The organism is Streptomyces sp. NPDC058308, from assembly GCF_042880275.1.
Lineage (GTDB): Bacteria > Actinomycetota > Actinomycetes > Streptomycetales > Streptomycetaceae > Streptomyces.
On the sequence record NZ_JBHVZA010000039.1, the window covers coordinates 1 to 56840 of the forward strand.

General features: G+C 69.7%; 46 protein-coding genes and 2 pseudogenes (1 of these 48 running past the window's edge). 26 read left to right on the forward strand and 22 right to left on the reverse strand.

The features are described from left to right. The 4 genes and pseudogenes from ACFVYL_RS34145 to ACFVYL_RS34160 form a co-directional block, all read right to left on the reverse strand. Positions 1-139 (reverse strand): annotated as a pseudogene (locus tag ACFVYL_RS34145) (methionine ABC transporter ATP-binding protein); the annotation flags it as partial. Positions 140-150: 11 nt separating this feature from the next. Then, complete coding sequence (locus ACFVYL_RS34150) at positions 151-1134, reverse strand: ABC transporter permease (protein WP_389722920.1); 984 nt, start codon at positions 1132-1134, stop codon at positions 151-153. Between the two features lie 55 nt (positions 1135-1189). Beyond that, a complete protein-coding gene (locus ACFVYL_RS34155) occupies positions 1190-2119 on the reverse strand; it encodes an ABC transporter permease (RefSeq protein WP_389722922.1) in 930 nt (309 codons plus the stop codon). 57 nt (positions 2120-2176) lie between these two features. Beyond that, positions 2177-3814: an ABC transporter substrate-binding protein gene (locus ACFVYL_RS34160; RefSeq protein WP_389722924.1), complete on the reverse strand. Its 1638-nt coding sequence runs from the start codon at positions 3812-3814 to the stop codon at positions 2177-2179. A 356-nt stretch (positions 3815-4170) separates the two neighbouring features. Here ACFVYL_RS34160 and rsgA point away from each other — a divergent pair, with 356 nt between their 5' ends. Then, positions 4171-5274 (forward strand): ribosome small subunit-dependent GTPase A, encoded by a 1104-nt coding sequence (gene rsgA / locus ACFVYL_RS34165; protein WP_389722926.1) that lies wholly within the window; start codon positions 4171-4173, stop codon positions 5272-5274. Positions 5275-5395: 121 nt separating this feature from the next. Here rsgA and ACFVYL_RS34170 read toward each other — a convergent pair whose 3' ends face one another. Continuing rightward, complete coding sequence (locus ACFVYL_RS34170) at positions 5396-5818, reverse strand: secondary thiamine-phosphate synthase enzyme YjbQ (RefSeq protein ID WP_389722928.1); 423 nt, start codon at positions 5816-5818, stop codon at positions 5396-5398. Between the two features lie 114 nt (positions 5819-5932). Here ACFVYL_RS34170 and ACFVYL_RS34175 point away from each other — a divergent pair, with 114 nt between their 5' ends. From ACFVYL_RS34175 to ACFVYL_RS34200, 6 genes are all read left to right on the forward strand, one after another. Next, positions 5933-6016: a putative leader peptide gene (locus ACFVYL_RS34175; protein ID WP_355809829.1), complete on the forward strand. Its 84-nt coding sequence runs from the start codon at positions 5933-5935 to the stop codon at positions 6014-6016. 282 nt (positions 6017-6298) lie between these two features. Next, a complete protein-coding gene (locus tag ACFVYL_RS34180; RefSeq protein WP_389722930.1) occupies positions 6299-7228 on the forward strand; it encodes an ABC transporter permease subunit in 930 nt (309 codons plus the stop codon). Then, positions 7201-7944, forward strand: a complete 744-nt coding sequence (locus tag ACFVYL_RS34185) for an ABC transporter ATP-binding protein (RefSeq protein ID WP_389722932.1) — start codon at positions 7201-7203, stop codon at positions 7942-7944. The genes ACFVYL_RS34180 and ACFVYL_RS34185 overlap by 28 nt, the downstream gene beginning before the upstream one ends. Before the next feature lie 65 nt (positions 7945-8009). Beyond that, positions 8010-9056 carry an ABC transporter substrate-binding protein gene (locus tag ACFVYL_RS34190; protein WP_389722934.1) on the forward strand — a complete coding sequence of 349 codons (1047 nt, stop codon included), beginning with the start codon at positions 8010-8012 and terminating at the stop codon, positions 9054-9056. A 2-nt stretch (positions 9057-9058) separates the two neighbouring features. Then, positions 9059-10267 carry an LLM class flavin-dependent oxidoreductase gene (locus tag ACFVYL_RS34195; RefSeq protein ID WP_389722936.1) on the forward strand — a complete coding sequence of 403 codons (1209 nt, stop codon included), beginning with the start codon at positions 9059-9061 and terminating at the stop codon, positions 10265-10267. A 52-nt stretch (positions 10268-10319) separates the two neighbouring features. Beyond that, a complete protein-coding gene (locus ACFVYL_RS34200; protein WP_389722938.1) occupies positions 10320-11429 on the forward strand; it encodes an NAD(P)-binding domain-containing protein in 1110 nt (369 codons plus the stop codon). Between the two features lie 157 nt (positions 11430-11586). Here the strand turns inward: ACFVYL_RS34200 and ACFVYL_RS34205 are convergent, their stop codons facing one another. The 3 genes from ACFVYL_RS34205 to ACFVYL_RS34215 form a co-directional block, all read right to left on the reverse strand. Continuing rightward, positions 11587-12288, reverse strand: a complete 702-nt coding sequence (locus ACFVYL_RS34205; RefSeq protein WP_389722941.1) for an antibiotic biosynthesis monooxygenase — start codon at positions 12286-12288, stop codon at positions 11587-11589. Between the two features lie 143 nt (positions 12289-12431). Beyond that, positions 12432-13244 carry an endolytic transglycosylase MltG gene (gene mltG / locus ACFVYL_RS34210; RefSeq protein ID WP_389722943.1) on the reverse strand — a complete coding sequence of 271 codons (813 nt, stop codon included), beginning with the start codon at positions 13242-13244 and terminating at the stop codon, positions 12432-12434. 43 nt (positions 13245-13287) lie between these two features. Next, the gene (locus ACFVYL_RS34215; RefSeq protein ID WP_389722946.1) at positions 13288-15096 is read right to left on the reverse strand and encodes an ABC transporter ATP-binding protein; all 1809 of its coding nucleotides are present in this window, start codon (positions 15094-15096) and stop codon (positions 13288-13290) included. A 94-nt stretch (positions 15097-15190) separates the two neighbouring features. Between ACFVYL_RS34215 and ACFVYL_RS34220 the strand changes: the two genes are divergently transcribed. The 3 genes from ACFVYL_RS34220 (at position 15191) to ACFVYL_RS34230 (ending at position 20350) form a co-directional block, all read left to right on the forward strand. Beyond that, positions 15191-15634, forward strand: a complete 444-nt coding sequence (locus ACFVYL_RS34220) for a MarR family winged helix-turn-helix transcriptional regulator (protein ID WP_389722949.1) — start codon at positions 15191-15193, stop codon at positions 15632-15634. A gap of 69 nt (positions 15635-15703) precedes the next feature. Next, complete coding sequence (locus ACFVYL_RS34225; protein WP_389722952.1) at positions 15704-18760, forward strand: FAD-binding and (Fe-S)-binding domain-containing protein; 3057 nt, start codon at positions 15704-15706, stop codon at positions 18758-18760. Between the two features lie 93 nt (positions 18761-18853). Beyond that, on the forward strand, positions 18854-20350 hold the full coding sequence (locus tag ACFVYL_RS34230) for a Gfo/Idh/MocA family protein (RefSeq protein ID WP_389722955.1): 1497 nt from the start codon (positions 18854-18856) through the stop codon (positions 20348-20350). Positions 20351-20471: 121 nt separating this feature from the next. Here the strand turns inward: ACFVYL_RS34230 and ACFVYL_RS34235 are convergent, their stop codons facing one another. Together ACFVYL_RS34235 and ACFVYL_RS34240 are read right to left on the reverse strand one after the other, a co-directional pair. After that, entirely contained in the window at positions 20472-22082 is a 1611-nt protein-coding gene (locus ACFVYL_RS34235) for a peptide-N4-asparagine amidase (protein ID WP_389722958.1), read from the reverse strand. Positions 22083-22133: 51 nt separating this feature from the next. Continuing rightward, positions 22134-22883 (reverse strand): L,D-transpeptidase family protein, encoded by a 750-nt coding sequence (locus ACFVYL_RS34240; RefSeq protein WP_389722961.1) that lies wholly within the window; start codon positions 22881-22883, stop codon positions 22134-22136. A 215-nt stretch (positions 22884-23098) separates the two neighbouring features. Here ACFVYL_RS34240 and ACFVYL_RS34245 point away from each other — a divergent pair, with 215 nt between their 5' ends. The 4 genes from ACFVYL_RS34245 (at position 23099) to ACFVYL_RS34260 (ending at position 30878) form a co-directional block, all read left to right on the forward strand. After that, complete coding sequence (locus tag ACFVYL_RS34245; RefSeq protein WP_389722964.1) at positions 23099-25024, forward strand: ABC transporter transmembrane domain-containing protein; 1926 nt, start codon at positions 23099-23101, stop codon at positions 25022-25024. Further along, positions 25021-26802 carry an ABC transporter ATP-binding protein gene (locus ACFVYL_RS34250; RefSeq protein ID WP_389722967.1) on the forward strand — a complete coding sequence of 594 codons (1782 nt, stop codon included), beginning with the start codon at positions 25021-25023 and terminating at the stop codon, positions 26800-26802. The genes ACFVYL_RS34245 and ACFVYL_RS34250 overlap by 4 nt, the downstream gene beginning before the upstream one ends. A gap of 252 nt (positions 26803-27054) precedes the next feature. Next, positions 27055-29049 carry an ABC transporter transmembrane domain-containing protein gene (locus ACFVYL_RS34255; RefSeq protein WP_389722970.1) on the forward strand — a complete coding sequence of 665 codons (1995 nt, stop codon included), beginning with the start codon at positions 27055-27057 and terminating at the stop codon, positions 29047-29049. Next, a complete protein-coding gene (locus tag ACFVYL_RS34260; RefSeq protein ID WP_389722973.1) occupies positions 29046-30878 on the forward strand; it encodes an ABC transporter ATP-binding protein in 1833 nt (610 codons plus the stop codon). The genes ACFVYL_RS34255 and ACFVYL_RS34260 overlap by 4 nt, the downstream gene beginning before the upstream one ends. Before the next feature lie 113 nt (positions 30879-30991). Here the strand turns inward: ACFVYL_RS34260 and ACFVYL_RS34265 are convergent, their stop codons facing one another. Continuing rightward, the gene (locus ACFVYL_RS34265) at positions 30992-31786 is read right to left on the reverse strand and encodes a metal-dependent hydrolase (protein ID WP_389722976.1); all 795 of its coding nucleotides are present in this window, start codon (positions 31784-31786) and stop codon (positions 30992-30994) included. Positions 31787-31814: 28 nt separating this feature from the next. Here ACFVYL_RS34265 and ACFVYL_RS34270 point away from each other — a divergent pair, with 28 nt between their 5' ends. The 4 genes and pseudogenes from ACFVYL_RS34270 to ACFVYL_RS34285 all read left to right on the forward strand — a co-directional run. Next, entirely contained in the window at positions 31815-34421 is a 2607-nt protein-coding gene (locus tag ACFVYL_RS34270; RefSeq protein WP_389723046.1) for a DEAD/DEAH box helicase, read from the forward strand. Positions 34422-34467: 46 nt separating this feature from the next. Beyond that, positions 34468-35370 (forward strand): acyl-CoA thioesterase, encoded by a 903-nt coding sequence (locus ACFVYL_RS34275; protein ID WP_389722979.1) that lies wholly within the window; start codon positions 34468-34470, stop codon positions 35368-35370. A 43-nt stretch (positions 35371-35413) separates the two neighbouring features. Continuing rightward, complete coding sequence (locus ACFVYL_RS34280) at positions 35414-36589, forward strand: winged helix DNA-binding domain-containing protein (protein WP_389722982.1); 1176 nt, start codon at positions 35414-35416, stop codon at positions 36587-36589. 212 nt (positions 36590-36801) lie between these two features. Next, positions 36802-37083: pseudogene (locus ACFVYL_RS34285) on the forward strand (tetratricopeptide repeat protein); the annotation flags it as partial. A gap of 34 nt (positions 37084-37117) precedes the next feature. Here the strand turns inward: ACFVYL_RS34285 and ACFVYL_RS34290 are convergent. Together ACFVYL_RS34290 and ACFVYL_RS34295 are read right to left on the reverse strand one after the other, a co-directional pair. Next, positions 37118-38041 carry a DUF6397 family protein gene (locus tag ACFVYL_RS34290; protein ID WP_389722985.1) on the reverse strand — a complete coding sequence of 308 codons (924 nt, stop codon included), beginning with the start codon at positions 38039-38041 and terminating at the stop codon, positions 37118-37120. Positions 38042-38151: 110 nt separating this feature from the next. Next, the gene (locus ACFVYL_RS34295) at positions 38152-38565 is read right to left on the reverse strand and encodes a roadblock/LC7 domain-containing protein (RefSeq protein WP_389722988.1); all 414 of its coding nucleotides are present in this window, start codon (positions 38563-38565) and stop codon (positions 38152-38154) included. Positions 38566-38657: 92 nt separating this feature from the next. Here ACFVYL_RS34295 and ACFVYL_RS34300 point away from each other — a divergent pair, with 92 nt between their 5' ends. Next, positions 38658-39086: a PPOX class F420-dependent oxidoreductase gene (locus ACFVYL_RS34300; protein WP_389722991.1), complete on the forward strand. Its 429-nt coding sequence runs from the start codon at positions 38658-38660 to the stop codon at positions 39084-39086. A gap of 114 nt (positions 39087-39200) precedes the next feature. On the opposite strand, the gene ACFVYL_RS34305 is transcribed toward ACFVYL_RS34300, so the two are convergent. From ACFVYL_RS34305 to ACFVYL_RS34325, 5 genes are read right to left on the reverse strand one after another with little or no spacing between them, the layout of a single operon-like run. Next, positions 39201-39806 carry an ATP/GTP-binding protein gene (locus ACFVYL_RS34305; protein WP_389722994.1) on the reverse strand — a complete coding sequence of 202 codons (606 nt, stop codon included), beginning with the start codon at positions 39804-39806 and terminating at the stop codon, positions 39201-39203. Next, positions 39787-40200 carry a DUF742 domain-containing protein gene (locus tag ACFVYL_RS34310; protein ID WP_389722997.1) on the reverse strand — a complete coding sequence of 138 codons (414 nt, stop codon included), beginning with the start codon at positions 40198-40200 and terminating at the stop codon, positions 39787-39789. The genes ACFVYL_RS34305 and ACFVYL_RS34310 overlap by 20 nt, the downstream gene beginning before the upstream one ends. 44 nt (positions 40201-40244) lie before the next feature. Beyond that, complete coding sequence (locus ACFVYL_RS34315) at positions 40245-40679, reverse strand: roadblock/LC7 domain-containing protein (RefSeq protein ID WP_389723000.1); 435 nt, start codon at positions 40677-40679, stop codon at positions 40245-40247. Next, a complete protein-coding gene (locus tag ACFVYL_RS34320; protein ID WP_389723003.1) occupies positions 40676-43288 on the reverse strand; it encodes a nitrate- and nitrite sensing domain-containing protein in 2613 nt (870 codons plus the stop codon). The genes ACFVYL_RS34315 and ACFVYL_RS34320 overlap by 4 nt, the downstream gene beginning before the upstream one ends. A 56-nt stretch (positions 43289-43344) precedes the next feature. After that, on the reverse strand, positions 43345-44121 hold the full coding sequence (locus ACFVYL_RS34325) for an MHYT domain-containing protein (RefSeq protein WP_389723006.1): 777 nt from the start codon (positions 44119-44121) through the stop codon (positions 43345-43347). A 152-nt stretch (positions 44122-44273) separates the two neighbouring features. Between ACFVYL_RS34325 and ACFVYL_RS34330 the strand changes: the two genes are divergently transcribed. After that, positions 44274-44873 carry a class I SAM-dependent methyltransferase gene (locus tag ACFVYL_RS34330; RefSeq protein ID WP_389723009.1) on the forward strand — a complete coding sequence of 200 codons (600 nt, stop codon included), beginning with the start codon at positions 44274-44276 and terminating at the stop codon, positions 44871-44873. On the opposite strand, the gene ACFVYL_RS34335 is transcribed toward ACFVYL_RS34330, so the two are convergent. After that, on the reverse strand, positions 44864-45754 hold the full coding sequence (locus ACFVYL_RS34335) for an oxygenase MpaB family protein (RefSeq protein ID WP_389723012.1): 891 nt from the start codon (positions 45752-45754) through the stop codon (positions 44864-44866). The two genes, ACFVYL_RS34330 and ACFVYL_RS34335, sit on opposite strands and share 10 nt — an antisense overlap. 99 nt (positions 45755-45853) lie before the next feature. Here ACFVYL_RS34335 and ACFVYL_RS34340 point away from each other — a divergent pair, with 99 nt between their 5' ends. After that, entirely contained in the window at positions 45854-46159 is a 306-nt protein-coding gene (locus ACFVYL_RS34340) for a hypothetical protein (RefSeq protein WP_389723015.1), read from the forward strand. A gap of 127 nt (positions 46160-46286) precedes the next feature. After that, the gene (locus ACFVYL_RS34345) at positions 46287-47111 is read left to right on the forward strand and encodes a hypothetical protein (protein WP_389723017.1); all 825 of its coding nucleotides are present in this window, start codon (positions 46287-46289) and stop codon (positions 47109-47111) included. 99 nt (positions 47112-47210) lie between these two features. Here the strand turns inward: ACFVYL_RS34345 and ACFVYL_RS34350 are convergent, their stop codons facing one another. Then, on the reverse strand, positions 47211-47393 hold the full coding sequence (locus ACFVYL_RS34350; protein WP_363276950.1) for a hypothetical protein: 183 nt from the start codon (positions 47391-47393) through the stop codon (positions 47211-47213). 165 nt (positions 47394-47558) lie between these two features. Further along, positions 47559-48611 (reverse strand): fatty acid desaturase family protein, encoded by a 1053-nt coding sequence (locus ACFVYL_RS34355; protein WP_389723020.1) that lies wholly within the window; start codon positions 48609-48611, stop codon positions 47559-47561. 232 nt (positions 48612-48843) lie between these two features. Here ACFVYL_RS34355 and ACFVYL_RS34360 point away from each other — a divergent pair, with 232 nt between their 5' ends. Both ACFVYL_RS34360 and ACFVYL_RS34365 read left to right on the forward strand, forming a co-directional pair. Next, positions 48844-51735: a DEAD/DEAH box helicase gene (locus tag ACFVYL_RS34360; protein ID WP_389723023.1), complete on the forward strand. Its 2892-nt coding sequence runs from the start codon at positions 48844-48846 to the stop codon at positions 51733-51735. Further along, complete coding sequence (locus tag ACFVYL_RS34365; protein WP_389723026.1) at positions 51732-53054, forward strand: SWF or SNF family helicase; 1323 nt, start codon at positions 51732-51734, stop codon at positions 53052-53054. The genes ACFVYL_RS34360 and ACFVYL_RS34365 overlap by 4 nt, the downstream gene beginning before the upstream one ends. A 432-nt stretch (positions 53055-53486) precedes the next feature. Here the strand turns inward: ACFVYL_RS34365 and xylA are convergent, their stop codons facing one another. After that, the gene (xylA, locus tag ACFVYL_RS34370; protein ID WP_389723028.1) at positions 53487-54653 is read right to left on the reverse strand and encodes a xylose isomerase; all 1167 of its coding nucleotides are present in this window, start codon (positions 54651-54653) and stop codon (positions 53487-53489) included. A 118-nt stretch (positions 54654-54771) separates the two neighbouring features. Here xylA and xylB point away from each other — a divergent pair, with 118 nt between their 5' ends. Further along, entirely contained in the window at positions 54772-56229 is a 1458-nt protein-coding gene (gene xylB / locus ACFVYL_RS34375) for a xylulokinase (RefSeq protein WP_389723031.1), read from the forward strand. A 14-nt stretch (positions 56230-56243) separates the two neighbouring features. Beyond that, positions 56244-56840, forward strand: partial view of an ROK family protein gene (locus ACFVYL_RS34380; RefSeq protein WP_389723034.1) — the start only. Its footprint extends 702 nt past the window's final position; 597 of the gene's 1299 nt are visible here — the first part of the coding sequence; it begins with the start codon at positions 56244-56246; its stop codon lies beyond the right edge, outside the window.

Consider the following 56840-nt stretch of genomic DNA (forward strand, 5'->3'; position numbering starts at 1 on the left):
AGCTGACCCCGTTCACCGCCTTGACCTCACCATCACGGGTGTGGAACTCGACGTGCAGGTCCTTCACGTCCAGGAGCCTGCCACTCTTCTCCTCGGCACGCGGTTCCGGAATGCTCATGGTCTTGCCGATGGTCGTCACGTACGCCTTCCTCAGTGCAGCTTCGGGTCGAGGGCGTCGCGCAATCCGTCACCGACGAAGACGAAGGCGAGCACGGTCAGGACGATCGCGAGGCTGGGGAAGGCCCAGAGGTGATCGCTGACGCCGATGAACTGCCGGCCCTCGGCGAGGATGTTCCCCCACTCCGGGACGCCCGGGGCGACGCCGATCCCCAGGAAGGAGAGCGAGGCGACGCTGACGATCGCCGTGCCGGTGTTGAAAGCGGCGTAGACGAGGACCGGTGTCATCGAGTTGGGGAGGATGTGCCGCAGTACGATCCGGGCGTGCCCGGCGCCGAGGGCCCGGGCCGCGGCGACGTAGTCCGCTTCTCGTACGGAGAGCATCGAACTGCGCAGCAGGCGGGCCACCGTCGCCCACGAGAACAGGGCCAGCGCGGCGATGACCGGCCAGACGCCCTGCCCCGTCACCAGGATGATCGCGATGGCGCCGACGAGCAGCGGGAACGCCAGGAACACATCCGCGGTCCGCATGATCACCGCGTCGACCCATTTGCCCGCATAGCCCGCGAGCGCCCCGAGCGTGACGCCGATTGCGCAGGTCAGCACGATGGAGGCCAGCCCGATCAGAAGGGCGAGGCGAGTGCCCGCGATCAGCCGGGAGAGCAGGTCACGGCCCAGGCCGTCCGTGCCGAACCAGTGCTCGCCGGACGGTCCCTCCATGGTGTGGTCGAGGTCCTGCGTGGACGGGTCATGGGGTGCGAGCAGAGGGCCCACGGCGGCGGTCAGCACCAGGACCACCACGATGACGAGGCCGACCACGGCGAGCCTGTTCTGCAGGAACCGGGCGCGCACGACCCGCCAGTAGGTGGTCTGCGGGAGCCCCGCGGCCCCGGCTTCGTTCCTCTCCCCTGCTCCGGTGCCCGCCCGCGGCGAGGTCTCCTCGGTTGCCGGGACCGCTGCTGACGGTGCTGACGGTTCGTCGGGCAGGACCGCCGGGCCCTTGGTCAGTTCACTCATGGAGGTTCCTTCGTCGGGGCCGGAGTCACGGTCGGGCCGGCGGAAGTTCAGGCGGTCAGCTTTCCCGGATGCGTGGGTCCAGGGCCGCGCACAACAGGTCCACCAGCAGACTCAGGAAGACGAAGACAGCGACCCCGTACGTCACCACGCCAAGGACGATGGGGTTGTTCTGCTGACGGACCGCGTTGACCAGGGCGAGTCCGACCCCGTCCCAGTTGAAGATCGCCTCGGCGATCAGGGCGCCGCCCATCAGCAGACCGAGGGAGATGCCGAGATAGGTGACGACGGGGATGATGCTGTTCCGCAGTACGTGCTTGAACAGCACCGTTCTGCGCGGCAGCCCCTTGGCGACAGCCGTCTTGATGTAGTCCGCCTGCAGCACTTCCAGCATCGTCCCGCGCATCAGCCGGGCCACGAGCGCCGCGTCGACGATGGCCAGCGTCACCGCGGGCAGCACCAGGGACTTGATGGTGCCGTCGCTCAGGAGCGGGAACCAGCCCAGTTCGACGACGAAGAACTTCTGCAGCAGGAACCCGACCACGAAGGTGGGGAAGCCGATGGTCAGCGTGGAGACGAAGGTCGCCGAGACGTCCCAGATGCTGTATTTGCGCAGCGCCGCCAGCACGCCGACGGGGACTCCGACGGCGATGTTGATGACGATGGCGGCCAGCGCGAGCTGTGCGGTGTTCAGCAGCTTGGGGGCGAGGATCTCGCTGACTTCGCGTCGCTGCACATAGTCCTCGCCGAGGTCACCGGTGAGCAGCCTGCCGACGTAGTTGAAGTACTGCTCGTAGTACGGCTTGCCGAGGCCGTAGCGCTCCTGCAACTGGGCCACGACCACCGGATCATGGGCATTCTCGCCACCACCGGCCAGCGAGCCGACCGGATCGCCCGGGAGCACGAAGAGACAAATGAAGAGAACGACGGTCGCTCCTATGAGGACGATCAGCATCTGCCCGAAACGACGGGCAACAAAGCGCCCCATAAAGTGTCCTCTCCCCTGTGCCGCTTCTTCACTTCGTCTCTCGTGCTCCCCCGTGTGCTACTTCAGCGAAAGCTCCTCAAGGACCGGCGACTCTCCGAAGGAAAGGACATCGAGCCCGTTGAACTTGTCCTTCGCCGCCAACCGGTACTCGGTCCTGTGGAAGGTGGGAATGAGAGCCATGTCGTCCATGGCCACCTTCTCGGCCTGCTTGTAGAGGCCTATCCGCTGCTTCTCGTCCTTCGTGGCGCGCGCCTTGTCGACGAGCTTGTCGAATTTCGGGTTGCTGTAGCGGCTGCGGTTGTCACCCATGACCTCGCCGCTCTTGTCCTTGGCGATCGAACCGGAGTGCAGGAGCGGGTACAGGTAGTTGTCGGGCGTGGGGTAGTCGGCGCCCCACGAGTACCGGAACAGCCCCGTGGCGTCCGCGCTCTGTTCGGCCTCCAGCCCTTCCCTGAAGGATTTGCCCCGGAGCTTCACCTTGAGTCCGAGCGTGTCCTCGAGCTGCTTGCCCACGGCCTGGATCCACTGGTCGTGCCCGACACCGGTGTTGAACACGATGGACAGCTCGGTGCCCGGCTTGAGGCCCGCCGCCTTCGCGTGCTCCTTGGCCTTCTTGGCGTCGGGCTTCAGGCAGGAGGCGCACAGCCCGTCCTGGTACGACTTGGGCAGCGCGGGCGGAATGATCGAGGACGCCGGCCGCTGGTAGCCCTTGTAGAGCCCCTTGGTGATGGCCTTGCGGTCGATGGCGTACGAGATCGCGAGGCGGGCGTCACGGCTCTTGAGCGGCCCCTGATCGGTGATCGGCAACAGGTAGTTCATGCCGTTGACGTCCTGCGTCAGCCACTTGCCGGCGGGCTTGAACTTGGCCTCGGCGGCTCTCAGTTGGCCCGGCGGGACGTGCGCGTAGTCGAAGAGACCGGTCTGGAATCCCTGGTACTCGAGATCGAACATGCTCTGATCGTTGAGCAGGGTGATGTCCACCCCGCCGATCTTGGCCTTCTTGAGGCCGTAGCCATCGTTCCGCACCATCGAGATCTTCTTGTTGTGGTCCCACTTGCCCGCCATCTTGAACGGGCCGTTCCCGATCGGCAGGTCCGCGAACTTCTTGTTCCCGCCGGTTCCGGCCGCCTTGGGAATCGGGCTGAACACCGTGTGCGCGGTCTTCTTGTCGAACTCGCAGTCACTTGCGGAGAGTTTGACCTGGAGCGACGTGGCATCGGGCGCGGACAGCCCGCTGAGCTGTTTCGCCTTTCCGCTGCGTACCTTCTCGTACCCGACGATCCCGTCGAGGTGGTAGGACACGTCGGAGGCCAGCTCCGGGCTCACCGACCGGTTCCAGCCGCGCACGAAGGCCGCGGCGTCCACGGGCTCGCCATTGGTGAACTTCGTGCCGCTCTTGACCGAGAACTTCCACTGCGTGCAGTCGTCGTTGGTCGTGGCCTCCGTGGCGAGCCGAGGCTCCATCTCGCCCTTGTGATTCACGCGGTACAGGCCGGTGAACAGCACCTCGGAGACAATCAGCCCCGTGGTCTCCGACGCGAGCCCCGGGTCGATCGAGACCGGTTCGGTCAGACCGAATCGGAAGGTTCCGCCATCGGCAGATCCCTGGCTCTGGCTTTCTCCACCACAAGCCGTCGCCGCCATGGCGAGGGCCGCGACCCCCGCGGCCCATCTGATTCTTCCGACACCACGCATGCAGTTGCCTGCCTCCCTCGATTTCCCACCCTGGCGCCCAACTATTGGAGGGAGCAGGGCTTCTGGACCACCCGGAACCACGTCACGTTTGCATTACGCAGCGCCGCGGCATGTTCCGTATCGGGAGCAATCGGAAGGGATGTCCCTGCCACGGAAACGTGCGGGTAATTGGCGGCGGCCCCTCGCGGACGATGTGTTGCTGCCGGTTTCGGCGCGGTGTTTAACTCCCGTTCAGCACACGGACTTAGCCCCGCATAAGCAGAGTGATTACGGGTGTGGCGCGGCAGTTGTTCTGTTGGCAGCGACCGGCCCCGTCGGTAGGCTCGAACGACGCGGCTTCTCGAAGGGCTAAACCGTTGACAGAACTTGCTGCTTCTCATCCACTCGCCGACTCTCATCCACTCGCGGAGTACGGCTGGAACGACAGGGTCAAAGCGGATTTCGCCCCCTACGCGCCCAAGGGGCTGCTGCCCGGGCGCGTCGTCCGGGTAGACCGCGGCCGCTGTGAGGTGGTGACGCCGGCCGCGGACGGTTCCTCGGTACTGACCCTGGAGGCCGATCCGGGCCCCGTCGCCTCACGCGACCCCATGTGGGCCGTCTGCGCCGGTGACTGGGTGGCCCTGGACCCCGAGGCCGACCCGGCCGCGGTGCGGGTCCTGCTGCCCCGCCGTACCGCGTTCGTACGGTCCACCTCGTCCAAGCGCTCCGAAGGCCAGGTCCTCGCGACCAACATCGACTACGCGGTCATCGCCATCTCGCTCGCCGTGGAACTGGAGTTGGAGAGGGTCGAACGCTTCCTCGCGCTCGCGTGGGAGTGCGGAGCGCAGCCCATGGTCGTGATGACCAAGTCCGATCTGATCCACGAACCGGAGACCCTGCGCTTCCTGTCACAGGACATCCGCGACGCCGCTCCCGACGTGCCGGTCCTCGCCGTCAGCGCACGGACCGGCGCGGGCCTCGACGAGCTGGCGGCCCGGCTGTCCGACGGCACGTCGGTGCTCCTCGGCCAGTCCGGCGCCGGCAAGTCCACCCTCGCCAACGTGCTCGTCGGCCAGGATCTCCAGGAGGTCAAGGCCGCGCGGGACAGCGACGGAAAGGGCAGGCACACCACGACCCGTCGCGACCTGCTCGTACTCCCCGGGGGCGGCACCTTGATCGACACCCCCGGCCTGCGCGGCGTCGGCCTGTGGGACGCCGCGCACGGCCTCTCCCTGCTCTTCTCCGACGTCGAGGACCTGGCGGAGTCCTGCCGCTTCCACGACTGTTCACACACCGCGGAACCGCGCTGCGCGGTCCTGGCGGCGGTGGCGGACGGCGAGCTCTCCCAGCGCCGCCTGGAGAGCTACCGCAAGCTCACGAAGGAGAACGAGTGGATCGCGGAGCGCATCGACGTGCGCCAGCGTGAGGAGGTGCGCCGGAACTGGAAACGGGGCGCGAAGCGCGGCGCGGCCCGCGACTGAACCGGCGTTCCGCTGGAATGCCCTGGCGGGGCGGTGGGTCGGCGGGGCAGGCTAGGTGAGCCCGAGGATTGGGCCCGCCCCCCCGTCAGTCCCGTCCGTCCCCTCAGCCCCGGCAGCTCCGTCAGCCCAGGAAGGACAACCGGACCTGCCGCTGAGGGTTGTCCCGGTTCGTGTCGACCAGGCACACCGACTGCCACGTCCCCAGCTCCAGGCTCCCCGCGACGACCGGCAGGGTCGCGTGCGGCGCGACCAGCGCGGGCAGGACGTGGTCGCGGCCATGGCCCGGACTGCCGTGGCGGTGCTGCCAGCGGTCGTCGGCGGGGAGCAGGGTGTGCAGCGCGGCGAGCAGGTCGTCGTCGCTGCCCGCCCCCGTCTCCAGGACGGCGATGCCCGCCGTGGCGTGCGGGACGAAGACGTTGAGGAGGCCGTCACGGCCGGCTGCCGCTTCGCGCAGGAAGGCCTCACAGTCGGCGGTGAGATCGACGACCGTCTCGGCCGATCCGGTGGTGATCTGCAGGACTCGGGTGGTGAATGCGTCGGACATACCACCATTCTCTCCCACTCGGTCTCCAGACCGGCCTTCCATTGGCTGATACCGGGAGTCCGCTCTTCGAGACGCCATTGACCGTGCGTGCACGATCTGGCTACGTTCTGCGGCATGTTGCGTTCAGCCCTGCTCACCACGCGCGGTCACATCGACCTGCTGCGGGTGGCCTCTTCCGCGTGTCGCCGCGGCTGCTGACGCCCTTTCACCTGCTCTCGCTCGCTCCGCGCCTGCCCGGTTCGACCGGCGGTCCGTTCGGCCTCCATATCCGTTCGGCCGGTAGGCACCTTGCCGCTGCTCCCGCGCACCCGTACGGGTACCGACGCCTGACCGGCGGCACCGACTCCCGAGCCTGACCGCAAGCCAATCCCGCATTCGCGCCTGCCGTCAGCCACGAGCACCCCACGCGTCACACCCCTCCCACCGGTCCGAGCTCCCCTCTCCGACCCCTCCCACATCTCCTCCCGCCCTGGAGCCCCCATGCGCACCAGCCATGCCCCGCCACACACACCGGCGCCCGATATGCCCGGTATCAGCAAGAGCGACACCAGCGAACTGGGCCCCCGCACCGCAGCGGCCGAGCCGAAGCCCGAGCCGGCACCGGGCCCCGGCCTCGTCGCCCTCATCCCCTCCTCCCGCCGCCGCGCACGCGTCCCCCGCTGGCTGCGCCGCACCTCGGGACCGCTCACCCTGCTCGCGCTCTGGCAAATTCTTAGCGCCACCGGCGTCCTGACCAGCGACGTGCTCGCCTCGCCCGGGACCATCGCCCAGGTCGCAGGCGATCTCATCGGGGACGGTTCGCTGCAGAACGCCATGGGCGTCTCGCTGCAACGCGTCGCGCTCGGCCTGCTGTTCGGCACCGTCGTCGGCACGGCGCTCGCCCTGGTCTCCGGTCTCTTCCGCATCGGTGAGGACCTCGTGGACGCCAGCGTGCAGATGCTGCGCACCGTGCCGTTCGTCGGGCTGATCCCGCTGTTCATCATCTGGTTCGGCATCGGCGAGGCCCCCAAGATCGCCATCATCACGTTGGGCGTCTCCTTCCCCCTCTATCTGAACGTGTACGCCGGAATCCGCGGTGTCGACGCCCAGTTGATCGAGGCCGGGGAGTCCCTCGGGCTGTCGCGATGGGGGCTGGTACGGCATGTCATCCTGCCCGGCGCGCTGCCCGGGGCCATGACAGGACTGCGCTACTCCCTGGGCGTCTCCTGGCTCGCCCTCGTCTTCGCCGAGCAGGTCAACGCCGATTCCGGCATCGGCTTCCTCATGGTCCAGGCCCGCGACTTCCTGCGTACCGACGTGATCGTCGTCTGCCTGGTCGTCTACGCCTTCCTCGGCCTGACGGCCGACTTCGTCGTCCGTACTCTCGAAAGGCTGTTGCTGCAATGGCGACCGACATTCACCGGCCGGTGACGACCACGCCGTCCGCCGTCCGCGTCGACGGGCTGACCCGCACCTTCGACGGGCGCGCGGTCATCGACGACCTGCGCCTCGACGTCCGGCCCGGCGAGTTCGTGGCGCTGCTGGGACGCAGCGGCTGCGGCAAGTCCACGCTGCTGCGCATCCTGGCCGGCCTCGACCGCGACATCGAGGGCACCGTGCTCGTGCCCCGCCGCAAGGCCGTCGCGTTCCAGGCTCCCCGGCTCATGCCCTGGAAGCGGGTGTGGCGCAACGTGCTGCTCGGGTTGCCGGGCAGGCCCGACCGGGCCGTCGCCGAGCAGGCGCTCGCCGAGGTGGGCCTGAAGCACCGCGTCGACGCCTGGCCCAAGACGCTCTCCGGCGGCGAAGCCCAACGCGCCTCACTGGCCCGCGCCCTGGTGCGCGAGCCCGACCTGCTGCTGCTCGACGAACCGTTCGGCGCGCTCGACGCCCTCACCCGCATCAAGGCGCAGCGGCTCGTCGACGAGCTGTGGCAGCGCCGCGGCTGCGCGGTGCTCCTCGTCACGCACGACGTCGAGGAGGCGGTGCTCCTGGCCGACCGGGTGCTCGTCATGGACGACGGCGTCATCGCGTACGAGAAAGAGATCGATCTGGCGCGGCCACGCGGCATCTCCGACCCCCGCTTCGGTGAGCTCCGCGCGGAGCTGCTGCGGCGGCTCGGCGTCGAGTCGCCCGCCGAAGTCTCCTGAGTACGTCCCGTCCGGCCGGGCGCCCCACCCCGTCCCACCCACCGATCGAACCGAACGGAACCGCCATGCCACGACCACGCCCCACCACCGCGCTCCTTCTGCTCCCGTCGGCCCTGCTGCTCACCGCATGCGCCGGTACGTCGTCCGCCGGCACCTCGGTCGGCGGTGCGGGCGGCGGCACCGACGGCAAGGGGTCGCTCACGCTCAACGTCGGTGACCAGAGGGGCGGTTCGGAAGCCGTGCTGCGCGCGGCGGGGGAGCTCGACGACCTCCACTACAAGATCCGCTGGTCGACCTTCACGTCCGGACCGCCCCTCCTGGAGGCGATCAACGCCAAGGCCGTCGACCTCGGCGCGGTCGGCAACACTCCCCCGGTCTTCGCGGCGGGCGCGGGCTCGAAGATCTCCGTGGTGGCCGCGAGTCACGGCGGCGCGGCCGGGGACACGATCCTCGTGCCGGACGACTCTCCGCTGAAGAAGCCACAGGATCTGAAGGGCAAGTCCGTGGCGGTGGCGCAGGGTTCGTCGGCGCACTTCCAGCTGATCGCGTCCTTGCGGAAGGCCGGGCTCGACTTCAGGGACGTCAAGGTCAAGTACCTGCAGCCCGCCGACGCGCTGGCCGCGTTCACCAGCGGGAAGGTGGACGCCTGGGCCGTCTGGGACCCGTACACCTCGCAGGTCCTGCGGAGCGACAAGGGCCGCGTCCTGACCGACGGCGACGGCGTGGTGAACGGGCTCGCCTTCCAGGCGGCGGCGCCCGGCGCCCTCGCGGACAAGAAGAAGGCCGCGGCGATCTCCGACTACCTGAAGCGGCTCAGGCGAGCACAGGACTGGGTCTACAAGCACCCGCAGGCGTGGGCGAAGGTCTGGGCGAAGGACACCGGCCTGCCCTACGACGTCGCGCTCGACGCGGTCAAGCGCACCAACGGCACCCGGGTACCGGTGGCCGTGGACAAGAACGTCGTCAGGTCCGAGCAGGAGATCGCGGACACCTTCACCGAGCTGAAGCTGATTCCGCGCCGCATCGACTTCGGCGACTACGTCGACACCCGCTTCAACGGCGGCCTGCCGCCCTCGACCACCGAGCCCCGCACGTACCGCAAGGAGTCCTGACCATGAACGTCCACCTGCACTGGTTCCTGCCCACCGGCGGCGACGGCCGCACCCTCGTCGACCGGCACGCCTATACGGACGGCGGCATCACGCGCTCCCGGGTCACCCCCGTGAGCGGCGTGCGCGCGCCCGACATCGAGTATCTGGCCCAGATCGCCAAGGCCGCCGAGCAGCTGGGCTTCGAGGCGGTGCTCACGCCGACCGGCACGTGGTGCGAGGATGCCTGGCTGACGACGGTCGCGCTCGCCCAGCACACCGAGCGGCTGAAGTTCCTCGTCGCCTTCCGCCCCGGCGTGCTCTCCCCGGTGCTCGCCGCGCAGATGGCGGCGACGTATCAGCGCATCACCCGCGGCCGGCTGCTGTTGAACGTGGTGACGGGCGGCGACTCCACCGAACAGCGGCGGTTCGGCGACCACCTGGACCACGACCGCCGCTATGCCCGCACGGACGAGTTCCTCTCGGTCGTACGGGGAGTGTGGAGCGGCAGGCCCTACGACTTCGACGGCGAACACTTCCAGATCGCGGGCGGGCTGACCGCGCTGCCGCCCGACCCGGTGCCGGAGATCTTTTTCGGTGGCTCGTCGGCGGCCGCGGGCCCCGTCGCGGCGCGGCACTCGGACGTGTATCTGACGTGGGGGGAGCCGCCGGAGCAGGTCAAGCAGAAGATCGACTGGATTCGCGGTCTAGCCGAGCAGGAAGGGCGTACGGTCCGTTTCGGCATCCGGCTGCACACCATCTCCCGCGACTCGGCCGCCGACGCGTGGGCGACCGCGAACCGGCTCCTCGACGATCTCGATCCGGACACCGTCGCCGCCGCCCAGGAGGCGCTCGGGCGCAGCGAGTCGGTGGGACAGCAGCGGATGCTCGCGCTGCACGGCGGCTCCCGCGACAAGCTGGAGATCTCGCCGAACCTGTGGGCCGGTGTCGGTCTGGTGCGCGGTGGCGCGGGTACGGCCCTGGTCGGCGCCCACGCCGATGTCGCCGACCGGATCGAGGAGTACCACGCGCTCGGCGTCGAACACTTCGTGCTCTCGGGCTATCCGCACCTGGAGGAGGCGTACTGGTTCGGTGAGGGCGTCATCCCCGAGCTGGCCGCTCGCGGCCTGCTGCCGCGGATCCCGGCGTCGCAGCTTTCGGGCGTCCCCGCCTCGAACGGCCGGCCGGCCTCCGCTCCGGGTGGCGCGCCGCTCCTTGTGGCGGGCGGGCGCTGAGAAGTCCGCTCCCGGCGGGAAGATCCTGGACCCCGAGGAAGTTAGTAGAAACGTGAACGACATCGGGGTACGAGACGCGCCCGCCTCGGCGGCTGCACAGGACGTGGACGTGGTCGTCATCGGCGCCGGGCAGGCGGGCCTGTCCAGCGCCCACCACCTGCGGCGGGTCGGTTTCGAGCCGGGCCGGGACTTCGTGGTCCTCGACCACGCGCCCCGGCCCGGCGGCGCCTGGCAGTTCCGGTGGCCTTCCCTGACGTACGCGAAGGTGCACGGCATGCACGCGCTCCCCGGCATGGAACTGACGGGCGCCGACCCCGCGCGCCCGTCGTCGGAGGTCGTCGGGGAGTACTTCGAGGAGTACGAGCGCCGCTTCGACCTGCGCGTACGGCGCCCCGTCGACGTGCACAAAGTCCGCGAGGGCGACAGCGCAAGGCTCCTCGTCGAGACCTCGGCGGGCACGTGGTCGACGCGCGCGCTGATCAACGCGACGGGCACCTGGGACCGGCCGTTCTGGCCGCGCTACCCGGGCCAGGAGACTTTCCTGGGGCGGCAGTTGCACACGGCGATCTACCCGGGGCCCGAGGCGTTCAACGGTCAGCGGGTCGTGGTCGTGGGCGGCGGCGCATCCGGAACGCAGCACCTCATGGAGATCGCCCCGTACGCGGCCTCGACCACCTGGGTCACCCGGCGGCCCCCGGTCTTCCGCGAGGGCCCGTTCGACGAGAACTGGGGGCGTGCGGCCGTGGCCATGGTCGAGGTGCGCGTGCGTCAGGGGTTGCCGCCGCAGAGCGTGGTCTCCGTGACGGGACTGCCCGTGAACGACGCGATCCGGCAGGCGCGGGCGGACGGCGTCCTCGACCGGCTGCCGATGTTCAACCGGATCACCCCGACCGGCGTCGAGTGGGACGACGGACGCCGCGTCGACGCGGACATCATCCTCTGGGCGACGGGCTTCCGTCCTGCGGTCGAACACCTCGCGCTCCTGCGGCTGCGCGAGACGGGCGGCGGCATCCGCCTGGAGGGTACCCGGGCAGCCGCGGACCCCCGCGTCCATCTGGTCGGGTACGGGCCTTCGGCCAGCACGATCGGGGCCAATCGCGCGGGGCGTGCGGCGGTCCGCGACATCCAGCGGCTGCTCGCGGGAGCGCCGCTCACGGTGTGACGCGGCTGCCCGGTCGGCTGGCTGGCCAGGGGCGGGGGCGGGTCATGTGCGCTGCGGGGCACGGTCGTTGCCCGTGGTGCGGCGCGGAGCGCATGCCGGCCTCTCGCGCCGCCCGGCGCGGCACAAAAGGCCGGACCGTGGAACATGAGCGCGCGACTCAGGGCGCGGCGACGTTCACCAGGCTCTTGTACGGGAGGTAGCGCGGCACGCTGGGACGGGTGGGAGCCGGAGTGACGCCCTCCAGTGCCTCGATCATCATGCCCAGTTCCACGGTGCCGCCGCCCCCGGTGAAGCGTCGCCAGGCCGACATGTCCCGCCACTCCGCGTGGTTGAGGACCCGGCGGCCGTCCTTGCTCGTGTGGAAGTGGACGGCGAGCAGCCCCGGCGGGCGGGTCCGCTCCAGGATGTCGATGACGCCATCGACGAAGGCCCGCTGGTTGTCCGGCCCCTCGGTCTCGAATATGGGGGTCACCAGCGCGCCGGGGGTCCGGTCCGGGCTGTCCTCGGATGTGTAACTGCGGTAGAGCGAGTACCGCACCTCGCCGGGGCGCTCGATGCCCAGGAGCATGCGGTCGACCTTGCTGATGTCCTCGGAGCGCCGGGCCGCGCGTGCCCACTCACGGTAGGAGTCGTCGTCCGTCCATTGCGTGTAGTTCAGGACCTCGCGGCCGTTCTCGCTGAGGAACGTCGTGAACGAGAGCATGCCCGCCGGGCATTCCCGGTGTTCCCACTCCTCGAGCACGAGGTCCGCGGCCTGCTTCTGGACCCCGGCCGCCGGCAGTGGCCAGGAACTGACGAGGATCGTCCCGGCGTCCGCGCGCCGGACGTCGGGAAAGGCGCTTGATATCGGTGCGGGCATGGTCGGCTCCTTCTGGCTACTGAGCGGTACGAACAGTGCAGAGCGTTCTACCTGAACCACGGTTGAGGTCAAGGCGAAGCCGACCGGTGAGCGCGCGAACTTCCCCCCTGGCCTCCGGCCACTCCCCATGCCCTGACCTCCTGCTACTTGGCCTTGTTGAACTCCCCCACGTTTTTCTGGTGTTCCTCGAAGCTGGCTGTGAAACGTGTGTCGCCCGGCTTGACCGTCACGAAGTACAGCCAGTTCCCCGGCGTCGGGTTGACCGCCGCCCGCATCGCCTCCTCGCCGGGGTTGCTGATCGGCGTGGGTGGCAGGCCCATGCGTGCGTAGGTGTTGTACGGGCTGCTGATCTTCGTGTCGCGTTCGCTGGTGGCCAGGGTGGAGCGGTTGAGCGCGTAGTTGATGGTGGAGTCCATCTGCAGCGGCATGCCCTGGTCGAGGCGGTTGTAGATGACCCGGGCGACCTTGCCCATCTCCCCCTTGGAGCCCGCCTCGGCCTCGATCATGCTCGCGATGGTGACCGTCTGGTAGAGGTTCACCGCATTGTGGCCGGCTCCCGCCGTGACCTGACCGCCGCCGAACTTCTTGTTCGCCGTGTTCACCATGTACGACAGGACGGACGCCGGGGTCGACCCGGAGCCGATCGGGTACGTGGCCGGGAAGAGATAGCCCTCGGGGTTACCGTGCGCGTCGTCGGGAAGTTTGAGGCCGGCCTTCGGGATGGCCTTCTTCGTGGTGCCGGCGGGCACCCCGAGGGCCTTGTCCACGGCCGCGTACACCTGGCCCGAACGCCACCCCTCGGGGATGGTCAGGGATTCGGGCTGTGCGTCGTCGTCGGGAAGCAGCAGCGGCACCGCCACGGCGGCGGCCGCAGCGGCGGCTCCGGTCGCGATCAGGGCGATCCGGCCCCGCCGCGTCAGTCGAATCGTGCCCCGTCGCGGAGTCTTGGTCTGCATGGAGGCACGGTAACCCGCAAATGCCGACATTCCAGACATATCTTCATGTCGCGGGCTCCAGTTGGGCGTCTCTGCGGAGGAGGGCGGCGTAACGGCCGTCGCGCTCCAGAAGCTCCTGGTGGGTGCCGCGCTCGACGGTGCGGCCGGCGTCCAGGACCACGATCTGATCGGCGCCGCGCACGGTGGAGAGCCGATGGGCGATGGTGAGGGTGGTCCGGTCGGCGGACAGGGCGTCGATGGCTTCCTGCACCGCTCGCTCCGTGCGGTTGTCCAGGGCGCTGGTCGCCTCGTCGAGGATGAGGACCGGCGGGTCGCGCAGAATCGTGCGGGCGATGGCCAAGCGCTGCTTCTCGCCGCCGGAGAAGCGGTGGCCGCGCTCGCCGACGACCGTGTCGTACCCCTCGGGGAGCGATGCGATGTGGTCGTGGATCTGGGCAGCGCGGGCCGCGGTGACCAGTTCCTCGTCGGTGGCGTCCGGCTTGGCGAAGCGGAGGTTGTCGGCGACCGAGGCGTGGAAGAGGTACGTCTCCTGGGAGACCACGCCGACCGCGCGCGCGAGGGTGTCGAAGTCGAGGTCGCGCACGTCGACGCCGTCGAGCGTGACGCGGCCGCCCGTGACGTCGTAGAGCCGGGGGACGAGGTGGCTCAGGGTCGACTTGCCGGAGCCGGTGGGGCCGACCACGGCGAGGCTGCCGCCCGCGGGTATCGCGATGTCGATGCCCTGCAGCGTGGGGCCCGACTTCTCGTCGTACCGGAACTCGACGTCCTCGAAGCGGACCTCACCCTTGATCTGGTCGAGATGCACCGACTTCTCGGGCTCGGTGATGTCCATGGGCAGGTCGAGGTACTCGAAGATGCGCTGGAAGAGCGCGAGCGAGGTCTGGATCTGCACGCCGGTGGAGAGCAGGCTCACGGTCGGCCGGAACAGGCCCTGCTGGAGCGAGACGAAGGCGACGAGCGTGCCGATCGAGACGGTCGGGCCGCCCATCTGGAAGGCGAGACCGGCCGTCCAGTAGATGACGGCGGGCATGGCGGCCATGACGATCGAGATGACGGACATGCGCCAGCGGCCCGCCATGCTGGAGCGGATCTCCAGGTCGACCAGCTGCTCGGACTCGTCGGCGAAGGACTTGGTGAGGGAGTCGGCGCGCCCCATGGTGCGGCCGAGGACGATGCCGCTCACGGAGAGCGATTCAGTGACCGTCGCGGCCATCACGGCCATCTGCTTCTGGCGCTGCGTGGCGATCTTCTTGCGCTCGCGGCCGACACGGCGGCTGATCCACACGAAGACCGGCAGGAGGAGCAGCGAGACGACCGTGAGCCGCCAGTCGAGGGCGAGCATGGCGACGACCGTCGCGATCACGCTCGTGAGGTTGGAGACCAGTGATGTGGCGGTGGAGGTGACCGTCGCCTGCATGCCGCCGATGTCGTTGGCGATCCGGGACTGGACCTCGCCCGTGCGCGTGCGCGTGAAGAAGGCCAGGGACATGCTCTGCAACCGGCCGTAGACCGCGGCGCGCAGATCGTGCATGACGCGCTGGCCCACGGACGTGCTGATCAGGGTCTGCAGGACGCCGAAGACGCTCGTGACGACCGCGCTGAGGATCATGCCGAGCGCGAGCAGGCTCAGCAGACCCGTCCGCCCCTGGGGCAGGGCGGTGTCGAGGATCTCCTTCAGCAGGAACGGGGTCGCGACCGAGACGAGCGAGGCGGCGCAGACCAGCAGGCCCACGATCGCGAGGCGGCCCCGGTAAGGACGGAAGAGGCGGAGGATGCGGCGCATCTGGCGCGGCTGCGGCTCCTCGCCGGGGGCGGAGGGCTGCGGCGTCCAGGTGGGTTCGTCGTGGCGCATGGGCTCCTTCGGGATCTCGGACGACGATGACTCAGGGAGCATAGCTCACTGTTACCTATACTCACAATGCACAAGGTCCTGATAATGTTCCCGCATGAATACCCCGGACCCCGACGGCCTGCTCGCCGAACAGTTGCTACGGCTCACGCGCAGGCTGCAGCGGATCCAGAAGCGCCACCTGGTGCCGACCGGCATCACGCCCGCCCAGTCCCGCCTCCTGCGCACCCTCGCGCACTACGAGACCCCGCCGCGCATGGCCGACCTCGCCGAGCGCCTCGAAGTCGTGCCCCGCGCCGTGACCACCCTGGTCGACGGCCTGGAGGCCGCCGATCTCGTGCGCCGCGCGCCCGACCCGACCAACCGCCGGGTGATCCGCATCGAACTCACCGACGCCGGCCTCAAGGCCCTCGGAGAGCTGCGCGGCGCGCGCCGGGCCGCCGCGGAAGACATCCTGGCTCCACTGGACGCCGAGCAGCGCGCGCAGCTGGGCATCCTGCTGAACGCGCTGTTCGATGTGCCGGACGTGCGCCGCTGCTGACACCACCGGCCCGCCGGACACCGCCGCCGGCACCGACGGGCAGGCCGCCGCAACCGCCGAGGAGAGCTCATGCCACTGCTGGAGCCCGAGCCGGACGCCCTGCGTCCGGGTGCCGCGTCGCGCACGGACGGCCCTTCCCACGACCGCGTACCGGACCGGCGGGCCACCGGCACACCCGAGCCGTTGCGCTCGGAACTGACCGCGCTGCTCGGCGCGGACAAGGTCCTGACGAAGGTCTCGGATCTGGTGAAGTATGCCTCGGACGCCAGCCCCTACCGCTTCGTGCCGCAGGTGGTGGTCGTCCCCGAGGACATCGACGACGTGTCCGCCGTCCTCTCGTACGCGCACGGCAAGGGCCGGGAAGTCGTCTTCCGCGCGGCGGGCACGTCACTGAACGGCCAGGCCCAGGGCGAGGACATCCTGGTCGACGTGCGCAAGCACTGGTCGGGCGTCGAGGTGCTCGGCGACGGCGAGCGGGCCCGTATCGGCCCCGGCACCACGGTCGTACGGGCCAACGTCACCCTCGCCCGGTTCGGCCGGGTGCTCGGCCCCGACCCGGCCAGCGCGATCGCCTGCACCGTCGGCGGCGTCGTCGCGAACAACGCGCCGGGCATGACCGCGGGCACCACCCGCAACTCCTACCGCACGGTGGCCTCCCTGACCTTCGTCCTCCCCTCCGGGACGGTCGTCGACACGGCGGCGGAGGACGCCGACGAGCAGCTGGCACATGCGGAACCGGCCCTGTGCGAAGGCCTGCTGGCGCTCAAGCGGGAGATCGAGGCGGACCGGGATCTGGTGGCCCGCATCCGCGCCAAGTACGAGATCAAGAACACCAACGGCTACCGCCTCGACGCCTTCCTCGACGGCGCGATGCCGGTGCAGATTCTGCGTGGTCTGATGGTCGGTTCCGAGGGCACCTTCGGCTTCATCTCCGAGATCGTCTTCGACACGCTGCCCCTGCACCGGCACACGAGCACCGCCCTGCTGTTCTTCCCCTCGCTGCCCGCTGCCGCCGCCGCGGTGCCGCTTTTCAATGCGGCCGGGGCGCTCGCCGTCGAGCTGATGGACGGCAACACACTGCGCGCTTCGGTGAGCGTCCAAGGGGTGCCCGCCGACTGGGCCGGCCTCCCGAAGTCGACCACCGCGCTCCTCGTGGAGTTCCGCGCTCCCGACCAGACCGCCCAGGAGAGGTACGAGGAGGCCGCCGCCGCGGCCCTCGAAGGGCTCGAACTGGTCGCGCCCGTCGCGTCGGTGACCAACGCGTTCACGCGCGACGCGAAAGCGATCGGGGGCTACTGGAAGGCCCGCAAGGCGTTCGTCACCGCCGTCGGCGGCGCCCGCCCCTCGGGGACGACGCTCATCACCGAGGACTTCGCGGTCCCGCCAGGACGGCTCGCCGAGGCCTGCCAGGCACTCCTCGACCTCCAGACCCGGCACGGCTTCGACACCGCCGTCGCGGGCCACGCGGCGCACGGCAACCTCCACTTCCTGCTCGCCTTCGACGCGGCGGTCCCCTCCGACGTCGAGCGCTATGCCGCTTTCATGGACGAATTCTGCCGCCTGACCGTGGAGCGCTTCGACGGTTCGCTGAAGGCCGAGCACGCCACCGGCCGCAACATCGCGCCCTTCCTGGAACTGGAATGGGGCCCGCAGGCCACGGAGTTGATGTGGCGCACGAAGCAGCTGATCGACCCGGACGGGGTCCTCGCGCCGCGCATCGTCCTCGACCGTGACCCGAAGGCCCATCTGCGCGGTCTCAAGACCATCCCCAGGGTGGAGCCGATCGCCGACCCGTGTATCGAGTGCGGCTTCTGCGAACCGACGTGCCCCAGCGAGGACCTGACCACGACTCCGCGCCAGCGCATCGTTCTCCGCCGGGAGATGATGCGCCAGCCGGACGGCTCTCCGGTGGAGGACGGCCTCGTCGAGGCGTACGGCTATGACGCGGTGGACACCTGCGCGGGCGACTCGACCTGCAGCATCGCCTGCCCGGTCGGCATCGACACGGGCGCCCTGATGAAGGACTTCCGCCATGCACGGCATTCGCCCCGCGAGGAGAGAGCGGCCGCGTTCGCCGCGAAGAACTTCAAAGCGGTCGAGGCGTCGGCGCGGCTCGCGGTGGCCGCCGCCGACAGGATCGGCGACCGGCTCCTCACCGCGGTGACCCGCACCGCCCGCAGGGCCGTACGCCCCGACCTCGTCCCCGAGTGGCTGCCCCGGATCCCCGGCGCCGCCGCGCGCAGGCTGCCGCGCACCCCGCGCGTGGACGCCGCCGCCGTCTACTACCCGGCATGCGTCAACCGTATCTTCGGCGGCCCGGGCGACCTCTCCCTGGCCCAGGCCGTGGTCGCCGTCTCCACGCGCGCGGGGCGGCCGGTCTGGATTCCGGAGGACGTAGCGGGGACGTGCTGCGCGACGATCTGGCACTCCAAGGGGTACGACGCCGGGAACAGGATCATGGCCAATCGCATCGTCGAGGCGGCCTGGGGCTGGACCGCGGGCGGCCGGCTGCCGCTGATCGTCGACGCCTCGTCCTGCACGCTCGGCATCGCGCACGAGGTCGTGCCCTATCTGACCCCGGACAACCGCGAGCTGCACCGGGAGCTGACCGTCGTCGACTCGATCGTCTGGGCCGCCGACGAACTGCTTCCGCGTCTGACGGTGCGCCGCACGATCGGCTCCGCCGTGCTCCACCCCACCTGTTCCATGCAGCACCTCGGCGACGAGGCACAGCTGCGCGCCGTCGCCGAGGCCTGCGCGGACGAGGTAGTGGTCCCGGACGACGCGGGCTGCTGCGCCTTCGCCGGCGACCGCGGCATGCTCCACAAGGAGCTCACGGAATCGGCCACGCGCAAGGAGGCCGCCGAGGTCCTGTCCCGTTCCTTCGACGCGCACCTCTCGGCGAACCGCATGTGCGAGGTCGGCATGGACCATGCGACGGGCCGCGGCTACTACTCCGTACTCCTGGAGCTGGAACGCGCGACCCGCCCTGTGGCGCCTGGTACGGGTATGGGTACTGACACGGGCGCTGCCCCTGACACCAGCACCGGGACCGGGACCGGGACCGGAACCGGGACCGGAACCGGGACCGGGACCGGGACCGCTCCGAGAAATCCAACTGCCTGACCACTTCAGTCCCTTGCGCCTCGCTCGCACCCCCGCAAGGGTGGCTTCCGCCCCAGTGGCAGAGACCAGCCGCCCTTCAGCTACGGAGGTCCGATGCACGACGAGAACGCGACACCGACTCCTGACGGCACCAACCCCGACGACGGCGCCGATGGCACGAAGGGAGACGGCCACTCGCGCCGTACGGTGCTCCGGACGGCGGGCCTGGCGGGCGCGGGGCTCGGGGTCGGCGCCTTCGCGGGCGGCACGGCGCACGCCGACACCCCCGCCGCCGCGGCCGCGACGGACACGGCCGCTCAGAACATGACCGCTCAGGACACGGCCGAAGCCCCGGCCCGCCAGGGCAAGACCATGATCGGCGTGCCCTTCCAGCGGCGTTCCACGGTCCGGGTGGGGATCATCGGACTCGGCAACCGCGGCGGCAGCATGATCGACCTCTTCCTCGCGATACCCGGCGTCCGCGTCGTCGCGCTCTGCGATCCGGTCAAGGAGAAGACCGCCGCCGCCGCGAAGAAGGTCACGGCAGCGGGCCAGCCCGCCCCGGCCACGTACACCAAGGACGAACACGACTACGAGAACCTGTGCAAGCGCGGCGACATCGACTTCGTCTACGTGGCCTCGCCCTGGGACTTCCACTTCGAGATGGCCAAGTCGGCGATGCTGAACGGCAAGCATGTCGGCGTGGAGTGTCCCATCGCCCTGCGCCTGGACGAACTGTGGGAACTCGTGGACCTGTCCGAGCGCACCCGCAGGCACTGCATGCAGCTGGAGAACTGCTGTTACGGCAAGAACGAGATGCGCGTCCTGCGGATGGCGCACGCGGGCAAGTTCGGCGATCTGCTGCACGGCGCGGGAGCGTACAACCACGATCTGCGCGGCCTCATGTTCGACCCCGACTACTACGAGGGACCGTGGCGCCGCCTGTGGCACACCCGGCTGCGCGGCGACCTGTACCCCAACCACGGCTTCGGTCCGGTCGCCAACTACATGGACGTCAATCGCGGTGACCGCGTCACGCACATCTCCAGCTTCGGCACGCCCTCGCTCGGCCTCGCCGAGTACCGCAAGGCGCACATGCCGGCGGGCGACCCCAGCTGGAAGGAGACGTACATCGAGAGCGACCGCACGATCAGCCTCGTCCAGACGGCGAAGGGACGGGTCATCCGCCTGGAGCACGACGTCTCGACGCCCCACCCTTACAGCCGCATCAACAGCCTGGGCGGCACGCGAGGCGTCTTCGAGGACTACCCGGAGCGCATCTACATCGAGCCGGACCACACGAACGACGAGTGGGGCGACTTCACCAAGTACGCCGACTTCGACCACTGGTTGTGGAAGGAGCACGCCAACCCGCCCGGTGGGCACGGCGGCATGGACTACATCATGATCTTCCGCCTGATGCAGACCATGCGGCTCGGCCTGGTGCCGGACTTCGATGTGTACGACGCCGCGACCTGGACGTCGCCCGTGCCGCTCAGCCACCTGTCGATCAAGGCGAAGGGCGCCCCGCAGGCCATCCCCGACTTCACGCGCGGCCTGTGGAAGAAGGCACGGCCGGGCCTGGACTCCGAGAAGCCGCAGGAGGCGTGACGGGGTGAGGGGGTGGGCGGGCGGATGAGCGCGGTCGGATAAGGGTGGGGGCTCCGCCCTGCCCGTTCCTCGTCCTGCCCATTCCTCGTCCTGCCCCGCCCTCCCCCGGACCTCTCTCCGTTCAGCAGCGCCGACGGTCCTCCGTCAGAGTTCCCTGGACGGTGGAGAGGGTGCGGTCGTAGCAGCCCGTGTCGCCGATCAGCCGGTAGCGCTCGCGCGACGTGCCGACGGCGTGCCGCTGATCGCGCGGCACGTTGGCGGTGTACGCCGCGTCGCCCTCGTAACGATCGTCCAGCACCGACCAGCTGCCGCGCCGCCCGCCGCTGGTGGTGGTGGCGCTCTCGGAACGGTCGCCGAGGGTGATCCTGGTCCGCAGCCGGTCACCGTCGCCGAGAGTGGTCGTGCCGTCCATGGTGTAGGTCCGGTACGTGCGCACCGCGCGGCGGCCCGTCGTGACCGTCTCGCGGTCGGTCCATGTCGCCTTGAGCGCGTCCATCGCCTCGCCGTCGGTCCAGCGGTGGACGGATGTGTTCGCGAGGGTGCGGGACACGGTCGTCGCCACGCGTCCGTGGGAGGTGTTCACGTACCCCGACACGCTGAACCGGTGGCCGCCCTCCGTGTCCAGCCGGTGCGCGTCCTCGCCGGAACCCGGCTTGTACGTCGACTCGTTCGCGAGGGGGCCCTCCCGGTGACGGGTCAGGCCGCCCGTGACGACGTGGTCGCTCTTCTCGTCCTGCCAGACCAGGACGTTGACCGGGGTGCTCCAGCCGGTCCGTGCGGCGGGGACGCCGACCACGGAGACCTCCACCCGGTGCGGGCGCCCGTCGTTGAGGATGCCCGCGAAGGGGGTCAGGTCGTACTCGATGGGCTTGATGTCGAAGGCGCGGGGTCCTGGGATCACGTACCAGAGGAAGGGGTTGGACCAGCCGCCGGTCCAGACGGTGGGGAACGGCGCGGCGATTCCGGCCAGTTGACCGTCGACCTTGACCTGCACCTCACGGTAGGGGCCGTGGTCGGCCTTGCACGAATAGGGCGCGGCATCGGGCACCGTCAGATACCAGTACTCCTCGCATCCGCCGCCGGACCCGGTCGCGTACACCTCGGCGATGATGCGTTCGCTGTTGCGCGGGGTGGTGAGGCTGGTGCTGTCCCCCAGAGGGACGACCCGGTCGGGGACGGCCGGGGACGCGTGCCCGCGCTTCTCCTGCTCGTAGAACGTGAGCGTCGCCTTGACGTCGATGATCCCGGTGTAGGTGTCGTCGACGACGTTCCCTATGAGCATCTCGACCTGCTGGTCGCGGCCCAGCGTCTCGCTGTACCGGGTGACGTCCTTCTCCACGGACCAGGTGATGCCGTCGGCCGAGGGCTCCGGAGTCGACGTACGGAAGACTTCTACGCCGCCGATACGAAGGTAGCCGAGGCGGTCGTACTGTCGCCCCTTCACCTTGCCGTCGAGGCGCAGGACCACTTTGCCCCAGTCCCCCTTGCCACACTTCTCCGGAGGGGCGTAGGCCCCCTTGTACGGCGTGAAGTCCTTGAACTGCGCCTCTGCGACGGTTACTTCGCAGGACTTGGTGTGCGGTTTCGGCACCGGCGGCGCGGCGGTGACCGGGTCGTGCCAGTCGTTGCCGAACTCTGGTGGGGGCGTGTCGGCGGCGGCCGGACCCGCACCGAGGAGGGTGCTCGCGGCGAGGACCGCGCCCACGAGCATGGACATGACGCGTCTTCTCATGGGTGATTTCTATGGGCAGTCGCCGATCACCGCAATGGTCCGCCCGGCGGCTCACGCCCGTAGGTTGGCCCTGTCTCCCATCACCACGACAGGGTGCTGCGTGGGGTCGAGCGTGCGCAGCAGGGACTCCATGCCCGGCTTGGACAGGCTCACGCAGCCCGACGTGCCGCTGCCGTGATCCATGTGCAGCCAGATGCTGCCGCCCTTGGACTGGCCCTGCGGGCGTGTCGGGTCGTTCGGCGGTGTTCCCTTGGCGCGGTTGTAGTCGATGGCGATGACGTAGTCGAAGTCGTGCCAGTGCGTCTTGGGCCAGTAGTGCGGAGCCTGTATGGACGCGGTCTTCGTATAGGGGAGCTTGGCGCCCGGGTCCGCGAGCACTCCCCCCGCGTCGGTGAGCGTGAACACGCCGACCGGGCTGCGCTTGTCGTTCTCACGGTGGTCGGTGGTCCAGCCCTTCTTGCCGTTGTGCGCGGGCCAGCTGTGGGCCTTTTCCCAGGTCGTGTCCTTGTTCCCGGACTTCGTGTAGAGCACGACGGTCGACTTGGCCGAGTCCTCGCCGTCGCCGTAGACCGCGACGACCTGACGGGAGTCCTTCGGGATCTTGGACTGCAGGCGGTCGCCCACGTCAGGGATGCGCCGGAGATCCACGGCCCCGGCGCCCTGGCCTCTCCCCTGCCCCGTGCTCTTGCCGTGCCCCGCGTCGTCCTTCCCCGAAGCGTCGTCACCGCTCGCGCAGGACGTCAGAAGGACACCACTGGCCGCCACCGCGACCACCGTTCGCACCACACCGGCTATACGCATCCGCCCATGGTCGCACCCGGTCCGCGTGACTCATGCCCAGCCCCTCGGCCCATGCCGGGACCGGGCCGATTCTTTACCTCGGAGCGGAAAATCGTTTGCTTCGGACCACCGCGCGAGGCGAACCTTTCACGGTTTGTAACCGCCATCCGCTTATTCGTCCGTTCGCTCGGTCTTCTTCCTGGAGCAACGGCCGCCGCACCGAGTGCTGGGACATCATGCAGATTCGCGACCTTCCGTTCCCCGACCCCGGCATCCCTGATGCCCGGTCGGGGCCGCGCTTCCTGCTGTGGCTGGGCCGCAACCAGCTCGGCGGGCAGCTCAAGTCCCTCGCCTGGGGCCTGCTGCACTTCACCTCCATCGCCGGCCTGCCCTACATGGTCGGCGTCGCCGTCGAGGCCGTGCTGGACCGCTCCGGCGCCCGGCTCGCCGTCGCGGGCGCGCTGATCGGCCTCCTCGGCATCGGCATCGCGGTGGGCGACACGATGCTGCACCGCACCGCCGTCACCAACTGGATCACGGCCGCGGCCCGCGTACAGCAGCTGCTCGCCCGCAAGACCGCGGCGCTCGGGTCCGCGCTCACCCGGCGTGTCGCAGCCGGTGAGGTCGTGGCGGTCTCCACCGGCGACGTCGAGAAGATCGGATGGTTCGTGGAGGCCCTGTCGCGCTTCGCGGCGGCTGCCCTCACGGTCGTCCTGGTCTGCGTCGGGCTCGTCGTCTACCAGCCCGCCCTCGGCGTCGTCGTCGCGGTGGGCATCCCGCTGCTCGCTCTCGCCGTGCTGCCGCTGCTGCCCCGCGCCACGCGCCGGGCGGACCTCCAGCGCGAGAAGGCGGGGCGAGCCACCGAACTGGCCTCCGACACCGTCGCCGGACTGCGGGTGCTGCGCGGTATCGGCGGCGAGGAGCTCTTCCTCGACCGCTACCGCCGCGCCTCCCAGGAAGTCCGTACGGCCGCGGTACGCAGCGCCCGGATGTGGGCCGTCATCTCGGCGATCCAGATCCTGATGCCGGGACTGCTGCTGATCGCGGTCGTCTGGCACGGTGTGCACCTCGCCCGCGAGGGCCGCATCACGGTCGGCGAGCTCGTCACCGTCTACAGCGCCATCATGATGCTGAACTACCCGCTGCGGCACTTCGAGGAAATCGCCATGGCGTACTCCTTCTCGCGGCCCTCCGCGAAGCGGGCGGCACGGGTTCTGGCTCTGCGGAGGACGGTGGAGGCGGTGGGCTCCGAGGGCCCCGAGGGATCTGAGGGGCTGGTGAGCTCTGAAGGGTCGGTGAGCTCTGAGGGGTCGGTGGGCGTGCCGGGTTCTGTGGGCTCTGAGGTCGGGGGCTCCGGGGCCGGAGGCTCCGGGGACTCGGCAGGTGGCTTCGAACTGCCAGACCGTGACCTGTACGACCCTGCCACGGGCCTGCTCGCCCCGGCCGGCCGGTTCACCGCCGTGGTCTGCGGCGACCCGGACGAGGCGGGGCGACTCGCCGAACGGCTCGGGGGGCACCCCTCGTTCGAGGAAGCCTCCGGGCTGCCGTCCGTACGCCTGGGTGACGCACCGCTGGACGATCTGCCGCTGGACGCCGCCCGCGCCGCCGTCCTCGTCCAGGACAAGGACCCCGTCCTGCTCTCCGGGACACTGCGCGCGCTCCTCGACGTACCGGCGTCGGGAGACGTCAGCCCCGAGGACGCACTGACCGCGGCACAGTGTGCCGACGTACTCGACGCGCTGGCACAGGCGTCGGTGGACGACGACCCGATGGCCGCCCACCTCACCGAACGCGGACGCTCCCTCTCCGGCGGCCAGCGCCAACGCCTCGCCCTGGCCCGCTCCCTGGTCACCGACCCGGACGTACTGGTGCTCGACGAACCGACGTCCGCCGTCGACTCGCACACCGAGGCCCGGGTCGCCGAGGGCGTCCGGCGGCTGCGCCGGGGCCGCACCACCGTGGTGCTCACCTCGTCACCGCTGCTCCTGGACCACGCCGAGCGCGTCGTCTTCCTGGCCGACGGCGAGGTCGCGGCGGTGGGCGAACACCGTGAACTGGTGCACAGCGAGCCGCGATACCGCGCGGTCGTCACCCGCGAGACCGACGACGAACGTCTCGCCGCACAAGCCCTGACAGGTTTCGACATCGAGGAGACGGCATGATCGGCCTGGCGCCCCCGGCATACGACCCGGCGGCCCCCACGACGGCGGAGACCCTGCCCGTCGGCTCGGCCGCGACCGTGCGCACCTACGTGCGTGAACTGTTCCGACGCCACCGCCGGTCGTTCCTGCTGCTCATCCTCGTGAACACGCTCGCCGTCGTCGCCTCGATGGCCGGCCCCTACCTGCTCGGCGACCTGGTCGAGAAGGTCTCGGACGACACCCGTGACCTTCATCTGGAGCTCACCATCGGCCTGTTCGCCCTCGCGCTCCTCGTGCAGGCCTACTTCGTGCGCGAGGTGCGGCTGCGCGGTGCCATGCTCGGCGAACGGATGCTCGCGGACCTGCGCGAGGACTTCCTCGTACGCTCCGTCGGGCTGCCGCCCGGCGTCCTGGAACGGGCCGGTACCGGCGATCTGCTCTCGCGGATCACCACGGACATCGACCGCCTGGCCAACGCCATGCGCGAGGCCGTGCCGCAGCTCGCCATCGGCGTGGTGTGGGTCGTGCTGCTGCTCGGCGGGCTCGCGGTGACCGCACCGCCGCTGGCCCCCGCCGTGCTCGTCGCCGTACCCCTCCTCGTCGTGGGCTGCCGCTGGTACTTCAAGCGGGCGCCGTCCGCCTACCGTTCGGAGGCCGCCGGATACGCCGCCGTGGCCGCCGCCCTCACCGAGACCGTCGACGCGGGACGCACGATCGAGGCCCACCGGCTCGGGCCCCGCCGCATCGAACTCTCGGAGCGGCGCATCAAGGAGTGGACCGCCTGGGAGCGGTACACCCTCTATCTGCGGTCGGTCCTCTTCCCGATCATCAACTTCACCCACACGACCGTGCTCTGTTCGACCTTGATGATCGGCGGTGTCTTCGTCCTCCAGGGCTGGATCGGCGTGGGCCAGCTGACCACGGGAGTCCTGATCGCGCAGATGCTCGTCGACCCGCTCGGGATCATTCTGCGCTGGTACGACGAGCTGCAGGTCGCCCAGGTCTCGCTGGCCCGGCTGGTCGGAGTGCGCGACATCGAACCGGACTCCGGGGACTCGTCCCTGGTTCCCGACGGGCGCCATGTCCTCGCCGACGACGTGCACTTCGGCTACCGCGCGGGCGTGGACGTGCTCCGCGAGGTGTCTCTCGCCGTCGAACCCGGCTCGCGGGTGGCCCTGGTCGGCCCGTCCGGAGCGGGTAAGTCGACCCTCGGCAGGCTGCTCGCCGGGATCTACGGACCACGCACCGGTCACATCACCTTGGGCGGCGCCGCCCTGTCGGCCATGCCCGCGGAAGAGGTGCGCACACACGTGGCTCTGGTCAACCAGGAACACCACGTCTTCGTGGGCTCCCTGCGCGACAATCTCCTCCTCGCAAGGACCGGGGCGCGGGACGCCGAACTCTGGGCGGCGCTCGGCGCGGTCGACGCGACCGACTGGGCACAGGGCCTCGACGACGGCCTGGACACCGAGGTCGGCTCGGGCGGCTTCGCACTGACGCCGGCCCAGGCCCAGCAGATCGCCTTGGCACGCCTGGTCCTCGCCGACCCGCACACCCTGGTCCTTGACGAGGCGACCTCGCTCCTCGACCCGCGTGCGGCACGGCACTTGGAACGCTCTCTCGCCCGAGTCCTGGCCGGTCGCACCGTCGTGGCCATCGCCCACCGACTCCACACGGCGCACGACGCGGATGTGATCGCGGTGGTCGAGAGCGGCCGGATCACCGAACTCGGCAGCCACGACCAACTGGTGGAGGCGGACGGCGCGTACGCGGCTCTGTGGCGGTCCTGGCACGGGTAGCGGGCATGCGGGTGGTTCGGCGGGCGGGTGGGGCCGGGTGGGTACGGGGTGCGAGTGGGCTCCGGCGTGATGGGGGTAGGAGTGGGGCCCGGTGTGCCAGGGGTGCGGGTGGACCCTGGCGTGCCAGAGGCGCGGGTATGCCCTGACGTTCCGGAGGCGCCGGTAAGTCCTGACGTTCCGGAGGCACGGGTATGCCCTGGCGTTCCAGGGGTGCTCTGTTACCGCCCATACAGGGGTAGTTAGGGTGCACGGATGGTTGCATCGCCCACCGATCCCGGCACTCCCGACCACCGCGGGCCTGCCCGCTACCTCTGGTGGGTGACAGTCAGCCAGCGCCAACGCGTCGCTCTCGGCGCACTGTTGGGCAGCGCATGGATGGTCTGTCTGACGCTCCCCCCGTACGTCCTGTCCCACGCCATCGACGACGGCCTGCGCCCCGGCGACCGGTCGGCGCTGTTCGGCTGGTCCGCGGCCTTGTTCGGCATCGGAGTCCTCAACGCCTGGCTGGCGATCATGCGGCACCGCACCATGACCCGGATCCGGCTCGACGCCTACTTCCGGACCGTGCGCGTCGTCGTCGGCCAGGCGACCCGGCTCGGCGCCGCGCTGCCCCGTCGGCTCTCGGCGGGCGAGGTCGTCACGATCGGCCACTCCGACGTGGGCGTGATCAGCCAGACCCTGACGGTGACGGGGCCCGGTGTAGGCGCGGTGGTCTCGTACTTCGTGGTGGCCGCGCTGCTGCTCTCCGTCTCCGTGTTGCTCGCCGTGGTCGTGCTGGTCGGGGTGCCGCTGCTCGCCGTGCTGGTCGGGCCGTTCCTCGGTCGGTTGCAGGGGGCCGAGACGGACTATCGGGAGCGCCAGGGCGCACTCGCCGCGATCCTCGGCGACCTCGCCGGCGGCCTCCGTGTCCTCAACGGGCTCGGTGGCAAGGGGGCGTTCGCCGCCCGCTATCGCGAAGGCTCCCGCAAACTGCAGGAGGAGGGCTACCGAGTCGGATCGAGCATGAGCTGGATCCAGGCCTTCGGCCTCGGCCTGCCGACCCTGTTCCTCGCCGCCGTGACATGGCTCGCCGCGCGCATGGCCGCTCAGGGCACCATCACGGTGGGCGAGCTGGTGGCTGTCTACGGCTACGTCGCCGTGCTCGTGGTTCCGGTGACCTTCTTCATCGAGGGCGGCTACGACATCGGCCGAGGTTTGGTCGCCGCGCGCCGGGTCGTGGACTTCTTGGACCTGGAGCCGGAAGGCTCGGACGTGGCTGGGGCGGGGGTCGGGGGCGGGGTCGAGTTCAGGGGTGGGTCCGGGGCCGGGACCGGGGGCAGGTCCGGGGCCGGGGACAAAATTGGGGCCGGGGACAAAATCGGGGGCAGGCTCGGGGCTAAGGGCAAGATCGAGGCCGGGGGCAGGGTCGAGGCCGAGCCGGTCGACAGGAGCACCGAACCCCTCCGGGCGCCCACGGCACCGTCCGTACTGCGCGACCCCCAGTCCGGCGTGGAGGTCGCGCCCGGGATCCTCACCGCGCTCGTCAGTGCGCACGGCTCGGACGCGACAGACGTCGTCGATCGCCTCGGACGGTTCGTCCCCTCCCCTGCCACCTGGGGTCCGGTCCGCCTCGACGCCGTCGCACTGCACGAGATCCGCGCGCGGATCCTGGTGGCCGACAACGATGCCGACCTCTTCGCCGGTACGCTGCGCGCGGCTGTCTCCGGGCGATGGACACCGGACGACGACGCCGTCGCACGTGCGGTGGACGCAGCCGCGGCCCGTGACATCGTCCTCGGGTTGCCGGACGGCCTCGACGCCGTTCTCGAGGCACACGGCCGCAACCTTTCCGGCGGGCAGCGTCAGCGCATCCGCCTGGCCCGCGCCCTCCTCGCAGGCCCCGAAGTCCTCCTCGCGGTCGACCCCACATCGGCGGTCGATGCCCACACCGCGGCGAACATGGCGGCCCGCCTCCGCGCCGCCCGTAAGGGCCTCACCACACTCGTCACCAGCACGTCCCCTCTTGTCCTCGACCAGGCCGACGCCGTGTACTACCTGGTCGACGGCCGTGTCGCCGCCGTCGGCCGCCACACCGAGCTGCTGGCCGAGCACCCGAGCTACCGGCGCCTGGTGTCGCCCGGCGTCGAGGAGGAGGCAGCGGCGAACGAGGCGGGTGAGGCGGGCGGGAACGCGGCAGAGCAGCACACCCCCCGTAGCCACGAGCTCTCCCACCGCCCCACCGGGCCGAGTCATGAGGCACTTCGATGACACCCGCGACGCCATCCCGCCAGAGCGACGCGGCCGAGGCCGAACCCGGGCACCTGCCCGTGGCCGATCGCCGTCAGGTCCGCCAGGCCGCTGTCCGCCTCATCCGTCAGGACACCGCCGCCTTCGTCACGATGATCGTCTTCAACGCACTCGCGGCGGTAGCGGGCCTCGTCGGCCCCTGGCTCCTCGGACGCATCATCAACACGGTCAAGGACGGCGGAGGCGTCGACGCTGTCGACCGTCTCGCGCTCGGCATCCTCGCCGGGGCCGTGGCCCAGCTCCTCCTGGCTCGCCACGCCCGCTACCTCGCCCATCGTTTCGGTGAGCGGACCCTGGCCCGCATCCGCGAACAGTTCGTCGACCGGGCGCTCGCGCTGCCCGCCTCGATCGTGGAGCGGGCCGGCGCGGGAGATCTGACGGCCCGCGGCACCACAGACGTGACGACCGCCGGGCAGACGCTGCGTGACACCGGCCCGGACGTCTTCGTCGCGGCCGTGCAGGCCCTGTTCATTCTCTGTGCCGTGTTCCTGCTCGACCCGCTGCTCGGTGCGTGCGGCGTGCTCGGCCTCACCGGTATCTGGTTCGCCACCCGCTGGTACCTGCGCCGGGCGCACTGCGCCTACCTCGAGCAGGGAGCGGCCCACTCCTCGCTGGCGGAGGTGCTCGCCGCCACCGCCTCCGGGGCGCGCACTGTTGAAGCCTTCGGTCTGAGCGATCGGCGTGTCGCGGACAGCGAGGAAGAGATCGGACGGTGCGTCGTCGCCCATGACCGGACGCTGTTCCTGCGCAGCGTCCTTTTCCCTGCCATCGACATTTCGTACGCCGTACCGGTCGTCGCCGTACTCCTCATCGGCGGGTTGCTGCACGAGCAGGGGTCCGTGAGCCTGGGCACGGTGGTGGCGTCGGCGCTGTACCTGCGCCAGCTTTCCCAGCCGCTTGGCACGATCCTGCAGCAGGTCGAACAGGTACAGAGCAGTGGTGCCTCCTTCGCCCGGGTCGAGGGCCTGGCTGCCGCCCCGACGGCGCCGACCGGACCCGCCACCCCGGCTCCCGCCCTTACCGTCCCCGGGCCTGGGGACGTATCCGACGCCGACCGCATCGAGATCCGCGGTGTGCACTTCGCCTACGGCGACGGCGCCGACGTCCTGCGCGGCCTTGACCTCTCCGTCCACCCTGGTGAGCGCCTCGCGATCGTCGGCCCCTCGGGAGCCGGCAAAAGCACCCTGAGCCGTCTCCTCGCCGGGATTGACGCTCCTGACGCGGGAACGGTGACCGTTGGCGGCCTCCCCGTCGTCGAACTGCCGCCCGAGCGGCTGCGCCGTCAGGTAGTCCTCGTCACCCAGGAGCACCACGTGTTCCTCGGCACGGTCCGTGACAACCTGCTCATCGCGGCGGAATCCGCCACGGACACCGAGCTGACCGCTGCTCTCACCGCGGTCGGCGCCGACTGGTCCAATGCTCTGCCGGACGGGCTGGACACCGAGCTGGGCCCCCGGGGCCACCAGTTGCATGGCGCGCAGGCCCAGCAATTGGCACTGGCCCGCGTAGTGCTCGCCGATCCGCACACGCTGATCCTCGACGAGGCCACCGCGCTCCTGGATCCGACGACGGCACGTCACACGGAACGGGCCCTGGCCGCCGTCCTCCGCGGGCGCACCGTCATCGCCATCGCCCACCGTCTGCAGACGGCGCACGACGCGGACCGCGTGGCGGTCATGGAGGGCGGCCGTCTGACCGAGCTCGGGCCCCACGACGAGCTCGTGGCCGCCGGTGGCACCTACGCCGCGCTGTGGCACTCCTGGCACGGCGAGCACCCGCCCGCCCTCTGAGCGGAGGTGGTCACGCCCTCCGGCCGGAAGGTCACCCCCACAAGGCGGGCCAGCCCTCCGGCGAAGGCGGGCCGACCTACCAAGATCATCTTCTGGTGCTCGCAGACGAGCCGTCAGATGAAGTTGAGCGCGGCCGCGCCGCCCACTCCCCCGAGCAGCATGAACACCGGCATAAGGACCTTCAGCTCGATCCAGCTTCCGGCCCGGAACCGCATCATCTTCGGCGGTCCGATCGGGTACCAGCGCTTGCGGCCGATGGGGATGGGCCACAAGATCGGGCACCCGGACACGGTCAGCGCATCCCCGACGTCGTGCACCAGCGCGCCGAGCACGATGGGCAGGCCCAGCCACAGGTACTCCTGGCCCGGCCCCGTGAACATCCAGTCCGCACCGTTGCCGGGCTTGTCCAGGACCCCCGCGAGGATCCAGGCACTCGTCGCGGCGAGCAGCCACACCAGCACATCGCTGCTCGACCCGCGGGCCGCCCGCCACAGCAGGCCTTCGATGGCGAGCACCATATGGACGAAGAGGATTCCGAGGACGGCCCACCGCCCACCGAAGATCGCCAGGGCCGACGCGCCCGCTCCTATCAGCACCGCCCACAGCCAGGTGTGAGTGAGGGTGCGGTGTCCACCCGAGCGCCGCGGGTCCCCCTGCTTTCGGGTCGCCTTGTAGACGGAGTACGAAAGCTTGTCGACGATCTCGCACAGGCCCCGCGAGAGAGGGCCGAAGGCGCGCGAGATGGTCGCCGACTTGTGGTCGAGATCGGGTGCGAGCGCCGCTCCGGCGCAGATCAGCGCTCCTACGAGGAGGACCGGCCAAGGCATGGTGTGCCCCGCGGCCGCCGCAGCGGCACCGACCCCCAGCCAGGCTGCTGCCCCCGACAGCGAGTGTGCCGGTCCCATCATTGCTGTTGCCCGCCCCATTTCCATTCTTCTGACGCCCCGTTGGCCACACAGCGTAGCGTTCGTGATCTTCGTGGAGACCTCCGGTTCCCTCATCGGGGTGGAAGGAAGGCAAGATGGGGGTGTGACCCTTATTGATCAGCTGCCGCCGGATGCCGACCCCGATGCCCTCTTCGAAGCCTTCTCGACGTGGGCCGAGGATCAGGGCATCACTCTCTACCCGGCCCAGGAGGAGGCGCTGATCGAGGTGGTCTCCGGGGCAAACGTGATCCTGTCCACGCCGACCGGCTCCGGCAAGAGCCTGGTCGCGGCGGGGGCCCACTTCACGGCTCTCGCCCAGGACAAGGTCACCTTCTACACAGCGCCGATCAAGGCTCTGGTGTCGGAAAAGTTCTTCGACCTGTGCAAGCTCTTCGGCACCGAGAACGTCGGCATGCTGACCGGCGACGCCTCGGTCAACGCCGACGCCCCCGTCATCTGCTGCACGGCCGAGGTGCTCGCCTCGATCGCCCTGCGGGACGGCAAGAACGCCGACGTCGGCCAGGTCGTCATGGACGAGTTCCACTTCTACGCCGAGCCGGACCGCGGCTGGGCCTGGCAGATCCCCCTGCTGGAACTTCCGCAGGCACAGTTCATCCTCATGTCTGCGACGCTCGGCGACGTCAGCATGTTCGAGAAGGACCTGACCCGCCGCACCGGCCGGCCCACGTCGGTCGTCCGCTCCGCGACGCGGCCGGTCCCGCTGTCGTACGAGTACCGTCTGACGCCGATCACCGAGACGCTCACCGAGCTTCTGGAGACCAAGCAGGCACCGGTCTACATCGTGCACTTCACCCAGGCCCAGGCGGTCGAGCGCGCGCAGTCGCTGATGAGCATCAACATGTGCACGCGGGAGGAGAAGGACAAGATCGCCGATCTCATCGGCAGCTTCCGCTTCACCACCAAGTTCGGCAAGAACCTCTCGCGTTACGTGCGCCATGGGATCGGCGTGCACCACGCCGGCATGCTGCCCAAGTACCGCCGTCTGGTGGAGAAGCTCGCGCAGGCCGGGCTCCTCAAGGTCATCTGCGGCACCGACACGCTGGGTGTCGGCGTCAACGTCCCGATCCGCACGGTGCTGTTCACTGCCCTCACCAAGTACGACGGCACCCGCGTCCGCACTCTGCGTGCGCGGGAGTTCCATCAGATCGCCGGGCGTGCCGGGCGTGCGGGCTTCGACACGGCGGGGTTGGTGGTCGCCCAGGCGCCTGAGCACGTCATCGAGAACGAGAAGGCTCTCGCCAAGGCCGGCGACGACGCGAAGAAGCGTCGCAAGGTGGTCCGCAAGAAGGCACCCGAGGGCTTCATCGCTTGGTCGGAGAGCACCTTCGAGAAGCTCATCGCTTCCGATCCGGAGCCGCTGACCTCCCGCTTCCGGGTCACGCACACCATGCTGCTGTCCGTGATCGCCCGGCCCGGCAACGCCTTCGAGGCGATGCGTCACCTCCTCGAGGACAACCACGAGCCGCGCAAGCAGCAACTGCGGCACATCCGCCGGGCCATCGCGATCTACCGCTCCCTCCTCGCCGGCGGTGTCGTGGAGAAGCTCGACGAGCCGGACGCCACGGGCCGCATCGTGCGCCTGACGGTCGATCTGCAGCAGGACTTCGCCCTCAACCAGCCCCTGTCGACGTTCGCCCTCGCGGCCTTCGAAGTCCTCGACCCCGAGTCCCCTTCGTACGCCCTGGACATGGTGTCCGTCGTCGAGTCCACTCTCGACGACCCGCGCCAGATCCTCGCCGCCCAGCAGAACAAGGCGCGGGGCGAAGCCGTGGCGCTCATGAAGGCGGACGGCGTCGAGTACGAGGACCGGATGGAGCGGCTCCAGGACATCACGTACCCGAAGCCCTTGGAGGAGCTCCTCTTCCACGCGTACAACACGTACCGCACCAGCCACCCATGGGTCGGCGACCATCCGCTGTCCCCGAAGTCCGTCATCCGGGACATGTACGAGCGGGCGCTGTCCTTCACGGAATTCACGTCGTTCTACGAACTCGCCCGCACCGAAGGCATCGTGCTGCGCTACCTCGCGAGCGCGTACAAGGCCTTGGAGCACACGATCCCGGACGACCTGAAGTCCGAGGACCTGGAGGACCTGATCGCCTGGCTCGGCGAGATGGTGCGCCAGGTCGACTCCAGCCTCCTCGACGAGTGGGAGCAGTTGGCCAACCCCGACGTCATGACCGCGGAAGAGGCGCAGGAGAAGGCCGATCAGGTCAAGCCGGTCACGGCCAACGCCCGCGCCTTCCGCGTCCTGGTCCGCAACGCGCTGTTCCGCAGGGTCGAGCTGGCCGCCCTCGACCACGTCGAGGAGCTGGGCGAGCTGGACGCAGAATCCGGCTGGGACGCGGATGCCTGGGGCGAGGCCATGGACAAGTACTGGGACGAGTACGAAGATCTCGGCACCGGTCCTGATGCACGCGGTCCCAAGCTGCTGCTCATCGAGGAGGATCCTGAGCACGATCTGTGGCGCGTCCGCCAGACGTTCGCCGACCCGAACGGCGACCATGACTGGGGCATCAGCGCGGAGGTCGATCTCGCGGCTTCCGACGAGGAGGGCCGTGCCATCGTCCGGGTCACGGACGTCGGCCAGCTCTGAGGGCCCCGAGGAGCCACGCGTCCCGGACAGGAGTCGAGGAACTGTCATGAACAATCCCGCCGACCGGCTGGTCGATCTGCTGGACCTGGAGCAGATCGAGGTCAACATCTTCCGGGGCCGCAGTCCGAACGAGTCCCTGCAGCGGGTGTTCGGCGGCCAGGTCGCCGGACAGGCCTTGGTGGCGGCGGGCCGGACCACCGAGGGTGACCGCCCGGTGCACTCGCTCCACGCGTACTTCCTGCGCCCGGGGCGCCCGGGCGTGCCCATCGTGTACCAGGTCGAACGGGTCAGGGACGGGCGCTCCTTCACCACGCGCCGCGTCACCGCCGTCCAGCAGGGTCGCACCATCTTCAACCTCACCGCCTCCTTCCATCAGCCCGAACAGGGCGCCTTCGAACACCAACTGCCGCCGCGCCTCACGGCCCCCGATCCGGAGACGCTGCCGACGGTCGCGGAAGAGATCAGGGAACACCTCGGCGCGCTCCCCGAGCAGTGGGAACGCATGGCCCGACGCCAGCCCTTCGACATCCGTTATGTCGAACGGCTGCGCTGGACCGCCGAGGAGATCAAGGACGCCGAGCCGCGCAGCGCGGTGTGGATGCGCGCCGTCGGCCCGCTGGGCGACGACCCGCTCGTGCACACCTGCGCACTCACGTACGCCAGCGACATGACACTGCTCGACGCGGTCCGCATCCCGGTGGAGCCGCTCTGGGGCCCTCGCGGCTTCGACATGGCATCGCTCGATCACGCCATGTGGTTCCACCGGCCCTTCCGCGCCGACGAGTGGTTCCTCTATGACCAGGAGTCCCCCATCGTCACGGGGGGCCGCGGCCTCGCCCGGGGCCGCATCTATGACACCGAGGGCCGGCTCCTGGTGTCGGTGGTACAAGAGGGGTTGTTCCGTCCGTACGGGGAGCGTCACATGGACAGTCCGACAACAGGCGCGTGACCGACGGAGATCCTGAGCTGGAGGCGTGGTGCGACGGATTGATGTGCTGGAGCGGCGGGCGAGGCTGGCGCTGCGCCACCGGTTGACCGCGGACACCAAGTCGAACGATCCGGTCGAGGTGGCCCGGTCGCTGCTGGCCCTGCACGGCACCGACCCGTCGTCGGTGTACATCGGCGCCTGGGCCCGGATGCGGGACGGCCGCCTGGCGGATGTGGAGCGCGCCCTTTATGAGGACCGGTTGCTGATCCGGTTGATGGGCATGCGGCGCACGGTCTTCGTCACGTCCCTGGACATCGCTCCGGTGTTGCAGGCCGCATGCTCGCGGGCGGTTGCCACGCGGGAGCGGCGTCTCGTTCTGGGGATGCTCGCGGAGTCCGGTGTCGCCGATGACGCGGCGGGTGTTCAGGCGTGGCTGGCGGAGGCCGAGGCAGTGGCGCTGAAGGCGCTCGAGGAACGGGGCGAGGCAACCGCGGCCGAGCTTGCGGGCGCCGACCCGAGACTGAGCACCGAGCTGGTCATGGCGCGCGGCAAGAGCTACGAGGGACGTCAGAAGCTGGCCAGTCGGCTCCTTCTGCTGCTCGCGGCCGAGGGCCACGTGGTGCGCGGGAGGCCGCGCGGCACGTGGGCTTCCCATCAGTACCGGTGGGCGCCGCTGACGGACTGGTTTCCCGGTGGCCTCGCCGACTGGGACACCCAGGATGCCGAGACGGAGCTTGCCCGGCGATGGCTGCGGGCTTTCGGTCCTGCCACCGCCGATGACCTGCGCTGGTGGGCCGGGTGGACCAAGACCCAGACGAAGCGGGCGCTGACCGAGCTGCGTCCCGTAGAAGTCGACTTGGACGGGGAGACCGGGCTGCTGCTGCCCGATGACACGGAAGAATCCCCTCGTCCCGAGCCGTGGGCCGCGCTGCTGCCGGCCCTCGATTCCACGCCGATGGGGTGGCAGCAGCGCGGCTGGTTCCTCGGGGAACACGGCCCGCGACTCTTCGACAAGAACGGAAACATCGGCCCGTCCTTGTGGTGGGACGGCCGCATCGTCGGAGGGTGGGCCCAGGACAGCAAGGGCGACGTCGTGTGCCGATTCCTCGAGGATGCCGGTGCTGACGCTCGGGACGCGGTGCAGGAGGAGGCTCAGCGCCTCACCTCTCGTCTGGCCGGCGTGCGGCTGGCCCCACGCACCCGTGGACGTACATGGCTTGAGGAGGAGCTGGCCGGATGACGGCCCCAGAGGGGGCCGACGACGGGACTCGACGGGCATGTGCGCTTCCGTTCGTCATAGTTCTCAGTCCTCGGCGTGGCCGAGGACTGACGGCATGAAGAGCAACGCTGCGAAAAGGGTGGGGAACTGAGCGGGAAGCCGAGTTAGGGCAGAGATCGGTTGTTGTCGGAGGCCGTGCCCCACTCTGGGCGTGCACCCACAATGGCCCGGGGGACACCGATCGCCGCGGCGCTCTTCTGGGCCCGGGCAGCACCTATCGAATTCTGGGGCGCTACGAGGCAACCGTCGCCACACTCCGTGTCGCGGCGGTCGAGTTCCCCGACGACGGCGCACCCGAGACGCTCCTGGCCATGGCGTTGTACAACACCGGCCGGCCCCACGACGCGATGCAGATGCTTCTGACGCTGCTCACCGCCACGAGCAACGATCCGGACGTCGCGGACTACCGCCGCCGTGCCATCGAGGAGTACGCCAAGGGCCTGGACGCCACGGTGGTAGGGATTCGTACGCGGCGCGGCTCAGGTCGTCCTATGCCCTCCTGCGGCGCAGCCACTTCATCAAGCTGCGCGGCGCCGGTGCCGAGCCCTCGGCCGCGGCTTCGCTCGACGGCACGAACGCCGCAGCAGGAACGGCCGGTTCCGACGTGATGCACGGAGCGGGCCGCGGTGCCGCGCGCTGAGCTCGGGCCTGCACGAGGCCGATCAGTAGGCTGGAGCGCAGCCATCGGATCTCGTCCGGGTCGTCCGCGGTCGTGATCTTCTCTACGATCCGCGCTCCGGGTGAGTCAGGCGCCCCATGGGTACGGGGCAGGGGCCGGAGCCGATGGAGATAGGCGCGTTCATAGGGGTCCCTGACGATCTCCGCGATCTGCACCGGGTCGAGCAACGAGGCCATGGCGGCGGCGCGCTCCCATGCGTCGCCCGACTGGCGCAGCAAGAATCCCGCGTGCCGCCCTCGCCAGTTGCGTGCTCGCAGGTCCTGGCCTGCGTCGAGCCGGTCGCGCATCGTTTCCGGCATACGGCCCGTGAGCAGCCTGGCGTTGATCCCGGATTCGGCGAAGTGCCGCAGCTCTTCGGCAAGATAGAGCCACACGACCGCCCGGTATCGATTGAGGTAGAACTTCACGGGCGTCAAGACGCCGGCGCGGGCGAGGCGGGTGAAACGTGCCGTGGTGATGTGCATGAGCTCCGCGCCCTCCGCGGTTCCCACGACTCTGACGCTTTCCCTCAGCGCCTCGGGAGACCCGTCGCCGCCGCGCACGCGATCGATCTCCTCGCGAGTGACCCGTCGCTGTCCGCTCACGGCCTCCTCGACGGTGCGAATACGGCCCAGCATTACCGCCAGATCGAACTCGCCCCGTTTCAAACCCAGTTCCTTCGCCGCCCGGGTCGGCGTGACGGCCGATGGAAGGCTCGTTGCGCGGGTGGGCTGCGTGACGGTGTCACCGGTCATGGTGGATCTCCCCCGTGAGATGAACTTGCTCTCGGGAAAAACCGTAGCCCGATCACCGCGAACCTCGCTGAGCCTGTGGATAACCCTTGTCGTGGCAGCGTCAGAGCAGGTCAGAGGTCCACGACGGGCGCGCGCTCCGGCTGCCGTGCGCCCACGCCCAAGTGTTCCCCGACCCGATTGACGAGCAGCGTCATCTCGTAGGCGACCTGGCCCATGTCGGCCTCCGCCGAGCTCAGCACACAGAGACAACTGCCGTCACCCGCCGCCGTGACGAACAGGACCGCATCGTCGAACTCAATCATCGTCTGACGCACGTTGCCTGCCTGGAAGTGGCGCCCCGACCCCTTGGCGAGGCTGTGCAGTCCTGAGGCGACTGCGGCCAGATGTTCCGCGTCCTCCCGCTTCAGATCCGAGCTCGCTCCGGTCACCAGACCGTCGTTGGACAGCACCAGCGCATGCCGTACGTGCTCCATCCGCTGCGTCAGATCGTCGAGCAGCCAACCGAGCCCCATGCTCTGCCCCATGTTCCTGTCTCCCCGTGTCCGCTCCCCCTGGCTGGAGGACCTGACCTGCCAGCCTTCACCACGACCGGCGCCCCGGCAAGCATGATGGGGCCATGGCACAGAAGATGACCGATCACGAGTGGCGGGCCTTCGTCTCACACGGCACCCGGACCGCCAAGCTCTCGACCGTCAGAGCGGACGGCAGCCCGCACATCGCGCCGATCTGGTTTCTGCTCGATGGGGACGACCTCCTGTTCAACACTGGCAAGGAAACCGTCAAGGGTCGAAACCTCGCACGGGACGGACGCGTGGCCGTGTGCGTCGACGACGACCAGCCGCCCTTCGCCTTCGTCGTTCTGCAGGGTCGCGCCGAACTGAGTGAGGACCTCGACCAGCTCCGGCACTGGGCGAACCGGATCGGCGCACGCTACATGGGCGAGGACCGAGCCGAGGAGTTCGGCAAGCGCAACGGCGTACCGGGGGAACTCCTCGTGCGCATGCGAATCGACAAGGCCCTGGCGTACGCCGGAGTCGCCGACTGACCGGCTCTCAGACGACTCCTAGGGGCGCCTGACAGCACAGGGAACCCACTGACACCACAGGGAATCCACCGAGAGGGTGCCCCGCCGAGCGCCTACTGAGTGTTCGCAGCAGGCTCAGCCCACCGAATCGAGCAGCCGGGCGGTATGGACCCGCCCGGCGTACTCGACCAGACGGATCAGCACCTCTTTCCCCGAATCGCGGTCCCGGGCGTCGCACAGCACCACGGGTGTCCCACGGTCGAGGTCCAAGGCTCGCGACACATCGTGTGCCCCATACGTGCGCGTGTTCGCAAAGCAGTTGACCGCCACGACGAACGGAATGCGACGGTGCTCGAAATAGTCCACGGCGGGGAAGCAGTCCTCGAGCCGGCGGGTGTCCGCGAGTACCACGGCGCCGAGGGCTCCTTGGGACAGCTCGTCCCACAGGAACCAGAAACGGTCCTGGCCCGGAGTGCCGAACAGGTACAGCGACAGGCCCGACCGAATGGTGATACGGCCGAAGTCCATGGCCACCGTCGTCGTGGTCTTCCGGTCGACGCCTTCGGTGTCGTCCACCGACTGCCCCACCTCGCTCAGCAGTTCTTCGGTACGAAGCGGGCGGATCTCGCTGACCGCGCCCACCAAGGTGGTCTTGCCCACCCCGAAACCGCCCGCGACCAGGATCTTCAGCGCCATGGCGGTGCTCTCGGCGGCCATGGCGTCAGAGCGCTCGGAGCCCATCGATCACCTCTCGGAGGATCTTTTCGTCGGGAAGCTGTGCGGGTGGTACCGGGCGGCTTACCTTCACACAGCCCATCTCCAGCAGATCGCCGAGAAGTACTCTGACCACCCCCACGGGCAGATCGGCGTCGGCGGCAAGCTCGGCGACGGACTGTGTTTCGGAGCGGCACAGTTCGATGAGTGCCCGGTGTTCGGGGCCGAGCGCGGTGTGTTCGCCGGGCGCAGGTGCACTGGGGGCGAGCGTCACGAGAGCGATCAGGTCGAAGCGGACTCCACGCGGCCCCGGCCTGGTCCGTCCGCCCGTCATCGCGTAGGGGCGCACGAGGGGCCCGGCTTCGTTGTCGTACCACTGGCTGCCGGGCCGGGCCGACCCGTCGCTGGTCTCCTCGGTCATGGGTTCCGACCGTCCTCGGTCATGAGGGCTTCGACCGTCCTCGGTCATCCGGCGACCGGTGGCCGCTCTGCGCCGCGCGCCGGGGTATCGAGGTGCTCACCCACACGCTTGACCATGCGCGCCATCTCGTACGCGACGAGACCGATGTCGGCCGTCACCGAGGTGAGCACGGCAAGGCAGGAGCCGTCACCCGCGGCAGCAACGAACAAGAAGGCGTCGTCCATCTCCACCATGGTCTGGCGCACTCCACCGGCTCCGAAGTGCCGCCCCGCGCCTTTGGCGAGGCTGTGGAATCCCGAGGCCACGGCAGCGAGGTGTTCGGCGTCCTCGCGGGCGAGCCCGGTGGAGGCGCCGACCGGTAGTCCGTCGTTGGACAGCACCACCACGTGCCGCACCTCGCCCACGCGCAGTACCAAGTCGTCCAGCAGCCAGTCGAGTTCTCCGGTCCGGCCGCCGGGGATGCGCTGATCCTGGATCATGCGGGGTCTCCTTCACTGCTGTCAGTGCCCGGTACAGGACCCGGGTCTGCCGGGGCGGTACGTCCGGTACCGGGAAGCGGGCCCCCGCCGCGCGCCCAGCCCTCGCGGTATGCGGTCATGCGGGCGCGCACCTCCTCAGGGCTGCGCTCGTCCTGTGTACGGGTCCCTGCCATGCCGCCTCCGTCCGCAGGGCGGGGTTCGCGCAGCTGAGGGGCGAGACTCGCCTGGCGTACGCGGCGCGGGAGGTCACCCGACGAGTCCTCGGCGTCGGCGACGTCAAGCGAGCCGCTGCCGTTGTCGGCTGAAGCAGTTGGAGGGGTGTCGGCGGCCTCGTGCCTGGCTCGGCCCTGGTGCAGACGCAGTGTGGTGGCCCCGGCCGGGGCACCCGCCTCGATCGCCGCAGCCAGCGCGGGGCGGGGCGCAGAGGCAGAAACGGAGTTGGTGTCGTGGTGCTGGTGCGATGCTCCCTGCACGCGCGCGTGCCCCTTGTCCAAGTCGCCTCCGCGAGCGGCGAGGTGGGCCTCCGTGCTTCCCACTGTGCCGCCGTGCAGGAGCGCGGTGGGAAGCAGTACCACCGCTGTGGTGCCGCCGTACGGTGACGTGCGCAGGTGCACCTTGATGCTGTGGTGAGCCGCAAGCCTGCTGACCACGAAGAGGCCGAGCTGATCGCTGTCGAACAGATCGAGCGCCTCGGACTGCTCGACACGCCGGTTGGCCTCGGCGAGCGTCTCCTTGCCCATGCCGAGCCCTCGGTCCTCGATCTCCAGGGCATAGCCATTGCCCACCGGTTCGCCACTGATCCGCACCTTGGTGTGCGGCGGCGAGAACTGGGCGGCATTCTCGACGAGTTCGGCCACGAGGTGGGTGAGGTCGGCCACGGCGGTCCCGATGACTGATGCCGCGGGGAGCTGGCGTACCTCCACGCGCGCGTAGTCCTCGACTTCGGAGACCGCCGCACGCACCACGTTCGTCAGCGAGACGGGCATCCGCCAGGCCCGACCTGGTGCTGCACCGGAGAGGATGATCAAGCTCTCCGCATGGCGCCTCATCCGGGTCGTCAAGTGGTCGAGCCGGAAAAGGTCACTGAGCTCGTTCGGATCTTCTGCTCTGCGCTCCATGCTGTCGAGGAGACTGAGCTGCCGGTGGACAAGAACCTGCGTTCTGCGGGCCAGGTTGACGAAGACTCCGGAGATGCCGCTGGCCAGCTCCGCGCGCTCGATCGCCGCATGCAACGCCGCCCGGTGGACGGTGCCGAGCGCTTCGGAGACCTGCCCCGTCTCGTCCTCCGCGGGTGGTCCGGGAGGCGCCTCGGTGTGGATGTCGATCTCTTCTCCGGCTCTCAGCCGCCGCATGGCCTGGGGCAGTTTGCGCCGAGCGATCTCCAAGGCTCCGTTGCGCAGGCTGACGAGTTCGATGACGAGGCCCCGACCGATGCGTACGGAGATGACGAGTGAGGCGGCAACGGCCACCAGCCCGAGGAGGACCGCGGCGCCCGCCGGGGTGAGCACCCCGTGGGTGAGCGGATCGGCCCGGTCCGCAGCACTGTCGTCCGCCTTCTCCTCGATCGCGTGCAGCTCTTCCCTCACGTCCGCGTAGGCCTTGTCCCAGGCTCCTGAGGGGGCCGCGGCGAGTGCCTTGCGGCCGGGCTGGGCCAGCGTCACCTTGTCCTCGGCGGCGCGTACGACGCCGTAGGCTCTTGCGGCCTCGACACCGCGCCAGGCAGCCTGATCCGGTCCGCGGAGGTCCGCTACCGCCGCTTCGGTCAGTGTCCGGCGGGTGTCGACGGCCCCGGTGAACAGCCGGAGACCCGCTCCTTCGAAGGCTCCGTCCAGCCGGGCCGCGGCGAGCAAGACGTCCTCGCGAGCCAGCATCTCCCCTGCCCTGGAGAATTCGAGCAGTACGCGCGCGTGGGAGCCCTCCGCGGTGTCCTGCATGCCGGTGAGCGCCCCGTCCACTGCGAAGGCCTGCGAGATCGTCTTCGTGTACTGGCCGTACGTCGCGTCCCATCCCATGCGACGGTCCAGCACTTCGGCCCGAGTGGAGCGGAGGTCCTGGACACCCGACACGAAAGATTCGAGCCGGTCCGCCGCACCTTCGGGAAGTCCCGCTCCGTCAGCGACGGTTCGGTCATCTCCCAAGCGCAGTTCGGCCACGGCGCGGTCGGTGCGCGTCGCCCGCCTCTGCAGGGTGCCGCCGCGCTCGGCATCCGGGTCTGCCGCGTAGCGCACGGCGGCGACGCGTTCGGCCTGGAGCGCGGTGACGGTGGCCTCGACCGGCGTGCGTACGTCGGCGTCGACACGCTGCAGCTGACGCAGGCGTGCCACGTCCTGTGCCGTGCTGACGGTCGCGTACCCCCACAGGGCGAGCAGCGAGACGACGGGCACCATCAACAGGCACACGATCTTGGCGCGCACGGTGCGTGGTCGCACCCGCCACCATCCCGCGCGCGTGGAGGCCCTGTAGGTCGTCTGGTCGGTGAATCGGCCTTCTGCGTGCGGGTGTTCATCTGCGGGCGGGCCCGCGTGCGCGCGGCGACCGCGCGTTGGAGGCTCCGCCGGCAGAGGTGCCGTGTCTGTGAGCGGTTCGGGGGTGCTTGGGGCGGTGTCCATGGCCTCCTCGCTGGGGTGGATGCGCTGTCCTGTGGCGCCCTACCGGCCCACGACCGTCATCGGCGGGCGGCGTCCTCAACCGGTCGCTGGGCCGAAACTGAGGCCTCGCGCTCCCCGGTGGTCGGGGACAGCGCGACGAATGCCGAGGTCAGAAAGAGGTAGGAGCCGAGGCCGACGGCAAGGGGGAAGATGAACTGCATCGTCGTGGCACCGGGGAGGGCGGCTTCGGATGGGACGACCCGCACGCTCACCGCGAGCATTCCGGTGTAGTGCATACTGCTCACCGCCCCGCCCATGACCAGCGACGCCACCGCGACCGCGAGGGGCGACTTGATGTTGATAGCGGCCCACAGGGCTGCGGTCGCAGCGACGACGGCGATGACTACGGAGAGGCCAACGAGCACTGGGTCGTACCGCACGTCGCCGTGCAGACGCAGGGCCGCCATGCCGAGGTAGTGCATGCTCGCGACACCCAGTCCCGTGGTGAGTCCACCGAGCGCCAGTGCTCGTCCGCGGTCACGGCCGTATCCCACGGCGAAGACCCCGGCGCCCACCACTGCCATCGCGACCAGGAGACTCAGGATGGTGAGGGGCACGTTGTAGCGGATCTCTGTGCCGGTGACTCCGAAGCCGAGCATGGCGACGAAGTGCATCGTCCAGATTCCGGTGCCGACGGCGGAGGCGGCGGTGATGAGCCAGTTCCGGCGTGAGCGGCCCGAGGCGCCCAGCGCACGGACGGTGCAGCGCAGCCCGAGGGCGGCGCCGATACAAGCCATCGCGTACGACAGCGCGGGGGTCAGCCAGCCGAAGGTGGCGTGGTCCAGGTGTCCCATGGCCCCGGGACGCTAGTCCGACCCGGGGCGCACAACGGGGGCGCAGTTCGAAAGCTGCCGGAATATGACAGAGAGAGGACCCTGAACGACCGCGTCACGCTCGAACGAGTGCACCCAACGCACGTGCGCCTGCTTGCGGGATCATGGGTCACATGAGCGACGACCACACGAAGGTCCAAGAGTTCTTCACCGCCCGCGCAGCCGACTGGGACGCCCGTTTCCCCGACGACGGGCCCGCCTATCGGGCCGCCGTCGACGAGCTGTCACTTCGCCCGGGCTCGTCCGTGCTCGACGCCGGGTGCGGGACCGGGCGCGCCCTGCCGGCCCTCAGGAACGCCGTGGGGCCTTCCGGGGTGGTGCTGGGCGCGGACCTGACGCCGGCCATGCTCGAGGCCGCGACACGCGCGGGCAGGCACCACGACGGGCAGCTTCTGCGCGCCGACGTGGCGCGCCTGCCGCTGCGCGCTCAGAGCCTCGACGCCGTCTTCGGCGCCGGACTCATCGCCCATCTGGCCGATCCCGCCGAGAATCTCAGGGAGTTGCGACGCGTGGTACGTCCTGGCGGGCTGCTTGCCCTCTTCCACCCCATCGGCAGAGCAGCGCTCGCGGCGCGACAGGGACGGCAGATCACTCCGGAAGATCTGCGGGCTGAGGCCAATCTCGGTCCGCTGCTGGCGGGGTCCGGCTGGCTCATGACGTCGTACGTCGACGAGGATGCCCGGTTCCTCGCGCTGGCGGTACGTCAGGACTGAGCGGACCGCCGCGGAAACGGGCAACCGCGGACACCGGGGACGGGGAACGAACCGAGCTCGGCAACCTCGTACCCGTCGGGGTAGCCCTTGACCTCGCGGTTCTGTCGCGCGTAGTGCGGCGTGCTGCGCGGCGGCATGAGGCGCACCGCGCGCCCTCTCAGCCGTACCGCGCCCCTGACCACCGAGCGGGCGATCACACCTGGCTGTTCGTACCGGAACGCTCGCAGCAGCGGCTCGTCGAGCAACGCCAGAGTCGACCTGCGCAGCAGGGGCGCCAAGGCGTTGGGGTACCACGAGGCCATCAGGTCCAGGGTCGCGTCGGACACCTCCCGCGCCCCTTGGTCCCAGCCGAAGTGTGCCTCTTCGTAGTCGTCGAGGCACTGTTCGAACTCTTCGTAGGAGCCAGGAATCTCTCTGATGCCGAAGTGCTGCCCGAGGGTGCGGTAGTACGCGGCAGCCGCGGCCATCTCGTGATGGGAGAGCCTGCGCCAGCCGTAGGCATTGATCCATCGCTTCGGCACCACCACGAACGTACACAGTACGTAGCGCATGTCGTCGTTGCTGATGTCATAGCTGCGGTGCATCTGGTTGATGCGGCGGATGGCCGTGCGGCCGGTTTCGCTCGTGAAGCCGTGTTCCAGGATGGAGTCGAGGAGGAGCGCTGTGTCGTCGTATCTCTTCTGCGTACGCCCCGTCAGCTCGGCTGTCTGTGCAAGCAGTCGGCCGATGCTGGGAACCGCGTACGTGCGGTATAGCGCGAGTTCGAGTGCGCGTGTGTAGTCCCACGGAAACTCGAAGGTCGTGGTGAGTCGGTAGATCTCGAGGAAGTCCCGCTCCGGATCGAGGCGCCGGATCTGCTGGAGCCGTTCGAAACGCTTCACCGTGTGGTCCCCCTTATGCCACCGGAACACTAACCCTACGTTGATGGGCAGTAGGCAAGCGTGCGGCTGTACCAACCGCATCGGGGGAAGGTAGACCACATGATCGATGGACTGCGCAAGTTATGGCGCGCCAAGAAGCCGGCGCGGGACGAGAACGATCGCATCCAAGGGCACAGCAGCCCCAGGCGCGCACACAACCTCTTCGAAGCTGCCGCCGTCTACGTGGCGGCGAGCGCCGAGGACGATCAGGACGAGATGGACGAAGCCGCGGGCTGGGTCTCTCCCGAAGCACTGTCGTTCGGCGTCAGCGAACTGGCCTGCCGAGCTGTCATCGCTCTCGCGCGCGAACGCGACGAGTCCCCGCGGGACGTCGCCCGTTCGCTCCTCGGGTTGCCCGCCGCTTGAGTCCGCGTCCGCACCACTACCGTCGAGCGAAGCGATGTCCTGGTGAATTTCCTGGTCATCCACCCTCGACGATCTCTGGGGCAAGTGGTTAGGGTGCGCCGACAGGTGAAGCGATGGGGAGGCAGGCATGGCCGGAACGGACGACGCTGTCGCCGCCGAAGACGACGCGCTGTACGTGCTGACGGCGGTGCTCCTGACACCCGCGAAATTCCCCAGCGTGCTGGGCGACGACTATCCGGAGGCGTGCGCGGCGCTCGGCCTCGCACCGCTCACCGCGGGGTACGGACTGGTGCTCGGCCAGGACGGGGAGGGCGCGCGCTGGACGGTGGTCGTCGATGACGTCTCCCTCGTGGCCGTGGCGATCGCTTCCTGGGACTGCGGCATGGAGTACGACCTGTCCCCCGACGACCGCACAGTGGTCACCGCACTGCCCGGCTGGCCTCTCGCCGTCGCCGTTGCAGCCCCGGGAGTGCCGGCTCCGCACGACCCGGAGCCCGACCCCGAGGACACCGAGCGGCCACCGCTCGCGCCACCGACATCCAAGACGTGGGGTCCGGCTCAGCGGCGGCTGGGGGCCGACGAGATAGCGCTGCAGTGGGCAGCTTGGCGGGGACAGATCGACGACGCCGACTTCGCTGCGGACGGAGTACCGGAGGATGCCCCGGACAACTCCGAAGCCGCGCCTCTGACCGGTGTCCGGCGTGTCCTGGCGGAAGCCCGGGCCTACGTGGACACTCCCCCGCCCCTGGGCCGAGTGCGGTCGTCCTTCGCCTCGGGTGACGCACGCACGCTGCGGGCCGACGGCCCCGGCTGGTCCATGGTCGCCAGGACCGACGACATCGCGTTCGTACTGCTGGACGAGGAACCGGGAGAGGTGTTGCCGGTGGGCCGGGGTCCCGAGCTTCCCGCGTTGCTGGAGGCCCTCGACAAGATGGCGGTCCGCCCTTCCTGACTACGGTCGTCAGCGCACGCACGCGACCGCTCGGTCACACGCTTCAGCAGGGGGAACGCAGTCCAGAGCTGGCTGCCTCACGGCGCGGCCCGCGCGGCCTCAGTGGCCTATCTCCTTACGCGTGACGCGCCGCAGCCTGCGCCGCTGACCGGGATCGAGGGTCAGGTAGGCGGCCGCGGGGACCCCGAGCACGATCAGGAGTGCGGCCCACCACGGCAGCCAGATCAGCAGAATGATTCCGGCCGCCACGCCTCCCGCGGCGATTTTCGCGTTCTTCGACATGTGTGTTGCCTCCTCCGCGGCTCTCGCCGCTCTCTGTCTTGGAGAACGGGATCGGCCCTCCCCCAGTTCCGAACCGCACCCCTGAGAGAACCCTGAGCTGTGGCCCCTACTGGTCACCGAGCTGCTTGCTTCCGGCCTTCGGCCCGCACGAGCACCGTATCCGCCCTACTCGACGCGGAGAGGCTCGCCGACTTCGTACATGTGGCGCAGCACCTGCCGGTAGGAGTCGGCGAATCCGGCCTCTGTGTAGGACATGCTCACGGCGGCGCAGTGGGCGCGCACGACGGGTTGGGCGAGCCGGAGGTGCGGGCGGGGCATGCTGGGGAACAGGTGATGCTCGATCTGGTAGTTGAGGCCGCCGAGGAACCAGTCAGTCGCCAGGCCGCCTCGGATGTTGCGCGAAGTGAGCACCTGGCGACGCAGGTGCCCCCACCGTTCGCCATCGGGATCCGGCATTTCCATGCCCTTGTGGTTGGGCGCGAAGGCCAGCCCGAGATGCAGGCCGAACAACGCCTGATGGACGGCAGCGAAGGCGATGGCCTGGCCGATGGGCATGGCGGCGAGCAGCAGCGTCACGTAGCCGACGAGGTGGGCGACGAGCAGGATGCCTTCCACCACACGCTCGCGCGCGTCCTGCCGACGCAGGTCCTTGAAGCCGTAGATCTTCATGGCGACGCCCTGGAGGAGCGTCAGTGGGAAGAACAGCCAGGCCTGGTTGCGGGTGAGCCAACGCCGGAATCCCACCCGGACCTTGGCCTGCCTGCTGGTCCACACGAGGACGTCCGCGGCGACATCGGGGTCCTTCTCGATGTGGTTGGGGTTGGCGTGGTGCCTGTTGTGCTTGTCGTTCCACCAGGCCGAGCTCATCCCGAGCAGGAGGTTGCCGTGCACGAGGCCGATGGCACGACTGACGGACCGGCTTCCGGATATCTGCGAATGACCCGCGTCATGGCCGATGAACGCCGTCCGGGCGCACAGGACGGACAGTACGGGGGCGAGCAGCAGCACCCACCACGAGGATCCGAGGAGGAACATCCCGACGCCCACAGCCACCAAGGCGAGGCCGTTGACCGCGATGGTGCGCGCATACCAGCCCACGCGGCGGTCCAAGAGGCCCTGCTCCTTGACCGTGCGCAAGAGAGGCGCGAAATCACTTCCGGTGCTCTTCCTGCCAAGGTCGGCTGGGGAGCGTTCCGCGACTGCCGCGGCCTGGGACATGGTGGGTCTCCGGTCTTCGTGACGACGGGCTGACCTCATAGAACGTACGGACCGGTAACCCTCGGCAGCCATGGCGGCACCACCCGTGTGCGACCGGGGGTCAGCACCGCTCAACAGGGGGGCTGGCTACACCCCGCGCCGGGAAGTGACCTGAATCACCGACATCCTGCTGCACCCAAGCTGTCGTCCTGCTGTACTCTCGGGCGCTCTGGTCGGTAGTCAAATTTGAGGAATGCGTCTCGCTGTGCACAGGCCCCCTGTCGTGTCCCCCTCCGAGATCCCCGAACTGTCCCGCTGTTCCATCCTTTTCGTGCCTGCCGACCCTCCCCGCGACGGACGCGTCGCCTTCTGGCGCCCTGACGGCACGGGCCCCCCGGACACCTCCGTCGGCTCTGTCGAAGAACTGACGGTCGCCGTACCGGGGGACGAAGGCATCGAGCTCGTCACCGTGTCCGCGGTACTGCTGCCTGTCCGCGCCGCATTGCCGGTCCTCACGCGCGCGCGTGTCGCGACCGAGACGCATCCGACAGGTGCCTTCTGGGGTACGGCGGGCGTGCTGGCACTGCAGCTGGCCGCTCGAGGATTGCTGTTGCCTGGTCTGACCGCCGGCGATCACGACGCTTGGCGTACGGGACCGTTGGGCGCCGAGGGCCTCCAGCGGCTGCGTGAGCTGGCCGCAGCGATGCCACCGGCCGCCCACGCGCTGCCGTTGGACGACAGTGTTCCGCTGCGGCTGCCCGAGCCGGAGCGCCTGCTGCGCCAGTTTCTCGATGCCGTGGCCGACACCCTTCCGCGCTCCCCCGCGGCGCCTCTGGCGTCGGGCGGCCCCGTCTTCGCCGCGCCGGAGCCCCAGCGTGTCCCCGAACAGCGCGCCTGGGCCCTGGATGTGGCGGCCGGACACGACGCCGGTGTCCGCATCTCGTTGCGCGTGGAGATTCCCGGCCTCGCCTCGGCAGCCGAGGACGGCACCCGTCTGCCGTTCCGCGCCGTCCCGCAGCTCCACAGTGTCAGCGACCCCTCTCTCGTCGCGGACGCCGCCGAGGTCTGGGCCGACTCCGGGGCCTTGGGACAAGCCTTCGGGCCACGTTCACGCATGGATGCCCTGCTCGCTCTGCGTCGTGCCACGCGTGCGTGGCCGCCGCTCGCCCCGCTGCTCTCGGCCACCGTGCCCGACGCGATCGAGCTGGCCGACGAGGATGTCACGGCACTCCTGGGCGAAGGCACCCGTGCGCTGGCCGTCGCCGGCGTCGACGTGCACTGGCCCAAGGAACTGGCACGCAGCCTTACGGCGCGCGCGGTCATCGGCCCTTCGGACGAGGAGGGCGACGGCCACGACAAGGGCCCGCACAAGCTCTCCTCGGACACACCGTCCTTCCTGTCCGCCGATGCGCTGCTCGCCTTCAACTGGCGCTTCGCTCTGGGCGGTCAGCAGCTGACACGTGCAGAGCTGGACCGCCTCGCCGAGGCCAACCGTCCGGTGGTCCGCCTGCGCGACCAGTGGGTGCTCATCGACCCCGAAGAGGCGCGTCGCGCCCGCGACCGGCACGACCACAAGGTCACCCCGATCGATGCCCTCAGCGCCGCACTGACCGGCTCGGCCGAGATCGGCGGAGAGCGCGTCGACGTGCAGCCGACGGGCTGGCTCGCCACGCTGCGCGAACGACTCGCCGACCCGGAGGGCATGGACCCCGTCGGCCAACCGCAGGCGCTCTCCGCCGAACTGCGGGACTACCAGTTGCGCGGTCTGAACTGGCTGGCGCGGATGACCTCCCTCGGTCTCGGCGCCTGCCTCGCCGACGACATGGGCCTCGGCAAGACGATCACTCTGATCTCGTTGCATCTGCATCGTCAGACGCAGGAGCAGTCAACGGGACCCACGCTGGTGGTCTGTCCGACGTCGCTGATGGGCAACTGGCAGCGCGAGATCGAGAAGTTCGCGCCCGGCACACCGGTCCGCCGCTTCCACGGCGGCCAACGCAGCCTGGAAGGCCTGGCAGACGGCGAGTTCGTGCTCACCACCTACGGCACGATGCGGCTCGACACCGAGAAGCTCGGGCAGACCTCCTGGGGCATGGTCGTCGCTGACGAGGCCCAGCACGTCAAGAACCCTTACTCGGCCACGGCCAAGCAGCTGCGCACGATCGGGACACGGGCGCGTGTGGCACTGACCGGCACCCCGGTAGAGAACAACCTCTCCGAGCTGTGGGCCATCCTGGACTGGACGACACCGGGCCTGCTGGGCAAGCTCGGGACCTTCCGCACGCGTTACGCCCAGGCCGTGGAGGGCGGCACAGACCCGACCGCCGCCGAGCGGCTCGGACAGCTCGTACGCCCGTTCCTCCTGCGCCGCCGCAAATCGGATCCGGGGATCGCACCCGAACTCCCACCGAAGACGGAGACCGATCGCGCCGTCTCACTCAGCACGGAACAAGCGGGCCTCTACGAAGCCGTGGTGCGGGAGACGCTCGCGGACATCTCCGGTGCCGACGGCATCGCCCGCAGAGGGCTGATCGTCAAGCTCCTCACAGGTCTCAAGCAGATCTGCAACCACCCCGCGCAGTACCTCAAGGAGGACCGGCCCCGGATTGCCGGACGCTCCGGAAAGCTCGAACTGCTCGACGAGTTGCTCGACACGATCCTCGCCGGAGGCGCGAGTGTGCTCGTCTTCACTCAGTACGTGCAGATGGCGCGGCTCATCGAGCGGCACCTGTCGACCCGCGGTGTTCCCTCGCAGTTCCTGCACGGCGGCACGTCGGTCGCGCAGCGGGAAGCGATGGTGCAACGCTTCCAGGACGGTGCCGTACCGGTGTTCCTGCTGTCTCTGAAGGCGGCGGGAACGGGCTTGAACCTGACACGCGCGGAACACGTCGTGCACTACGACCGCTGGTGGAACCCCGCAGTCGAGGCTCAGGCCACCGACCGCGCGTACCGCATCGGGCAGACACAGCCGGTGCAGGTACACCGGCTGATCGCGGAAGGAACCATCGAGGACCGCATCGCCGACATGCTGCTGCGCAAGCGGGAGTTGGCGGACGCCGTCCTCGGGTCCGGCGAGTCCGCTCTGACCGAGCTGACCGACGCCGAACTGTCGGATCTGGTGGAGCTGCGAGGGGGCACGCGATGAGTGACATCCATGACGAGTTGTTCGGTACCGCGGACGACGACCCGCGCGCGGGCATGCAGGCCGAAGAGCGCACGTTCGCGGCGTTGCCACCAGCGCACGGCAAGGGCTTCGCGCAGAGCTGGTGGGGCCAGGCCTGGCTGAAGGCCCTGGAAGACACGGCACTCGACCTGCAGCAACTCAAAGCGGGCCGCAGGCTGGCGCGCGCGGGTGCCGTGGGGGCGGTCTCGGTGCGACCCGGCCGGATCACGGCGGTCGTCAAGGACCCTGACGGCACACCGCACCGCTCCGATGTCCTGCTGCAGGAGCTGAGCTCCGAGGAGTGGGACCGCTTCCTGTCCATGGCGGTCGAACGGGCCGGGCACATCGCGGCGCTCCTCGACCGCGAAATGCCACCCCATCTGGTGGAGGACTCCGCGGCGGCCGGCGTCGAACTCCTGCCGGCCATCGGCGACCTGGAGCCGGAGTGCGACTGCGACGCGTGGGACCACTGCGGGCACACGGCAGCACTCTGCTATCAGGTGGCACGCCTCCTCGACGAAGACCCTTTCGTGCTGCTGCTGATGCGAGGGCGTGGAGAGCGGATACTCCTCGACGAGCTGCAGGTGCGGAGCATCACCTCGGCTGACGCGCCGGAGCACGAGGACGGTGCCCAGGAGGCCGTCCCAGAGGGTGTCAGCGCCGCGGAGGCCTACGCGGACGGCGCCGTCCTCCCCCCGTTGCCCGCGCTGCCGCCGCTGCCCGCGGAGCCGGGTCTGCCGCCGGCACTCGACACGGAGGCGGAGCCCGCGCCAGGTCTCGACGTGTCGGCGGTCGAGTTCCTGGCCGCGCAGGCGGCTGTCGAGGCGTACAGGATGCTGGCGGACGCACTTACTGCCGGGCACGAAGACCTGCCTGTCGAGAACGAGTTGACTTGCGGTGAGGACGCCGTGCGGTTGGCAGCCGGCGAGCCCGGCAGTGTGATCGAGGCTCGGCTCGCGGAGGCATTCGGACGCGGCCGAGATGGCCTCGCACTCGCCGTGCGGGCGTGGAGGTACGGGGGACGCGCGGCACTCCATGTCCTCGAAGAACAATGGGCACCGCGGGATGAGGCACTGGCACGCGCGCGTGCCGCGCTGGACGCTGCCTGGGAAGAGGACGAACGCCCCCGGCTGCGCGCGGCCGACAACCGGTGGACTGTGGTCGGCACGGACGCACAACTCCGTCACGGACGCGACGGCCGCTGGTGGCCCTACCGCAAGGAGCGGGGCCGTTGGACGCCCGCGGGCCCGGCTGCCAACGACCCGGCGACGGCGCTGGCCGTGGCCACCGGACGAGAGTGACGCGAGGGACCGGCCCATGAACCGGGTGCGTCATGCGGAAGATGACGGATGGTGGGTGATGGATGGCCGAAACACGTGGGTCGTTCACCGGCGCGTTTCCGCCAGGCATCCGTACGCCGGGAACACCGGCGCACGCGCTCACCCTGCCCAGCGATTGAGCGCGGCCATGTCATCAGCGAGCGTGGATCACGTCGGCTCGGGAAGGTCTGGCCGCAAGAACCTTCCCAGGCTCGACAGCGGGGCATCGGATACGTCAGCTCTGTCCGCACGACCTATCTGAAGGGGGTTGACCGGGCGCCGCGCCCCTCGGGTGCTGATCGGACCGGTGGTTGACGGCGGCGCTTCCTGCCCCTCGCAGGAGGCGCCGCCGGCGCGCCCGCTGGTGTTCACCGGCACGCTGCCGATGAACACCGGGGGGCACCGGCGGAGCACTCAGTTCCGGGCCGCCAGAAGGTGGTCCATGGCCAGCTGGTCGAGGCGCTCGAAGGCCATGCCGCGCGTTGCGGCCGCCTCTACATCGAATGCCTCGTAGGCGTTCCTGTCGGCGAGTAGGCCGGAGAGCCCGTCGTCGGCTGTGGGGACCGCCAGTTCGTCCAGGCGGGCGGCGCGCAGCGCCTCACGAACTTCAGGGTCGGCTCGGAAGGCAGCCGAACGTTCGCGGAGGATCAGGTAGTTGCGCATGCAGCCTGCGGCCGAAGCCCACACTCCTTCGTAGTCCTCCGTGCGCGGCGGCTTGAAGTCGAAGTGTCGCGGCCCGTCGTATCTGCTCCGTTCCAGAAGGTCCACCAACCAGAAGGCGCTGCGCAGATCGCCGGCACCGAACCGCAGGTCCTGGTCGTACTTGATGCCGGTCTGGCCGTTGAGGTCGATGTGGAAGAGCTTGTCCGCCCACAGCGCCTGGGCGATGGAGTGCGGGAAGTTCAGGCCCGCCATCTGTTCGTGGCCCACTTCAGGGTTGACGCCGAACAGTTCCGGCCGCTCCAGGCGCTCGATGAACGCTAGGGCGTGGCCGACGGTGGGCAGCAGAATGTCACCGCGCGGCTCGTTCGGCTTCGGTTCGATCGCGAACCTCAGGTCGTAGCCCTGGGTGGTCACGTACTCGCCGAGCAGGTCGAAAGCCTCCTTCATACGGTCGAGTGCGTTGCCCACGTCCTTTGCGGCGCCAGATTCCGCTCCCTCCCTGCCGCCCCACGCGACATAGGTGTGTGCACCCAGCTCCACCGCGAGGTCGATGTTGCGGATCGTCTTGCGCAGGGCGTACCGCCGTACGTCGCGGTCGTTGGCAGTGAACGCGCCGTCCTTGAAGACGGGGTGGGTGAAGAGGTTCGTGGTGGCCATCGGGACGACGAGGCCCGTCGCGTCGAGCGCCTGCCGGAAACGCTTGATGTGCCCTTCGCGCTCCGTTTCGGACGACCCGAACGGGATGAGGTCGTCGTCATGGAACGTCACTCCGTAGGCACCCAGTTCGGCGAGGTGGCGCACCGAGTCGGCCGGGTCGAGCGCGGCCCTCGTGGCGTCCCCGAACGGATCCCTGCCCTGGCAGCCAACGGTCCACAGGCCGAAGCTGAACTTGTCCTCGGGAATGGGCTGGTAGTTCATGTGCGGCTCCCTCACCTATTTCGTCATGGCCGTTTACAAATTAGTATCCGAGGGCGCCGCTGGGAAGAGGAGGCGACTGCGGGGCATACCCGGGGAAGTCGCAGAAACGGAGACCGTCATGTCATCAGCGCCCACGGCCCAGGGCCCGCTCGTCGTCGGGGTGGACAGCTCCACGCAGTCCACCAAGGCCCTTGTCGTCGACTCGGCCACCGGCCGGGTCGTCGCGAGCGGACAGGCCTCGCACCGCGTCAGCACGGGCGAACACCGCGAGAGCGACCCGCAGGAGTGGTGGGACGCGCTGTGCACGGCGCTTCACCAGTGCGGGCGAGCGGCTCGGGAGGCCGCGGCGATCTCGATCGGCGGCCAACAGCACGGGCTCGTCACGCTCGACAAGGACGGCAACGCCGTGCGGCCGGCCTTGCTCTGGAACGATGTACGGTCCGCCCCCCAGGCGCGGAGCCTCGTCGAGCGTCTCGGTGGTCCCAAGGTATGGGCCGATCGGGTCGGCAGCGTCCCGGGGCCGTCCTTCACCATCACGAAGTGGGCCTGGCTCACCGAGCACGAACCCGCCGTGGCCCGCGCCACCGCTGCCGTACGCCTGCCCCACGACTACCTCACGGAGCGCCTCACCGGGCTCGGCACGACGGACCGCGGCGACGTCTCCGGAACCGGGTGGTGGGCTTCGGGCACAGAGCAGTACGACGAGGGCATCCTCGACATGGTGGGCCTTGATCCGGCGTTGCTGCCCCGTGTCGCCCGCCCGGGCGAGGTCGTCGGTACAGTCCGCGACAGCGGTGACGACCTGCCCTTCTCCAGAGGCACCCTGATCGCACCCGGCACCGGCGACAACGCGGCAGCCGCCCTGGGGCTCGGGCTGCATCCCGGGACACCGGTAGTGAGCCTCGGCACTTCGGGCACCGTGTACGCGGTCTCGGAGAACCGTCCCGCGGACCCGACCGGCACGGTCGCGGGCTTCGCCGACGCACGCGGCGCGTGGCTGCCGCTGGCCTGCACGCTCAATTGCACGCTGGCCGTGGACCGGGTCGCCGAGCTGCTGCATATGGACCGCGAGGCGGTGGAGCCGGACGGTTCGGTGACCCTCCTGCCCTATCTGGACGGCGAGCGCACGCCGAATCTGCCCCACTCCTCAGGAGTGCTGCACGGCCTGCGGCACGACACGACGCCCGGACAGCTGTTGCAGGCCGCATACGACGGGGCCGTGCACTCACTGCTCGGGGCGCTCGACCTGGTCCTGGCCCCGGACGCCGACCGCTCGTCCCCGCTGCTGCTCATCGGCGGCGGGGCACGCGGGGCGGCCTGGCAGCACACCGTACGTCGTCTCTCCGGACGCCCCGTCCAGGTCCCCGAGGCCCAGGAGTTGGTCGCGCTCGGCGCGGCGGCGCAGGCGGCGGGCCTGCTGACCGGCGAGGACCCGGGCGCGATCGCGCGGCGCTGGGACACCGCCCGGGGCCCCGTGCTCGACCCCGTGGAGCGGGACGAAACGACGCTGTCCCGGATCTCCGGGGTACTCTCCGACGCGGCGCCGCTCCTGGACAGGGTGCCCCACGGGGAGTGAGGAATGACCGAGGCATGACCGCACCACTGCACGACGAGCGCCGCGCCACGTCCGGCGCGCGGTTGCCCGACACCCAGCAGGCGATGCGCCGTCGCAACCTCTCGCGGGTGATGCACGCCGTGGCCGCTCACGGACCGCTGTCCCGTGCTGCCGTGGCCTCACACATCGGCCTCACGCGTGCCGCCATCTCCACCCTCGTGGATGAATTGATCCGCGCGGGTTTCCTGGACGAGCTCGGCCCGGAGCGTCCGGCGCGGGTAGGGCGCCCGGGATCCGCCCTCGCGGTCAGCGCGCGGGGGCCCGTCGGCATCGGCGCCGAAGTGGGTGTCGACCATCTCGCCGCGTGCGCAGTCGACCTGAGGGGCGAAACCCGCGCACGCGTCGTGCGGCCGGCCCGGAATCGCGGGCGATCCCCCGTGCCGGTGCTGGAGGAACTCTCCATCCTGGTGGAGCAGGTGAACGCCGAGGCCCGGCAGGCCGGCCTGTCCCCCGCGGGCCTCGCGGTGGCCGTTCCCGGTCTGGTGGCGCGCGACGCACGAACGGTCGTGCGCGCACCCAACCTCGGCTGGCACGACATCGACCTGGGCAGGCTTCTGCCCACCGAACTGCCG

Excerpts from the sequence above, each read along its gene's own strand:
- ACFVYL_RS34195 (WP_389722936.1), top strand. The coding sequence starts at position 9,059 with ATGAACGTCCACCTGCACTGGTTCCTGCCCACCGGCGGCGACGGCCGC.
- ACFVYL_RS34360 (WP_389723023.1), top strand. The coding sequence starts at position 48,844 with ATGCGTCTCGCTGTGCACAGGCCCCCTGTCGTGTCCCCCTCCGAGATC.
- ACFVYL_RS34245 (WP_389722964.1), top strand. The coding sequence starts at position 23,099 with ATGCAGATTCGCGACCTTCCGTTCCCCGACCCCGGCATCCCTGATGCC.
- ACFVYL_RS34205 (WP_389722941.1), bottom strand. The coding sequence starts at position 12,288 with ATGCCCGCACCGATATCAAGCGCCTTTCCCGACGTCCGGCGCGCGGAC.
- ACFVYL_RS34290 (WP_389722985.1), bottom strand. The coding sequence starts at position 38,041 with ATGACCGGTGACACCGTCACGCAGCCCACCCGCGCAACGAGCCTTCCA.
- ACFVYL_RS34175 (WP_355809829.1), top strand. The coding sequence starts at position 5,933 with ATGTTGCGTTCAGCCCTGCTCACCACGCGCGGTCACATCGACCTGCTG.
- ACFVYL_RS34310 (WP_389722997.1), bottom strand. The coding sequence starts at position 40,200 with ATGACCGAGGAGACCAGCGACGGGTCGGCCCGGCCCGGCAGCCAGTGG.
- mltG (WP_389722943.1), bottom strand. The coding sequence starts at position 13,244 with ATGCAGACCAAGACTCCGCGACGGGGCACGATTCGACTGACGCGGCGG.
- ACFVYL_RS34230 (WP_389722955.1), top strand. The coding sequence starts at position 18,854 with ATGCACGACGAGAACGCGACACCGACTCCTGACGGCACCAACCCCGAC.
- ACFVYL_RS34345 (WP_389723017.1), top strand. The coding sequence starts at position 46,287 with ATGGCCGGAACGGACGACGCTGTCGCCGCCGAAGACGACGCGCTGTAC.
- ACFVYL_RS34315 (WP_389723000.1), bottom strand. The coding sequence starts at position 40,679 with ATGATCCAGGATCAGCGCATCCCCGGCGGCCGGACCGGAGAACTCGAC.
- ACFVYL_RS34265 (WP_389722976.1), bottom strand. The coding sequence starts at position 31,786 with ATGATGGGACCGGCACACTCGCTGTCGGGGGCAGCAGCCTGGCTGGGG.
- ACFVYL_RS34255 (WP_389722970.1), top strand. The coding sequence starts at position 27,055 with ATGGTTGCATCGCCCACCGATCCCGGCACTCCCGACCACCGCGGGCCT.
- ACFVYL_RS34220 (WP_389722949.1), top strand. The coding sequence starts at position 15,191 with ATGAATACCCCGGACCCCGACGGCCTGCTCGCCGAACAGTTGCTACGG.
- xylB (WP_389723031.1), top strand. The coding sequence starts at position 54,772 with ATGTCATCAGCGCCCACGGCCCAGGGCCCGCTCGTCGTCGGGGTGGAC.
- ACFVYL_RS34355 (WP_389723020.1), bottom strand. The coding sequence starts at position 48,611 with ATGTCCCAGGCCGCGGCAGTCGCGGAACGCTCCCCAGCCGACCTTGGC.
- ACFVYL_RS34235 (WP_389722958.1), bottom strand. The coding sequence starts at position 22,082 with ATGAGAAGACGCGTCATGTCCATGCTCGTGGGCGCGGTCCTCGCCGCG.
- ACFVYL_RS34215 (WP_389722946.1), bottom strand. The coding sequence starts at position 15,096 with ATGCGCCACGACGAACCCACCTGGACGCCGCAGCCCTCCGCCCCCGGC.
- ACFVYL_RS34350 (WP_363276950.1), bottom strand. The coding sequence starts at position 47,393 with ATGTCGAAGAACGCGAAAATCGCCGCGGGAGGCGTGGCGGCCGGAATC.
- ACFVYL_RS34155 (WP_389722922.1), bottom strand. The coding sequence starts at position 2,119 with ATGGGGCGCTTTGTTGCCCGTCGTTTCGGGCAGATGCTGATCGTCCTC.
- ACFVYL_RS34325 (WP_389723006.1), bottom strand. The coding sequence starts at position 44,121 with ATGGGACACCTGGACCACGCCACCTTCGGCTGGCTGACCCCCGCGCTG.
- ACFVYL_RS34225 (WP_389722952.1), top strand. The coding sequence starts at position 15,704 with ATGCCACTGCTGGAGCCCGAGCCGGACGCCCTGCGTCCGGGTGCCGCG.
- ACFVYL_RS34330 (WP_389723009.1), top strand. The coding sequence starts at position 44,274 with ATGAGCGACGACCACACGAAGGTCCAAGAGTTCTTCACCGCCCGCGCA.
- ACFVYL_RS34260 (WP_389722973.1), top strand. The coding sequence starts at position 29,046 with ATGACACCCGCGACGCCATCCCGCCAGAGCGACGCGGCCGAGGCCGAA.
- ACFVYL_RS34150 (WP_389722920.1), bottom strand. The coding sequence starts at position 1,134 with ATGAGTGAACTGACCAAGGGCCCGGCGGTCCTGCCCGACGAACCGTCA.
- ACFVYL_RS34190 (WP_389722934.1), top strand. The coding sequence starts at position 8,010 with ATGCCACGACCACGCCCCACCACCGCGCTCCTTCTGCTCCCGTCGGCC.
- ACFVYL_RS34240 (WP_389722961.1), bottom strand. The coding sequence starts at position 22,883 with ATGCGTATAGCCGGTGTGGTGCGAACGGTGGTCGCGGTGGCGGCCAGT.
- ACFVYL_RS34250 (WP_389722967.1), top strand. The coding sequence starts at position 25,021 with ATGATCGGCCTGGCGCCCCCGGCATACGACCCGGCGGCCCCCACGACG.
- xylA (WP_389723028.1), bottom strand. The coding sequence starts at position 54,653 with ATGAACTACCAGCCCATTCCCGAGGACAAGTTCAGCTTCGGCCTGTGG.
- ACFVYL_RS34180 (WP_389722930.1), top strand. The coding sequence starts at position 6,299 with ATGCGCACCAGCCATGCCCCGCCACACACACCGGCGCCCGATATGCCC.
- ACFVYL_RS34340 (WP_389723015.1), top strand. The coding sequence starts at position 45,854 with ATGATCGATGGACTGCGCAAGTTATGGCGCGCCAAGAAGCCGGCGCGG.
- ACFVYL_RS34320 (WP_389723003.1), bottom strand. The coding sequence starts at position 43,288 with ATGGACACCGCCCCAAGCACCCCCGAACCGCTCACAGACACGGCACCT.
- ACFVYL_RS34160 (WP_389722924.1), bottom strand. The coding sequence starts at position 3,814 with ATGCGTGGTGTCGGAAGAATCAGATGGGCCGCGGGGGTCGCGGCCCTC.
- ACFVYL_RS34170 (WP_389722928.1), bottom strand. The coding sequence starts at position 5,818 with ATGTCCGACGCATTCACCACCCGAGTCCTGCAGATCACCACCGGATCG.
- ACFVYL_RS34295 (WP_389722988.1), bottom strand. The coding sequence starts at position 38,565 with ATGGGGCAGAGCATGGGGCTCGGTTGGCTGCTCGACGATCTGACGCAG.
- ACFVYL_RS34275 (WP_389722979.1), top strand. The coding sequence starts at position 34,468 with ATGAACAATCCCGCCGACCGGCTGGTCGATCTGCTGGACCTGGAGCAG.
- ACFVYL_RS34300 (WP_389722991.1), top strand. The coding sequence starts at position 38,658 with ATGGCACAGAAGATGACCGATCACGAGTGGCGGGCCTTCGTCTCACAC.
- ACFVYL_RS34305 (WP_389722994.1), bottom strand. The coding sequence starts at position 39,806 with ATGGGCTCCGAGCGCTCTGACGCCATGGCCGCCGAGAGCACCGCCATG.
- ACFVYL_RS34365 (WP_389723026.1), top strand. The coding sequence starts at position 51,732 with ATGAGTGACATCCATGACGAGTTGTTCGGTACCGCGGACGACGACCCG.
- ACFVYL_RS34185 (WP_389722932.1), top strand. The coding sequence starts at position 7,201 with ATGGCGACCGACATTCACCGGCCGGTGACGACCACGCCGTCCGCCGTC.